Here is a 44,579-nt window from a genome sequence, read left to right on the forward strand (position 1 = left end):
GGCGGGCACCCCGGCCCCGGCCTGGCGCTGCCGTTCGAGGTGGTCAAAGGCGATGCTAAGGCGGGCCTGCGCCGCGGCTGCAGCGGATTTCAGGTCCTCCAACCCACGGATCTGGTCAATCAGGCCCGCACCCGTGGCCGCCGGCCGCAAGGACCGCACCCCGGCCACCAAATCCGGTACCCCGGCCCCATGGGCGGCTGGCCGCACCGAACCAGCCCCGGCAACGATGCCCTGCACTCCCGCACCGTGGAAAGCGGCGGTGCCACTCGGCGTCGTCGGCGTCAGGTAATCCTGGGGCCCTTCCATACCTGAATTCTCCCAGCACCCTACGACAATTCAGGGGCACCCGATAGGCGTTAGCCCGAGCATTCTACGCCACCAGCCGCAGCGGCCTGCCGCCCAGAACCACAGTGATTTCCTGCCCCCAGGACGCGGTCAGCCGGTCGGTTTCCATCCCGTCGCCGAAAACCACCAGCTGGTCCGACGCCACGGTGATCCGCAGCGATTCGCCGGCCACCAAAACACCTTCGGTGAGTGAGGCTCCCGTGATAGGGGAGGGCCAGGCTTCCCGGACAAACCACGCGAGTGCAGGGTCCGTCGGAGCCGGCAAGGAACGCCCGCCGCGGTCCCCGGCAATCGAGGCGCACCAGCCCGTGGCTCCGGTCCCGGTGGAAACAATCAGGCCGGAGGAGGACTGCCGCTCGGCCCGGCCATCCGGCGTCGACAGCTGGTAGCGGGCCGATTGATGGGACGCGTGGCCGATGAAGACCTCGTTCAACGCCGAGATTTCCTGCCCGTCGTCGAGCCGTGCCGTCACGGTGGCCAGGTCCAGGCAGGCCAGCCCCGGAGCCCCGGCTTCGGAAATCCTGCCCAGCAGCGCGGCGGCGGCTTCGGGGGAGTGCCGCACCAGGATCCCGGGGTTTGCGCCCGGCTCCGGGTCGATGCCGATCACCGGCTGGCCTGACAGGTACTTGGCCGTGTTGGCCACCAGCCCGTCCTGCCCCACCACGGCGATAACGTCCTCTGCCGTCAGCAGGAACCGGCTCAGGTCCGCCCGCTCCACCTCAGCCTGGCGCCATTCGGCCGGGACCGCAGCCCGGACCGTCACCAGGGCGGCGGCGATCCGGTCGTGCCGGTCCTGGACATTGGAGATGCTGCGGCCCCGGGTGCGGAGGAAGAACTCAGCCTGCCCCCGGGTGGCGTGCCGGTCCAGCAGTTCCTGCAGTTCGGTGCGGCGGTGGACTATGACCAAACGCGGTGTTGCCATGGGATGCCCCTACTTGGTGATGGTTGCCGGAGCTGCGCCAGCAGGCTCCTTGAACAGCCCGGCCAGTGCGCCGCTGAGCAGGTCAGGGGTGATGGTCAGGTTCCCGATGTTGGGCAGCGATCCGGCAGCCTCGCGCAGCGCAAGGGCCAGCAGCGTGGCCTGGTCCATCCCCTGGTATACCTCCATGGTGGCCGCCTCCCGGGCCGCCGCGGCTTCACCCACCCGCCGGATCTGGTTCGCCTCCGCATCCGTGCTGATGGTTTGCCGCTCTGCCAGGGCCCGCGCGTCGATCAGGCCGGCCGCCGCCTTCTCCTCGGCCGCACGCCGGGCATTGGCACCTTCCTGCGCCACCAGGTGCTCGCGCCGGGTGGCCAGTTCAATCTGGCTGGCCATCTCGTTCTCGGAAATGGTCCGTTCGCGTTCGACGGCGACCGCCCGCCTTTCGTACACGGCCCGGTCCGCTTCGGCCTGGAGCTGTTCGCGCACGGGCGTCTGCAGCGCCCGCTCAACATCCGACTCCGGCCGCACCGCCAAAACCTGCACCCCCAGGATCTCGATACCCGTGGACTGCAGCCGGGCGTCGCCCCGGAGCGCCTCGGTGAGGACAACGCGGAGCTGGCTGACGCCGCGTGCCAGGGCTTCTGCGAGCGTGGTGGTGGCGATCTGGTCGATCGCGTGGCTCTGGCAGAGCTGGCCAATGATGGTGGCCACCTGCTCCTTTCCCGTTGCCGGGCCGGACCCTGCCGGCTGCAGCCCGAAGTCGAGCCGGCTGGAGACGGCGACTGGATCGATGAAGCGGTACGTCACGTTGGCCTGGATGCTCACATCCTGGTGGTCCCGCGTGATGGCGTGGAAGAGGGTGGGCAGTTCCTGGTCGTCCACAGGTACCTCGCTGAGCACCGAGTTGGCCGGGCGGTACCAGAAGGCCTGGCCCACACCCTGGTGCCGGACGGTTCCCTTCTGCAGGTGCACCACGTAACCCGTCGGGCTGCCCAGGAAGTGGCTGATCCAGGGGTAGCGCTTGATGCTGGCCATGATGTTCTCCTCGCTCGGAATCTCGTCAACTTGACGATAAGGAAACGCTAACCGCCGTCGGGCTTTATTGTCAACCTGACGATAACTATTTAGGATGGAGGCATGAGCGAAACCTCCGCGCCGGCACGCTTCCCGGTTACTGTCGACGTTGTTGCCCTCACCGTGGTGAATGACCGGCTCAACGTTCTGCTGATCACCCGGCTGATTGAACCCTTCCGGGGGTCCCTCGCCCTGCCGGGCGGCTTTGTCCTTCCCGGCGAGGACCTGGTGGGCGCAGCCGCCCGGGAACTGGCCGAGGAAACCGGAGTGGCGCGCATGCCGGGCCACCTGGAACAGTTGGGCAGCTACGGCCCCGGCGGCCGGGACCCCCGCGGCGATGTTCTCACCGTGGCCCACCTCCTGCTCGCGCCCAACTTTCCGGTCCTTGCCGCCGGCAGCGACGCCGAACACGCCGGCTGGTATCCGGTGGACCAGGCCCTCGAAAGCCTGGACCTGGCCTTCGACCACCGACAGATTCTGGTGGACGCCCTCGAGCGGGCCAAATCGAAAATCGAATACTCGCCGTTGGCTGCAGTGTTTTGCGGCGAGGAATTCACGGTGGCCCAGCTCCGGGGGGTCTATGAGGCTGTCTGGGGAACCAGGCTTGATCCCCGGAATTTCCACCGGAAGGCCACCGGAACAGCTGGCTTCCTCGAAGACACGGGCCGGATGACAACCGGGGATACCGGGCGGCCAGCGGCCCTGTTCCGGTTGGTGGACGCAGCCCGTCCGGCGCCTGGCCAGCCCACCCGGGCGGTGCTGAATCCACCGCTGATGCGGCCCCGGCCCTAACCGGTGGACCGCAGTGGAAAGCCACAAACCATTCCGCCCGCCCGCCGGCGCCACGTAGGGTGGAATGGCACCTGACATTTGATAAGGGGAAAAATGATTATTGGGGGAACCCTGGCGGTCCTGTTGATCGCCGGAGGAGCAGTCCTGTTGCTGCTCATCGCAGGATTTACGTTCTACACAAAAAGCATCCGGTTCGCCAAGCCCAACGAGGCCATGCTGATTACCGGCAAAAGCGATCCAAACACCACAAATGAAACGTCGGACGACCAGTCCCGCGTCATCATCAACAACCGGGCCTTCGTAAACCCGATCACCGAACGCGTCAGCCACATCTCGCTGTCCTCGCGCCAGGTGGAGGTCACCATCGAGGCGATCTCCAACAACGGCATCCAGCTCAAGCTCACCGGCGTTGCGCAGGTCAAGGTAGGCGGCGACAAGATCTCCGTACGCAAGGCTGCACAGCGCTTCCTTGACCAGCAGGACGCCATTGACCACTACACGCAGGAAACCCTCTCGGGCTCCCTGCGTTCCATTGTGGGTACCCTAAGCGTTGACGCGATCATCAAGGACCGGGCCCAGTTTGCCGCTTCCGTCAAGGAGGAAGCCGAGCACTCGATGACCAATCAGGGCCTGGTCATCGACACCTTCCAGATCAAGTCCGTTGATGACACCGGCGGCTATCTGAAGAACCTGGGCCGGCCCGAAGCCGCTCTGGTGGCCCGGAACGCCAGCATCGCGGAGGCGAACTCCCAGCGTGAAGCTGCGGAAGCCAAAGCCCTCGCGGATCAGAAGACTGCTGAGGCTGAGCAGAAGCTGGCCCTTCGCCGTGCTGAGCTGAAGCAGGAAACGGACGCGCGGCAGGCCGAAGCCGACGCTGCGGGCCCGCTGGCCCAGGCGGACCAGCAGGAAGCCATCATCCTCAAGAACCAGCAGGTGGTGGCCCGCCAGGCAGAACTTCGCGAGAAGGAACTGGACATCGAGGTCCGCAAGCCCGCGGACGCCGCCAAGTACAAGGTGGAAACCGAGGCGGCGGCAGACCTTGAGCGCCGTACCCGGATCTCGGAGGCCACCAAGGTGGAGGCCGCCGCTGAGCTGGAAACCCGCAAGCTGCGCGCCACCGGTAACGAGGTGGAGGCCAAAGCCCTGGCGGCCGCCAATACCGCCAAGGGCAACGCCGAGACGGAGATCAACAAGATCCGTGGCCTGGCCGAGGCCGAGGTGACCAAAACCAAGGGCATCGCCGAAGCCGACGTCATTGGCCTTCGCGGTACGGCCGAGGCCGAGGCCATCGAGGCCCAGGCCAAGGCCTACAGCGAGTTCAACGAGGCCGCCATCCTGAACAGGCTGCTGGAAGTCCTGCCGTCCATCGCGAAGGAAATTGCCGCGCCGATGGGTGCCATCAGCAACATGACCGTCATCTCCAACGACGGCGCCGGGCAGGTCAGCCGGAACGTTTCTGCGGGCGTGCATGAGACCGCGCAGCTCCTCAAGGACACCACCGGTTTCGACATCATCGAAATGTTGAAAGGCTTTGGCCAGTCCACGGTCGGCGCTCCGGCGAAACCCGCCACGCCGGCAGCGGCACAGTCCGTTGCCGCCACCGGCAACGGCGTGGTCCGAAACCAGGCCCCGACGCAGGGAACCGAACCGGAGTAGGGCACTGAACCGGAGTAGGGCACTTGGTTCCGGCTTAGCCGGTTAGCCAAAAACGCCGCGGTCGCCCCGAAAGGGGATCCGCGGCGTTTTGCCGTTTCCGGGAGCTAAATGGGTTCCTTCGCCAGGGCTTTGGTCCTGGCCGGCGTTTCCCGGCCCAACCGTTCATCAAGGGTGACCCGGAGCCGGGCCGCTGCCACCTGGACGCGGTGTTCAGCCGGAGTGGATGTCCGGGGTGCCTGCTTGGCCGCGGCGCTCCGCGGAGTGTGGATAAACCGGTGTTCGGATGATGCAGCGCTCATGGTCCAGCCTCCTTGGTCCTGCCGATGTCCGTGGTTCCATTCTCGCCCATGTTGTCCTCAACGTCCACGCGCGGGATCCCGGGTGTGCCGCCGTCGGCCTCCCCGTTCTCTTCACCCGCCACATTTTTCCAGGCGATATCGAACAGTTCCAGCTCTTCCTCGCGGGCCAGTTCACTGCGGGCCAGCACATCCAGGGTGGCCAGGCCCAGGGCCTTGGTCCCCTGGTCATCATCCAGGGCGAGGTCCAGCGCCCACTGCGTCCGCCGCCACCACTCGGCCCGGCTGTCCGCCTCGGTTTTCTGCCGCAGCGCCTGCGCGTCGGCTTCCCGCTTCTGCTCGAGGGCGGTCCGGTCCGCGGCAGTGCGCTGTTTGAGGGTGCGCCAGTTGATGTAAAAGGCAAGGAGGGCTGCCACCAGGACGGCCAGTGGGCCCAGGCCGGCCAGGACCACCCACCAGTCAACGGGGCCGGACTGCACCATCACGGTGATGGGGCCGGGGGAGGGAACGGGAGTCACGCCACCAGTGTAGGTGCCGGGAGCGACACCGGTGGGCAGGGCGGTGCCGGAGGGGGGACCGGCACCGGCCCGCTTTTCACCGGATCGCGCCCAGGGCGTCTCCGATGGCGTGGAGCCGGCGCGTGGACGCCAGGCCAAGGTGGTAGACGTGCAGTTCAGCGGCTCCTGACTCCACCAGCGCCCGCCACTGCGTGGCGAGGTCGCCGCCGTCGGCCGGTTTGGGCGGCAAAGCCAGCACGTACGCGCCAATCCGGGCGTCCGGCGCGGCGGCGCGCAACGCCCGCACGGCGGCAGTGCTTTGCTCCAGGTCAGCCCAGCAGGCGACGACGGCGGTCACCTGGGCCATCTCCGGCCACAGTTTGCTGCGGCGCAGGGCAGCCGTGGGGACAAAGGGGCCCGTGGACCAGGGATCGGGGGAGGTGTGCAGCGAGATCCGGGGGTGGGCGCCGGACGCTTCGACAGCTTCGAGGCATTGGTCGAGGAGCGCCGCGGTGGCGTCCCACCGCACGTCGAGCAGCGGCAGGAAATCCCCGGCACCGGTGGCGGTACCGGGGGCAGCCTCGGGGTCAACGGCTGCAAGGACCGCCTGCCGGACCCGGCTCCGGTACTCCTGGACCGGCAGCCCCCGGGCTTCGCAGGCAGCCAGGCAGGCTTCGCAGAAGCACAGCGAGAGCAGGGCCTGCACCCACGGCGAATACTCCGCGCCGTCGGTCTTTTCGTGCTGGTTCTGGTGGCCGAAGCCCAGTGGCCCAACGGCCTCGAGGATCAATCCGTCCGGCTTGCCCTCCGCCAGTACCTGCGCCACCAAGGCGGCGGCGTAGGTGCGGACCTGCGGCTGCGACGGGCAAAGCGCGTAGCGGTAGACCTCACCGAAAGCATTCCGGACGCAGAGGTCCGGGTTGTTGCCGCCCACAGCGCTCGAATGTGTCAGGACCGTCCAGGCATCCACTGGCAGCCCTGCGCTCCGGACCACCGAGGCCGCCTCGGAGAAGGAATCCTCCGTCCCGGTCCACTCAGCGGCGGAACCGGGGACCAGCGCCTGGCCGGTAAACGCCCCGCCGGCCGGCACGTAGAGCGCCGCGGAGCGGGCGTCCACCACGCGGCGCACCGGATGCCGCGGGGTTCCGGCCCGTACCGAGTGGTACGCGGCTGCCAACGCCACCCGGTCCACGCCGGCGCTGCCCAGCCAGCCGGCAGCGTCCGGATCGCCCAGAACGTCCCAGGGGTAGAGGTACCCCGTGGCCTGTGGCGTTGGCGCTGTTACCACCGGGGGAGGTCTGCCGTGTATTCGGGGACGAACCGCTGCATGTAGCCGGTGTCGTCCCGGGCGGTCATGTTGGCGTCGAGGTACTGCTGGTGGAGTTCGGCCAGCTTGTCCCGGTCCAGTTCCACGCCCAGGCCGGTGCCGGTGGGGACGCTCACGCTGCCGTCAACAAAGCGCAGCGCGCCCGGCTTGACCACATCGTTGTGCCCGTTCCACGGGTAGTGGGTATCGCAGGCGTAGGTCAGGGCGGGCGTGGCGGCGGCAACATGGACCATGGCGGCCAGGCTGATGCCCAGGTGCGAGTTGGAGTGCATGGACAATCCTATGCCGAAGGTCTGGCAGAGGGTGCCCAGTTCGCGGGTGTGCCGGAGGCCGCCCCAGTAGTGGTGGTCGCCCAGGATGACCTGCACGGAGTCCAGTTCCACGCTGCGCTTGATGTGGTCGAACGCCACCACGCACATATTGGTGGCCAGCGGCATGGCGGCGGTGGCCGCCACCTCGCCCATGCCCTCCAGCCCGGGGGTGGGGTCTTCCAGGTACTCGAGCAGGCCCTCGGTTTCCCGGGCCACCCACTGCGAGGTCTCCACGGTCCAGGCGGTGTTGGGGTCCAGCCGCAGCGGCATCTCCGGGAATGCTTCCCGCAGAGCCTTGATGGCTTCGATTTCCTGCGCGGGCGGGAACACGCCGCCCTTGAGCTTGATGGATTTGAACCCGTATTCGGCAATCATTTTCTGCGCCTGCCGGACAATGCCGGCGGGGTCCATGGCCTCACCCCATTCATCGGTGATGGCAGGCCGGCCGTCCAGTGCCGGGTGCTCGGCCCACTTGTAGAACAGGTAGGCGCTGAAGGGGACCTCGTCCCGGACGGTTCCGCCCAGCAGTTCGCTGACGGTCCGGCCCGTGGCGTGGCCCTGGATGTCCAGGGCGGCAACCTCGAACGCCGAGAAGACGGCAGCCTTTTCGAAGGAGGAGAGGCTGGGGTCCAGCGCCCGGGTGATCAGCTGTTCCATCATGGAGGTGTCGAACACGCCGAGGCCCTTGATGGCGTTGGCGCCCACGGCAAGGTTTTCCAGCCGGCTCTGGCCGCCGGCGCATTCGCCCAGGCCCAGCAGGCCGTTGGCCGTCCTGACCTCGATGACAACCCGGTGGACCAGGGGCTCGTGGACGCCCACGGCGTTCAACAGCGGCGGGTCGGAGAAGGCGATGGGGGTGATGGTGATGTCGGTGATTTTCAGGTCCGCCGCGGTGGGGGCGGGCGCGGCGGGAAAAGTGGTGCTGGTTTTCATGGAACTACTTTCGTGGGAGGGGCGGGCGGCCGGGCGGTCCTAGCCCTTGGTGGCGCCCGAGGTGATGCCCCGGATCATGGAGCGCTGCAGGAAGAGGTACACCAGCAGGCTGGGGATCATGGCCATAACGGCGCCGGCCAGCAGGACGCCCGGGCCAACGGTGGTGTCGTTGCGGAGGACGGAAAGCGCCACGGTCAGGGTGTAGTCGCTGGGATCGTTGGCGGCGATGAGGGGAAGCAGGTACTGGTCCCACACCATCATGAAGCCGAAGATCCCGATGACGCCCAGGGCCGGCTTGCACAGCGGCAGGATCATGGTGAACAGCATGCGGAACTCGCCCACGCCGTCCAGGCGCGCTGCCTCCTCAATCTCCGGCGGGATCTCCTTCATGAACTCGGTCATGATGAAGATGGCGAAACCCCAGATGCCCACCGGCAGGATGACGGCCAGGACGGTGCCGCGCAGGCTGATGCCCAGCAGCGGGAGGTCACCGAGCACCAGGGACAGCGGGATGCCGATCACTTCCTCCGGCAGCATCATGGTCAGCAGGACCAGCAGCATTACCAGGGCCTGGCCGCGGAACTTCCGCCGGCTCAGGCTGTAGGCGGCGAACACGGACACGGTCATCTGGAGCAGCAGCCCGCCGCCGGCAACAACCAGGGAGTTGAGCAGGTAGCCCCACAGTCCCTGCTGCGCCGCAGCTTCGAAGTTGGCCAGGGTGAACGTTTTGGGCAGCAGCGTGATCTCGGTGGGGCTGGTGTTCCGGTCGAAGGCGCCGGAGATGATCGCGGCGAACGGCAGCGCGAAGATGCAGAACACCAGGATGCAGAGCAGGACGCGCAGCACCATGTTGGTGCTGAAGCCGGGGGACCAGCCAAGGGCGGAATCAAAACGGGAGGACGACGACGGCCGGCTGCCCTGCGGCTTGGGTCGGGTTTTTGTGCTGGACCGGTTCATCGTTGTGCCTTCCTTCGGGCCAGGAGTTGGGTGCCCACGGTGAGCAGCAGCGTGACCACCAGCAGCAGGACCGCTGCGGCGGAGGCAACGCCGATGTCGTTCCGCTGGAAACCCAGCGAGTACATCCGGGTCATCCAGACTTCGGTGGATCCGGCCGGACCGCCGCCGGTCAGCACGTATACCTCGGTGAAGCTGCGGAGGCTGCGGATGGCCGCCAGCGTCAGCACAATCACGATCGAGGGGCGCAGCGCCGGCAGGGTGATGTAGCGCAGCCGCTGCCAGATGGTGGCACCGTCCACACCCGCTGATTCGTAGAGCGTCCTGTCAATTCCGGTCAGGCCGGCCAGGATGATCACCATGTTGTACGGGGCGCCGCTCCAGATGCCTACGACGGCGATGGACCAGAGGGCGGTGTCTGTTCCGTTCAGGAACTGCAGCGGTTCCAGGCCCACCCAGCCGAGGATGGTATTCAGGGGTCCGTCGGCGGTGGGGAAGTAGAGGATCCGCCAGATTTCACCGACCACGGCGAGCGCGGTGACCACCGGCAGGAAGATCGCGGTGCGCAGGACCCACAGGGACCGTGCCTGGCCCTCCAGCAGGAGGGCCAGGCCGAAGCCCACCACCAGGGCGCCCAGGGTCTGGGCGAGGCCCAGGACCACCGTGTGGCCCAGGGCGTCCATAAAACGGACATCCGTGAGGACGTTGACGTAGTTGTCGAAGCCAACAAAAACGTCGCCGAGGAACGGCTGGACCTTGAACAGGCTCAGCCGGACCCCTTCGAACATCGGGATGAACTTGAAGTACAGGCCCAGGATGGCCGCCGGCAGCAGGAACAGCCAGATAGCCAGCATCTGCTTGCGGTTGCCCCGCCGCCGGACCGGCAGCTGCTTGCCGCCTTTGGTTGCTGCCCGCGTTTCCGCAGGCCTCGTTGGGGTTACTGTCATGATTTGGCGTTCTGGCTCGTCAGCTCGTTGTTGATGGCCGTGTCAAGATCCTTGAGCCCGGACGTGATGTTGTCGGCGCCGCAGTCGGCAACGATCTTGTTCAGGGACTCGGCCACTGCCTGCTTGACGGGGACAAAGTTGATCGCGGACGGGAATGCCTTGGAGGAGTTCTTCAGGGCGTCCTGGACCAGGCCCCAGCGGGGATCGTTGTAGACGGTGGCGGCGTCGACGTCTTCGTTCACCGGAACGCGGACGATCGGCTGCTTGCCTCCGGTCATACCGGCCTTCTGGCCGTCGGCGGAGACCAGGTAGTTGATGACCTGCTTGGTCTGGTCCGGCTTGCCGTTGCTGGCGGTGACGTAGATGTTCTCGCCCTCAGCCAGGACGGTGTTGTCCACGGAGCCCTTGGGAGCTTCGATGACCTCGTAGGTGTCCTTGCCCAAAGCGGTGTCGAACGCGGCCAGGTTGTAGGGGCCGGTAAGGATGATGCCGGTCTTGCCCGTCTGGAAGAAGGGGGTTGCGGTGCTGGTGGCGGCAGTGAGCGCACCCGGCTGGGTGTTGCCGGCGCTGCAGAACTGCTGCTTGATCCAGGTGACGCCCTTCTGGGTTTCTGCGCTGGAGGCCGTGGCGGAGAACTTTCCGTCGCCTTCGTCCTTGAGGTAGGAGCCGCCGTCCTGCCAGATGTAGGAGGAGGCCCACCAGCCCAGGTAACCGCGCTCGGTGGAACCGGGAACCGTCATGCCGTAGGTGTCCGCCTGGCCGTTGCCGTCCGGATCCTGGGTGGCAAAGGCTTCAGCAAGTGCTGCCAGGTCTTCCTGCGTCTTGGGGACGGGCAGGCCCAGCTTTTCACGCCAGTCCTTGCGGATGACGGTGATCATGGTCTGGCGGGAGAACGGGACGCCGTAAGTTGCGCCGTCCAGGCCCTTGGCCTCGTCCCACAGGGAATCGGCGATCTTGTCATTGCCGTCAACGGAGGACTTGTCCAGCGTTTTGAGGTAGCCCTGCGCCGTGTAGTTGCCCAGTGCGGCGGAGTCGTTGATCACGATGTCCGGAAGCTTCTTGGACGCGGCCCGCGTCTGCAGTTGCTGGTCCAGGTCCGGGACGCCCTGGAAGTTGACCTGCACGCCGGTCTTGGCGGTGAAGTCCTTGAAAAGTGCTGCATAGGTGGTGGCGGCATCGGTACCGGCGCGGGCCCAGACTTCAATGGGCTGGCCGTCATCGGTGGCGGCCGGAGCGGACGAGCCAGCTCCACAGCCCGTGAGGACTGCGGCTGAAGCAATGGTCAGTGCCACTGCGGCCCGGGAGCGGGAGATCTTCTTCGAATCCACGCTGGTTCTCCTTTTTACATATGTAAATTGCTGTTATCCTGTGAAACGTACTTCATGAGAGTATGATCACAATCACAGACTGTCAACCGTCGGAGGAATCTTGTCTGCAGCACCCAACCCCCACACCATCGCCCTGACGGGCGGGGCCGGAATGATGGCAACCCTGCTCCGGCCCTACCTTGCAGCCGCAGGCCATACCGTCCGGTTGCTGGACCTGGCCGAAGCTGACGGGCCTGGCCCGCGGGAGAGCGTGCATGTGGGTTCCGTTTCGGATCCGGACTTTATGCTCGCCGCCCTCGATGGCGTCTCTGCAGTCATCCACCTGGGCGGGCTGCACAGGGAGAAGGCGTGGGCGGAACTGGTGGCGACCAACATCACCGGCACCCAGGTGACCCTGGAAGCGGCGAGGCGCAACGGCGTCGAACGTGTCCTGCTGGCCAGCTCCACCCATGCCGTGGGGTTCCATCCCACGGGCGCTGCGGCCAAGGACGAGGTCCTTGTACCCCGCCCCGACACGTACTACGGCGTCAGCAAGGCGGCAGTGGAGGCGCTTGGCAGCCTGTACGCGGATAAGTACGGCATGAAGGTAGTCAGCGCCCGCATCGGCACGGGCGGGGAAAGGCCCGGCAATGTCCGCACTTTGGGCTCATGGCTCTCGCCCGCTGACTCGTTCCGCCTGGTGGAGGCCACGCTGAATGACCAGGGCGCGCCCGGCCACCACGTGGTATGGGCGGTATCAGCAAACAGCCGCGGCTGGGCCAGCCTCGATGCCGGCCGGCGGATCGGATTTGAGCCCCGGGATGATGCCGAGGCTTTCGCAGCAGATGTGGACACGGCTTCGGAGGACACGTGGGCAGGGCTGCTTGGCGGCTTCTGGGCCAGCGAAGGCCATAGGGTGGGCATGGACAACTACCCGCACCTGGCCGCCAAATGACGTGCCGTCGGCCAGGACTGTGGCGGAAGGGGAAGTAGTGATGACACCGCTGGAGACACAGCCCGGCACCACCCAGGGGACGGCCGGCGACGTCAAGCTGGTCAAGTCTGCCGAGCGCACCATCGCCATCCTGGAGCTGGTGGCCGCCGCGCCCAAGCCGCTCACCACGGCGGAGATTTTCAAGCTGACCGGCTACCCAAGGTCCAGCCTGCATTGGCTCCTGCTGACCCTGGTGGAACTGAACTGGATTGAGCAGACCGCCGAAGGTGCCTACCGGATCGGCACGCACGCGCTGCTGTGCGGGACCGCGTACCTGGACCGGGACCCGGTGATGGAGCACGTTTCGGCAGTGCTGGAAAAGGTCCGCAACGCCACCACCTTCACCACCCACTACGCCCGCCTGGACCGGTCCGACGTGATCTACCTCGCCACCCGCCAGGCAGTGGACCGGCGCCGGCTCTCCTCCCGCGTTGGCCGCAAGCTGCCTGCCCAGGTCACCGCACTGGGGAAGGCCATCCTGGCCGAATACACGGACCCGGAAGTACGCCAGCGGATCGGCGACGGCCCCTACGCCCGGCTCACGCCCAACACTGTTCCCGACTTTCCGGCGCTGAAGCTGGAACTGGAAGCGTTCCGCAAACAGGGCCATTCCCGCGAGTGGGAACAAAACACGGTGGGCCTCTGCTGCGTCAGCGTGGTGGTTCCGTACCGGATTCCGGGTACTGATGCCATCAGCTGCTCGATTCCCACGGAGCTGGCGACGGAAGCCGTGCTGGCCGAAACGGTGGCAACCCTCCACTCGGCCGCGGGCGAGCTGGCCCGAACGCTGCGGGCGGCCGGCATCCGCTAGGCGGCAGGCCGCCGTCGGCAAGGTTTCCCCTTCCCGTGATACTCAGTAGGCTTACGAAATATCAATAAGCCAACCAAGGGAAAGGCAACACCATGACCGAACAAAACCTTCCGGATGAAGAACTCGAAGTGGTCCAGGACGATGACGTGATCCTGCCGGAAACACCCGGCGCGACGGCCTCCCTGGAACTTGATCCGGTCAAGGGTGAGCCGGACAGCTACCCCGGCGCTGCGGAGGACAACCCCGACCGATGGCAGGAAGACCCGCTCCTTCAGGATGAGGCGGCGCCGGTGGCCCCGCCGGCAGAAGAGATCTAGCTTCCCAGGGCCAGTGCATTGCCAAAGCTGCGTCCGGGGGTTCAGAGTGATCTGACCGGCACCCGCCGCCGAACCACGCAGCGCAGCATGGAGGTCACAATGAGCGCGACATCTGAGGAAGTCTCCCACGCCACCCGGGACAGCGAGCCCGAACTGAAAAGGGTCCTGGGGCCCAAGCTCCTGCTGCTGTTCATCGTGGGGGACATCCTGGGTGCCGGTGTGTATGCGGTGACCGGCACCATGGCCGGCACGGTGGGCGGCATGGTGTGGCTGCCGTTCCTGCTGGCCTTTGTGGTGGCCACGCTCACCGCCTTCTCCTACCTGGAACTGGTGACAAAATACCCGCAGGCAGCAGGAGCGGCGCTGTATGCGCACAAGGCCTTCGGCATACACTTCGTCACCTTCCTCGTGGCTTTCGCCGTGGTCTGTTCCGGCATCACCAGCGCCGCCACCTCCGCCAATGTCCTGGCCCAGAACTTCTTCGGCGGACTGGAGGTCAACGGCTGGCTGGCCAAGCCCGGGCAGGGCGTGGTCACCGTGGTGGCCCTCATTTTTATGCTGGTCCTGGCCGCCATCAACCTCCGCGGTGTGGGCGAGAGCGTGAAGTTCAACGTGGTGCTCACCCTGGTGGAGATGCTCGCACTGTGCATCGTCATCGGCGTCGGCTTCTACGTGATGGCCCAGGGAACAGGCAACCCCGAACAGGTCTTCGTCTTTACGGACTACCAGGACAAGGGGCTGTTCCTGGCGGTCACGGCCGCAACCTCCATCGCGTTCTTCGCCATGGTGGGCTTCGAGGACTCGGTGAACATGGTGGAGGAAACCAAGGATCCTGAGAAAATCTTTCCCCGGACCATGCTCACCGGCCTGGGCATCGCCGTCATCCTCTACATGCTGGTGGCCATCTCCGTGGTCAGCGTGCTTTCACCCACGGAACTGGAAGGGATCCGCGAGGCCGAGGGCGCTGCCCTGCTTGAAGTGGTCCATAAAGGGTCGCCGGACTTCCCGATCGACCGGATCTTCCCGTTCCTTGCCGTGTTTGCCGTGGCCAACACGGCCCTGATCAACATGCTGATGGCCAGCCGGCTGATCTACGGCATGGCCCGCCAGCGGGTCCTGCCGCGCCAGCTCGGCAAGGTCCTGCTGGTCCGCCGGACGCCGTGGGCAGGCATCGCGTTTTCCACCGCCCTGGCCCTGGGCCTCATCATCTACGTCACCAGCGATCCCAAGAGCAACATCGTGGCGAACCTGTCCGGAACCACCGCCTTCCTGCTGCTGTGTGTGTTCACGGTGGTCAACGTGGCGTGCCTGATCCTGCGGCGCAAGCCGGAAGCGGCCGGGACGCACACCTTCCGCTCGCCCGGCCTGCTGCCCCTGGTGGCCGCCCTTCTGTGCGGTTTCCTGGCCGGTCCATGGGTGGGCCGCAACCCGATCCAGTACCAGATCGCCGGGGGCCTGATGGCCATCGGCGTTGTGCTGTGGCTCATTACCTGGCTGATCAACCGGCGCTCGAACGGCGGCGATAAGCTGAAGGCATGAGCGCTGCCGCAGAAACGACCTTAACGCTGGACAACCGCTTCGCCCGCGAGCTTCCCGAACTCGCTGTCCCGTGGCAGGCCGAAAAGGCGCCGGACCCTGCACTACTGGTCCTCAACGATGGCCTGGCGCGGCGGCTGGGACTCGATCCCGAATTCCTTTCGAGCAACGACGGCATCCGCCTGCTGACCGGAAACGATGTCCCGGCCGGCGCCACACCAGTAGCGCAGGCATACGCAGGGCATCAGTTTGGCGGCTACTCGCCGAGGCTGGGCGACGGCCGGGCACTGCTGTTGGGCGAGGTGACCGGCCCCGACGGGCACCAGCTGGACCTGCACCTTAAAGGCTCGGGCCGCACGCCCTTCGCCCGGGCAGGGGACGGCCTGGCCGTGGTGGGCCCCATGCTCCGCGAGTACCTGGTCAGCGAGGCCATGCACGCGCTGGGCATCCCCAGCACCCGCGCCCTGGCCGTTGTGGCCACCGGGCGGCAGGTCCGCCGCGAAGGGCTGCTGCCCGGAGCCCTCCTGGCCCGCGTCGCGGCCAGCCACCTGCGAGTCGGCAGCTTCCAATACGCCCGGGCCGCCGACGACGTGGACCTGCTGCGGCGGCTGGCCGACCACGCCATCGCCCGGCATTACCCGGCAGCTGCTGCCGCCGACCAGCCCTACCTGGAGCTCTTCAGGAATGTCCTGGCGGCGCAGGCGGACCTGGTGGCACGGTGGATGCTGGTGGGATTTGTGCATGGCGTGATGAATACCGACAATATGACCATCTCCGGGGAAACCATCGACTACGGGCCCTGCGCGTTTATGGACGCGTTTGATCCCGGCGCGCTGTACAGCTCCATCGATACCGGCGGCCGGTACGCCTACTCCAACCAGCCGATAGTGGCGGAATGGAACCTTGCCCGGCTTGCCGAAGCGCTGCTGCCGCTCCTCCACGAGGACCAGGAAAAGGCGGTGGAGCTGGCAGTGGAAGCACTGGGACTCTTCCGGCCCGCTTACGGTGCGGCCTGGCAGGCAGGGATGCTGGCCAAGCTGGGACTGCCGGCACCGGCGGATGGCTCACCTGCAGACCCTGAAACCGCCGGGCTGGTTGACGGCGCACTGGCCTTGCTCAAGGACGGCCCCGTGGACCACACGCAGTTTTTCCGCAACCTGGTCAAGGCCGCCCGCGGTGACGCCGGACCGGTCCGCGGCATGATCATGGACCTGGCCGCGTACGACGCCTGGGCGGCGCGGTGGCTGGCCCGGCAGCCGGACCCCGCCCTGATGGACCGGACCAACCCCATCTACATTCCGCGCAACCACCTGGTGGAGGAAGCCCTGGCCGCCGCCACTGCCGGTGACTTGGCACCATTCCACCTGTTGCTGGACGCCGTTGGCAGCCCGTTCACGGAACGGCCGGGCCTGGAGCGGTTCGCGGAAGGGCCGCCGGCCGACTTCGGCGCCTACCGGACCTACTGCGGCACCTGAGGTCAGGCCGGGCCCGCTGGTTCGGGGCCCCGCCGGTTCCGCGCCGCATTCCTTAAACGCCAAGGGCGGCAGCGGGACTGATCCCGGCTGCCGCCCTTGCGGTGGTGCAGGCGCTTGCTGCGCCGCGAAGCTACGCTACGCGGACGAAGGAAGCTCCGGCGAGCCAGCTGATGGAGTGGACCTCGGTCTTGTAACCGTCCACGCCGCCGCTGACAACCTGGCCGTCGCCGGCGTAAACGCCAACGTGGCCGGCGGTGATGACCAGGTCACCGGGGGCCGGTGAGCCCACAACGCTGCCGTACTGGAAGAACTGGCCCGGGGCGAGGTCGCCCACGGACTTGCCTACCGAACGCAGGGCCTTTTCCACCATGGCGGTGCAGTCCTGGCCAACGCCCAGTTGGCTGTAAGCCGAGGCGAGGATTGCGGCGCCGGTACCGGTGCCGGTGGAGGCTGCCGGAGCGGACGCGTAGCTGAGGTTCATGCCGGTGTTGGCCGGGGCGGCAACGGCTGCAGCCTGGACCGGGGCGGGAGCCGGGGCCGGGGCGGACACGGGGGCTGCCACGTAGCCGGCGCCTGGGATCTGGATCTGGTCGCCCGGGTAGATGACGGCCGAGATGGACAGCCCGTTGGCGGAGAGGACGTCGTTCAGGCTGACGCCGTTGGCCGAGGAGATGGCGCCCAGCGTGTCACCCGAAACAACGGTGTGGACATTGCCGGCAGCGGCAGGGGCAGGCGCTGCAGCGGGCGCTGCCGGTGCCGAGTACGCCTGGACGTTGCTGGTTCCGGTGGTATCCGGTGCGGTCACGCCGGCGTGGGCCGGGGCGCCGATGCCGAACGCGATGCCGGATGCGGCGGCCACGGCCAGGGCCGGGCGGCCCAGGGACTTGGCCTGCGACTTGGCGGAAACTGCCAGGCCTTCAAGAACGATGGAATGGGTCGGCACCGCGCGGTGACGGGCAGCCAGGGTGTTTTTTGACATGATAGATCGCCTCTCCCATGCCTGCGGGGTGAGCTGTCGGGTTCGGGTTGGAGCTACCCGGCCGGGAGCACCCCATCAAGGACAGAGGTGCTATCGACTTAACCCCAAGGCTTCAAAGAAGCCGTGGAAACTTGGTTCCCCCGTCCCTGCCATCCGGAAACGATTGATCCCAGGCCAGCGGCAGGGCTCGGCATGCTGGTGGGAGTGCCCCGTTGGAGAGGGACACATCAAGACCATAACCCAGGTCCCGACCAATTGTCACATTTGGATAACATGCGAGGTGGGCCTCTCGGATCCCTGGTTTGTCCATCGCTGGTGTGTTGCCGGGCCCCTGAACTCGAAGGACGCCATCCGGTCAGCCGGCCGCACAGGCCTTCGTCACAAAGTCATAAAGTTGGCCGCGCAGGGTGGCTCCGGCGACGAGTTTCAGTTGCCCTGAGCGCATCCCCACTGCCACCCGGACGGGCAGCAGTGTGCCCACTTTGTCTTCCGCCACAGCGTGCGCGTCACAGCGCGCGGGCCGGAGCCGCAGGTTCATAACGAACGGCGCATCTCCCGCCCTGACAACGGTGTCAACGGGCCAGGGATCCGCCGACGCTTCCGCCAGCAGCGTGGTGCCTTCGAACCGTTCGAGGGTCAGCCGGCCGCTCCCGCGGGCCCCGCCAGCAGGATCAACCAGCAGATGGACGACGGCGGTGCGCAGGTCCGGCGCGACGGCCAGGTCCGGAGCCAGGGCCAGGTCCGCTACCGCTGCCGCAGCCGCCGAAAGGCAAAGTTCAGCGTTGTTCCGGGCCAGGATTCCGAGGGGATCAGTTGCCTCCAACGCGATGCTGGTGGGGGTGGGAGCGGTGGTGGGCGGTACTGTGGCCGGGGCGGTGGCGTCTGCCGCCGGCAGCGTCAACGTCGCTGTGGCCACCGCGGCAGGCCCGCTGGAAGTGGCCTGCCCCGGCTCCGGACAGGCAGCCGTGGGCAGCATTGCGGTCCGGATTTTGGCCTGGTGCGGTGGCACGACCACTACACCGCCCGCGGAGTCCCAACGGATGTCCTGCTGGAACAGGGAAGTGCTGAGCCGGGCGTCGCTGACCGTGACCGGACTGTCTGTGGTGTTGGTAATCAGCAACTCAATGCCATGCCGCCCGTACTGGTCCCGGGACTGGTTTACTTCCACGGTGAGTGCCGGTTCTGCGGCGGCTGGAGTGGACCACGCCGGCGTCGGATCGGCTGGGGGAGAGCACGCAGTCAGGGCGGCCAGGGCCAGGCCGGCAACGGCCGCCGTTGCGCAGCGCGGCGTGCCACGTGAAGGACGGCGGGGAGTGCCCATGGCCCCAGTCTAGGTCCACGTTTTGCAGCTCCCAATGTAACGATGTGGACACTTCAGCGTGTTCCGGCGGACGGACGCCGGTAGGCTTCGGGACTATGTCCCCGTTCGTTTCCAAAGTGCGGTCGCCCCTGGCCGGCGGCCTGTTGGCACTTATCCTGGCCGGCTCGGCCGTCCTGCCGCCCGCCATGGCCGGCGAGCCGGCGCCGCCCTCGGGCTATCCCTCGTGGGAGGACGTGCAGCAGGCCAAGGAAACCGAGGCCGGCAAGGCAACGGAAATCGCCAAAATCAACGAACTGCTGACGGGACTGGCAGCACAGGCCGAAACACTCGGCGGCCAGGCCGTAACCGCCGCCGCAGACTATGGCGTGGCCGACGCCGCGCTCCAGGCAGTGGATGCCAGGCTGCTGTCGTTGGCCGCAAAAACCGCAGCAGCCACTGCCGACGTGGACCGGCACCGGAAGGAGCTGGGGGCCCTCGCCGTGCAGTCCTACAAAACAGGCGGCACCAACACAGGGTTCTTCGTGGCCCTGGACGCGTTGGAGCACAACAACGTGCAGGGCCTGAACGTGGTCCAGATGGTAGGCGACAAAACGGCCGCGCTGGTGGAAAGGGCTGCTTCCGCCGCCAAGGTGTCTGAATCCCTCCGCGAACAGGAGCAGGCAGCCCGGACCGAACGCGAACGCCTCACCGCTGAGGCTGCCACGAAACTGAAGGCCGCCCGCGATGCGCAGGCCGGCATGGCCCGGCAGATCGACGACGGGCAACGGCATGGCACCGAACTTACGGCCCAGCTGGCGTCCCTGAAAGGGACCACCGCGGCTGTCGAGGGGGAGTACCGGCAGGGCGTGGAAGCCGAAGCCGCCTACCAGGCCGCGCAGGAAGCCAAGCGCAAGGCTGCCGAAGAACTGGCCCGCCGGCAGGCCGACGACGCCGCCAGGGCAGCTGCGGCCGCTGCCGCTGCAAAACCCGCCCCGGCCAACCCCGCCGCTGCAAAACCCGCCCCGGCGAACCCCGCCCCCGCGAACCCGGCACCGGCGAACCCCGCCCCAGCCCCGCAGGTGCCGGTGGAACCCGTCCGGCCTCCCGTCGTCGTCCCGTCCGTGCCCGGCGGCGCCGTCAATGATCCCGCCGGCGCAAAAAACTACGCGGCGGGCAGGCTGGCCGGTTATGGCTGGGGCCAGGAACAGTTCCCCTGCCTGTCCCAGCTGTGGATGAAGGAGTCCGGCTGGCGGACCACCGCCACCAACCCGAGTTCCGGAGCGTACGGGATTGCCCAGTCCCTGCCCGCAGGAAAGTACGCCAGTGCCGGCAGCGACTGGCTGACCAACTACCGCACCCAGATCGAATGGGGGCTGGGCTACATCAGCGGCCGCTACGGCTCGCCCTGCGCGGCCTGGAACCACTCGATCGCCTACAACTGGTACTGATGGCACGGCCAGGACTGTCGAAGGCCAGCGCCGGCCGGTTCCGGCTGCTCCTTGAAGAGGAGCGCGCCCGGAAACTGGCGCTGGTCGCTGCCCTGCGGGCCGAAATAGCCGGTGCCAGCTCCGCCCGGCAGGACTCCAACGTTGATGACGAGCACGACCCGGAAGGCGCCACCATCGCCTTCGAGCTCTCGCAGGCGTCCGCCCTGGCAGCGCAAAGCGCCGCTGGCCTGGCGCAGGTCGACGCCGCGCTGGCCCGGATTGCCGACGGTACCTACGGGAGCTGCCTCGAGTGCGGCGGGCCCATTGCCGAGGGCAGGCTCGAGGCCAGGCCCTGGACGCCCTACTGCATCAGCCACTCCTCAGCGGGACGGGGCCGGTGACCGCCGGCGGTTCCGTGGGTCCGGCCGTGGAATTCATCGACATCACCTTGCAGAATGAGGGCGCCTGGTACCGGGCGGACGACGTCGGGTCCCGGCTGGGCGGTGTCCTCGCCTCCTACGGGTCGTCCGTGGGTGCCGTGCGGGGCACCATCCGGGACGCGCTGCGGAAGTTCCGGGACCTCGACCACGACGGGATCCTCCTGCTGGCCTCCGCCTTGTGGGCCCGGCCGGCACCCGGCGTACTCCCCGTTTTTGAGCGGCGGCTGGCGGCCGTGGTGCTGCTGCAGACCAGGGTCCGGACCCTGCTGCATTCCGACCTGACCCGCCTTGAAGGGTTCCTTCGCTCCGCGGCTACCGGGGAACTGGCTGACCCGCTGCTCGCCGACGTCGTGGCGCCGATGCTGGCGGGGTTTAGCACCATGGAACGGCGGAAAGCCGAGGTGGTCCTGTCCAGGTGGCGGACCGATCCGGCCGCAGAACTGCGGGACGCCGCAGCGTACCTCGACCAGGCGGTGCCGGGCGCTTCGGCCGGCTGACAGATAAGGAGACATGTCCGTGAACGCATCCCGGGACCTTGAACGGTTCGTGACTGCCCAGGAGGGCGGGGTTTACGACGACGCACTCGCCCAACTCCGCGCAGGCAGCAAAACCGGCCATTGGATGTGGTTCGTGTTTCCCCAGATCGCCGGCCTGGGCCAGAGCCCCACCTCCCGCAGGTACGCCATCAACTCACTGGCTGAGGCGCGCGCCTACCTGCGGCACGGGCTCCTGGGCCCCCGCCTGCTCGAATGCACAGCGGCCCTGATGGTTCAACCCGGCCGGTCGGCCGTCAGCATCCTGGGCAGCATCGATGCACGCAAGCTAAAATCCGCCATGACCCTGTTCCTCCGGGCGGACCCCGGTGAAGCCCTGTTCCAGGCTGTCCTGGACCAGTTCTTCGACGGGGTGCCCGACGCGGCCACGGACTCACTGTTGGCCGGGCTTGCCGGCACCTGAGCCTAGGGGGTGGGGCTGCCGCCGTTGACGTTGAGGGTTTCGCCCACCACGTAACTGGATTCGGCGGAGGCCAGGAACACATAGGCCGGCGCCAGCTCCGCAGGCTGGCCCGCCCGGCCCAACGGCGTGGACTGGCCAAACTCCGGCAGTTCCTCCTTGGGCTGTCCGCTGCTGACCTGCAGCGGAGTCCAGATGGGACCCGGCGCCACGGCGTTGACGCGGATGCCCTTCGGGGCAAGCTGCTGGGCCAAACCCTTGGTGAAGTTGTTGATGCTTGCCTTGGTGGTGGCGTAGTCCACCAGGGTGGGCGAGGGGCTGTAGGCCTGGATGGACGTGGTGTTGATGATGGTGGCACCTGCCGGCAGGTGCGGGACTGCCGCCTTGGTCAGCCAGAACATGGCGTAAACGTTGGTCTTGAGCGTGTGGTCGAACTGTTCGTCGGAAATGTCCGTGAATTCCTCCTGTGCCACCTGCTTGCCGGCATTGTTGACCAATATGTCCAGGCCCCCAAGCTCCGCCAGCGCCGTTTCCACCAGTTCGCGGCAGGTGCCAGCGTCCTTCAGGTCGCCGGGGGCCTGCACGGCTTTCCGGCCCGCCGCCTTGATGATGCCGGCGATCCTCGCGGCGTCCTCTTCCTCTTCGGGCAGGTAAGAGAGCACCACATCGGCGCCTTCGCGGGCGAACGCGATAGCCGTGGCAGCGCCGATGCCCGAGTCAGCCCCGGTGACGATTGCCTTCCGGCCCTCCAGCCGCCCGGATCCGCGGTAGCTGTCCTCGCCCAGATCGGCCGTGGGCGTAAGTTCGGCATCCAGGCCTGGTTCGGGCTGGTGCTGCTTCGGCGGGGAAATCCGTTCGTAGGCTGTCACTGGATTGCGGAACGTGTACTGGTCTGCCATCTGGTTCCTCCTGTTGCCGGGGACGCGGTGGTTCCCGCTGGATGTTCTGATGCTAAAAGCTAAGCATGCTTACATTCCCAGCCTAGGCTCGAACTGCCCCTGCTGCCAACCCGGCGCCGTAGACTGGCCCCACCCGGCACTTGCTGCCGTCCGGACCATCGGCAGGAAGGCGCGCACCGTTGCCCCAACAGGATCTGGCCCCCGCACCCAGGGGCTGGCCGGAAAAACTGCACGACGCCAACCTGGATGGCTACCTGCTGATCGCGGTGGTGGCCTTGGCAGTGTTCCCCCTGCAGGAAAGCATCGGGTTCTGGCCCGTGCTGGTGCTGTTTGTTGTGGCAGGCGGTGCGGGGATGCTGCTTGCCCAACTGGTTTTCCGGCCCGTACAACGGAAGCGGATCGCCATCGACGCCCGGCAGGGGATTTTCGAATGCGCCCAGCGCGCAGCGGACGCGCCGGCGCCGGGCAAGTGGGCCTTCGGATACGCGAAGGTGGAACGTGGCCGGCTGCTGTTCCAGGCCAAGGCAGGGTTCAGCGGCTCCGTCGCAGGCCGCGTGGAAGTCTATCCGGACCCGCGTCCGGCCGGACCTGTGGTGAAGGCTCCCTGGCTGGCGTTTCCCGGCGGGAAGGCCATCACCCTGCACACGGGCCGCGGGCTGCTGGAGCTGGCCGCGTCCGCGACGAGCCTCGAAATGCTTACCGGGCGGTCTGCGGCCTGACCACGTTGACCAATTCCACGTTCCCCAGCCGGCCGGCGTCGGCCACCGCCGTCATGTAGGTGCAGGACGGCTGCCGCCGCCGGTCCGTGGGGGAACCCGGGTTGAGCAACCGCAGTCCCTTGGGCGCGGTGGTGTCCCACGGAATATGGCTGTGGCCGAACACCAGGACGTCCGCCTCCGGATACGCCGCCTCGCAGCGCAGCTCCCGGCCCTTCGCCTGGCCTGTCTCGTGGACCATGGCAAACCGAACGCCTTCCAGGGTGATGCTGGCCGTCTCCGGCAGGCGGTGCCGCAGGTCCGCCCCGTCGTTGTTGCCGTGGACGCCCACCAGGAGCCTGCTCCGCAGCTCCAGCTGGTCCAGGAGTGATACGGCCACCCAGTCGCCGGCGTGGAACACCACATCGGCGTTGTCGACGGCGTCCCACACCTGGGTGGGGAGCTCCCTGGCCCGCTTGGGTACGTGGGTGTCGGCGATTAAAAGCAGTTTTAGCGGCATGAGTGACATCCTGACAGACTGGTGCCATGGATCACTTCACTGCTGCCGGAACGTCCACCACACCGCCTGTCCGTACCGGCCCCCGCGACCCCGGGGACGCCTGGGTGGAAGGCGGCCGCGGCCGCTTCTGGGGCAGGTTCGGCGCGGCAGGTGTTCTGGCCTTCGACCCCGCCAAGGGTGTCCTGCTGCAGCACCGCGCCATCTGGAGCCACAACGGCGGCACCTGGGGCCTGCCGGGCGGCGCGCTGCACCAGCATGAGGACCCCGTGACCGGCGCCCTCCGCGAAGCGAATGAGGAAGCCGCGGTGCCTGCCGACGGGGTGGACGTGCTGTTCACTTCGGTGCTGGACCTGGACTACTGGGCCTACACCACCGTTGTGGTCCTGGTCCGCGAACCGTTCGACCCCGTCATCAGCGATCCCGAGAGCATTGAACTCCAGTGGGTGCCGGTGGCCGGGGTGGAGAACAAGGAACTCCACCCCGGCTTCGCTGCGGCCTGGCCGGGCCTCCGGGAACGCCTGCCGTCACGGCCCGGCGCTTAGTAGTCGGGGCCGTATTCTGCGTTGACCAGGATGGGCAGATGGTCCGAGTTGCCGCGCGGCAGCGTCTCGACGCTGGCGATGTCCAGGCCCAGCGAGGTGGCGAAATCGAAGTGGCCCTTAAAAACCTTGTATCGGGTGTAGGTGCGCCGGTTGCTCAGCGACAGCGCGTATCCCGAGTTCTTCATGTGGATGTCAAGGTTTTTGGTGAAAAACGGGTAGTTGAAGTCGCCCACCATCAGGGTCATCAGGCCTTTGCCCATGCTGAGCAGTTCCGCGTGCGCGGCATGGATCTGCTTGCGGCGCAGCGAATTCGACGCCGTCAGTGGCGCCGCGTGGAACGAGCCGATAACCAGCTCATGCTGGGTCTCGTTGTCCACCACCCGGGTTCCGATCAGCCGCTCGTGGGCCGGGGCAAGGACCCGGTCATGCATCGACTTCTTCAGGGCGAAGGACTGTGTGTCCAACGCCGTGAACCGGCCGGTGCGGTAGTAAATGGCGAGGCCCAGGCGGTTGCCCTTGGTGGAGTCCGCCAGGCGCAGCGGGCCCAGGGTGTCGGGCAGATCCGAGGAATCAACTTCCTGGAGGCACAGCGCATCGATGTCGTGGTTATGGGCCAGGGCAAGGAGTTCACCGCTCGCCTTGTGCTTGCGGAGGTTGTAGCTGATGACGCGCATGGAACACCTCTTCAGAGGGTTGCGAACAGGACCGGTTCCTGAGTCTACCCAGTAGCTTCCCACCTGGCTCTCCCATTTCGCCGCAACCTTGCCCGGGCCGTTTCGCCGCCGGGCGTACGCCGCCCGGCAGATAGAGTTGGCGGACTCCTCAAACACCCCGGAAGGTTCCCGTTGACTGCAGAATCGACCCAGCTGGCCGAAGGCGACTTCTATTACCAGGACCTCGGACGCGGCCGGTTCCGCTCCACCCTGCACGCCCAGGGCGCCTGGAACGAGCACGAGCAACACATGGCGCCCGCCTCCGGGCTGTTGGCCCACGTCCTTGAAAACCACCACCCCCGCCCCGACCTCCGGATGGCGCGGCTCAGCTACGAGATCCTCGGCCTGATCCCCGGCGGCGAATTCCACGTCGAGGCCACCACCCTGCGGCCGGGAAAGACCATCGAGCTGGTGCAGGCCGAACTCGTGGCCGGCGGCAGGACCGCCATCCGGGCCACCGCCTGGCGCCTGGCCACCAGCAACACGGAGGCCGTGGCCGCCGTCGAGGATCCCGCCATACCGGGCCCGGGGGACTGCGGACCGTTTAACGGTGCTGCCGTCTGGCCCGGCGGTTACATCGCATCGCTGGAGATGCGGGTGGCTGGTGGGCACCGGCCCGGGGCCGGCAAGGTCTGGCTCCGGACCCCGCACCCGCTGACCGATGGTCCGGGCGCCGGTGACCTGGCACGGCTGATGGGCCTGGTGGACACCGCCAACGGCATCGCGGCCAGGGTTCCGCCGGGCAAGGACAGCTACGCGTTCCCCAACGTTGACCTGCAGATCCACATGTACCGGCGGCCGGAAGGCGAGTGGCTGGGGCTGGACAATGCGGTGTCGTTCGGACGGGACGGGATCGGCCTCACGTCCACGGTCCTGCACGACAGCCAGGGCCCGTTTGGCCGCGCCGAACAGATCCTGACGCTCCGTAAAACCTGACAACCGGGCCGGTCGGGCGGCCAGCTCCCGGGTGTATCGTTGAGTATCGTTGTATATCGTTCGGCGTTGCAAAGGAGATCATCATGCGTGGTTCATATCCGGCAGGCGGATTCGGCGGCAGCAACAACATGGAGGGCATGTGGCAGGCCGTGGAGGAGTTGCGGTCCCGTTTCGAAAAGCGCGCCGGCACCCGGGCCGGCAAGGGCGAAGTCCGCGCGGCGGTGCTTGCCCTGCTGGCGGAACGACCCATGCACGGCTACCAGATCATCCGTGAAATCGAAGAGCGCAGCGGCGGCAGCTGGAAACCGAGCGCCGGGTCCGTCTACCCCACACTGCAGTTGCTGGCGGACGAGGGATCCATCCGGGCCGAAGAGTCCAACGGCCGCAAAATCTACTCCCTGACCGAAGCCGGCCGCGAGGAAGCTGCGGACTCCCACGCTTCAGCGCCCTGGGAGGAAGCCGGCGCCGCAACGGGCCCGGGGTTCGCCTCGCTCCCCAAGGCCGGCGTGGAGCTGGCGCAGGCAACCGCGCAGGTGGGCCGGACAGGTTCCGCAGAACAGGTGCAGCAGGCCGTCAAGGTCCTTGAAGACGCCCGCCGGCGGATCTATTCGATCCTCGCCCAGGATTGATGGGGGTGGCGTCGGCCCGCCGGGACCGGGCTGATCCGGTGTCCGGGGCCGGAAATACCCGAGCACGCTACCGCAGGATCCTGCGCTTTGCCGCGTGGCACCTGGCGGTGACCTGGTGGTTCGAACTGTTCCTCCCGCGCGTCGGGCTGGTCCGGATCGCCGAGCGGACCCGGACCGCACGGATGCTCAGGTTTGCCCGGCGCTTCCACGACCTCGCCGTTGACCTCGGCGGCCTGATGATCAAGGTGGGCCAGTTCCTCTCGTCCAGGCTGGATGTACTCCCGCCTGAAATCACCACAGAACTCGAAGGCCTCCAGGACGAGGTGCCCCCGGTGTTGTTCGCCGCCATCCGGGCCCTTGCCGAAGCGGAGCTCGGCGCGCCGTTCAGCCAGCGTTTTGCCTGGGTGGAGGAGACGCCCATCGCCGCAGCATCGCTGGGCCAGGCGCACCGCGCCCGGCTCCTCCCCGCTGACGCCGCCGACACCGGGCTGGAGAACGTAGTGGTCAAGGTCCAGCGGCCGGGCATCGACGCGATTGTCGACGTCGACCTGGCCGCCCTGCGCAGGGTGGGCGGCTGGCTCAGCCATTTCCGCCTTGTCTCCGACCGGGTGGACATGCCCGCGCTGGTGGAGGAATTCGCGCAAACGAGCTTCGAGGAGATCGACTACCTGCACGAGGCGGCCGGCTCGGAGCGCTTCGCCGCCGATTTCGCCGGCGATGTCCGGGTGGCGGTTCCCGCCGTCGTTTGGGAGCGGTGCACCCGCCGGGTGCTCACCCTCGAGGACGTCACGGCCATCAAGATCACCGACGTGGAGGCACTGCGGGCTGCGGGCATCGACCCGGTGGACGTGGCGCCGGTTTTTGCTGCCGTGATGTTCGACCAGCTCTTCACCAACGGTTACTTCCATGCCGACCCGCACCCGGGCAACATCTTCGTCACGCCCGTTCCTGCCAGGCCCGGGGAACCGGCCTGGAAACTGACCTTCATCGACTTCGGCATGATGGGCGAGGTCACGGCCGGGACCCGCAGCGGCCTGCGGAAGCTGCTCATCGCTGCCGCTTCCCGCGACGGCAAGGGCCTGGTGGCGGCGATCAGCGACGTGGGGGTGCTGATCCCGTCCGCCGACACCCAGGAGCTGGAACGGGCCATGACGCAGCTCTTCGCCCGGTTCGGCGGCATGGGCTTCGCCGAACTGCGGGAAGTGGATCCCCGCGAGTTCCGGGACTTCGCGGTTGAATTCGGCGACGTGGTGCGGTCGCTGCCGTTCCAGCTGCCGGAGAACTTCCTCCTGATCATCAGGGCCATGTCCCTGACCTCCGGGGTCTGCAGCTCCCTCGACCCGCGGTTCAACCTGTGGGACTCCGTGGAGCCCTACGCGGCCCGCCTGCTGCGCGACGAGCGCGGTAACCTCATCCAGGACGCGGGCCGGCAGGTGCTGGACGTGGCGGGCCTGGCGATCGGACTCCCCAGGCGGCTCGACGGCCTTATCACCAGGGCCGAGGAAGGCTCGCTCGCCGTGGGCAATCCCCGGCTGGAACGCCAGGTGGCGCTGCTCAACCGCGGCGCACGACGGGTCGCTTCGGTCCTGGTCTTCGGCGCCCTGCTGATCGCCGGGGCGGTGGTCCGCGGCGGGGACCCTGGGCTGGGCAACCTCCTGATGCTGGTCTCCGCGCTGCCCCTGCTGCATGGCCTCTGGGTGGGGCGCCGCGGGTGATCCTGTCAGGTCAGCAGGTTTTCGGCGGCCTGCTCAAATAACCTGCTTTCCAGTTTGTCCAGGGTGGCGGCGCTGCCCGCAACTTCGACGGTTCCGTCAGCGGTATCAAGGGGCAGGACCAGTGTCTTGCGTCCCAGCTGATTGAACTTGTCCCAGGCGGTGGGTGCTGACCTGGAACCGGACACCTCTTGCACCTTGAGGTCAAACGCAGCGCCCCTGGCCATGGTGGTTTTACCCAGGACCGGCTGGAACGTCAGCACAATGGCAGCATCCCCCTGTGTGTCTCCGGACAGGATTTTGAGGAGGAAGTTGACGCCACCCGCGGCCGCGACCAGCAGGACCATTAACCAGCGAACGCGTTTGATGCCCATGGTTCCCTATGCCCGGGTGTGGAACACGAGCCAGCCCACCAGGGTGGACAGGCCAGTCAGGACCGCACCCCAGATGACATCCACGATGATCAGCTGCAGGGGCCAGACCTTCAGGGTCGAGGCGTTGGTGAGGTCATAGGTGACATAGGCGAACGCACCCAGCGCGGCGCCGTAGCCCAGGGCCATCAGCCAGCTGCCGCCGTCGAGCGTTGGCCGGAGCGCAAAGAACACGATGCCGGCAATGTACAGGACGTAAAAGGCCACGGCGTACCCTAGGTTGGGCTTGTCCGCCAGCAGCTCACCGATGTGGCTGCGGTAAAACGGGTTCATGACCTTGAGCCAGACGGCGTCGATAACGGCGAACGCGGCGGCCACAACGAGGAATTGCAAGATAACCATAAGGGAGCTTAGCAACATGGCGAACACCGTCCCGGGACCCCGTACCCTCACCGTGGTGCGGCAGGAGGCCTCCCTGGGCGCTGCCCGGGACCTGGAGTTCGGCCTGGAACTGCTGGCGCGCGCGAAAACGGGGGACATCGGCCCCACCCTGAGGCTCTACCGGCCCGCGCCCACCGTGGCCTTCGGCCAGCGTGACACCCGCCTGCCGGGTTTTGACGCGGCCATGCAGGCGTGCCGGGACAACGGCTTCGAACCCCTGGTCCGCAGGGCCGGCGGCCGGGCCGCAGCGTACCACCAGGGCACCCTGGTGGTGGACCACATTGAGCCGGAGCGGGACGCCGTGGCAGGGTCAAAGGCCCGGTTCAGCCACTTCGGGGAGCTCTTCGCCGCGGCCCTGCGCCGCGCCGGCGTACAGGCCGCCGTGGGGGAAATCCCCGGCGAATACTGCCCGGGCGAGTACAGCGTGCACGGCACGGACCCCGTGGACGAAACGCGCAAGGTCAAACTGGTGGGCACCGCGCAGCGCGTGGTGGCGGGCGGCTGGCTTTTCAGCTCGGTGATTGTGGTGGAAAACTCGGCACCCATCCGGAGAGTCCTCACGGACAGCTACGCCGCGCTGGGCCTGGCCTGGGACCCCGCCACGGCGGGCGCTGCGGACGACCTGGTGCCCGGCCTGGATGTGGACGCCGTCGAGGCGGCCCTGCTGGCCACCTACGCGGGCCACGCCACCTTGGCCGAGGCGCCTTTCAGCAGCCTGGGGGCGTGACCCGCGGATTGCGGCTTAGTGGCCGCGGGCGATCCACTCGTCCAGGTTCGGGGCTTCCACCCCGATGGTGGTGGTGTCGCCGTGTCCGGTGCGGACCACCGTTCCGGCCGGCAGGGTCAGCAGTTCCCTGCGGATGGAATCGATGATGGTGGGAAAGTCGCTGTAGGACCGGCCCGTGGCGCCCGGGCCGCCCTGGAACAGGGTGTCGCCGGTGAAAACGGTGCTTTCGCCGGCCGGGCCGTCCGCCAGGTGGAAGGATACGGATCCCGGTGAGTGTCCCGGCGTGTGCAGGGCCTTTAGCTCCAGTCCGGCCACGGTGAAGACTTCGCCGTGGCTGATGCTGTGCTCCGGCTCGGTGCCCGGGTAGACGGCCTGCCACAGCATCAGGTCCTCGGGATGAAGATGGACGGGTGCCGGGACCAGGTCCCGCAGGGCGCCGACGGCGGCGATGTGATCATCGTGCCCGTGGGTCAGGAGGATGGCCTTGAGGTTCCGGCCGGCCACGGCAGCGGCGATGGCCGCGGCGTCGTGGGCCGGGTCGATGACCACGCATTCGGCCTCGTCGCCGACGATCCAGACGTTGTTGTCGACGTCCCAGGTGCCGCCGTCGAGCGAAAACGTTCCGGAGGTGACCAGCTGGTCGATCCGCGCGGTCACAGTTCCACCACCGAGCGCAGGACGGAGCCGGAGTGCATCTTCTCGAAGGCTTCCTCGACCTGGTCAATGCTGATCCGCTCCGTGACGAACGCGTCCAGGTCCAGCTTTCCCTGCAGGTACAGGCTGATGAGCATGGGGAAGTCGCGGGACGGCAGGCAGTCGCCGTACCAGGACGACTTGAGCGATCCGCCGCGGCCGAACACGTCCAGGAGGGGCAGCTCCAGGGTCATCTCCGGGGTGGGCACGCCCACCAGGACCACGGTGCCGGCCAGGTCGCGGGCATAGAACGCCTGCTTGTAGGTCTCGGGCCGGCCGACGGCGTCAATCACCACGTCCGCGCCGAAGCCGCCGGTCAGTTCCCGGATCTGTTCCACGGGGTCGCCTGCCGAGGAGTCAACAGTATGGGTGGCGCCCAGGTCCTTGGCGCGTTCGAGCTTTTTGGCGTCGATGTCCACCGCGATGATGGTGGTGGCGCCTGCGAGCGCAGCGCCGGCGATGGCGGCCACGCCCACGCCGCCGCAGCCGATCACGGCCACGGTGTCCCCGCGCTTGACGCCGCCGGTGTTGATGGCCGCGCCGATCCCCGCCATCACGCCGCAGCCGAGCAGGCCGGCAGCGGCCGCGTCGGCGGCGGGGTCAATTTTGGTGCACTGCCCGGCAGCCACGAGGGTCTTTTCGATGAAGGCGCCGATTCCCAGGGCCGGGGAAAGCTCGGTGCCGTCCTCGAGAGTCATTTTCTGGGTGGCGTTGGCGGTGTTGAAGCAGTACTGCGGCTGGCCCTTGGCGCAGGCCCGGCACTCGCCGCAGACAGCGCGCCAGTTCAGCACCACTTTGTCCCCGGGAGCCACCTCGGTAACGCCGGCTCCAACGGCGCTGACCACACCGGTGGCTTCGTGGCCCAGCAGGAACGGGAAGTCGTCGCTGATCCCGCCCTGCTTGTAGTGCAGGTCCGTGTGGCACACGCCGCTGGTGATGATGTCCACCAGCGCCTCGCCGGGTCCGGGATCGGGGACCAGGATGGTTTCCAGGGTTACCGGGGCACCCTTGGAGCGGGCGACGACACCTTTGACTTTATGGACCACGGAAGGCTCCCTTAACGCAGATAGACAGAACGGGACCAACACGTTGATGTTGGTCCCGTTCTGTCTATCACATGAGGCCGGTGCGGCCGGCGCCGTGGTGCGTTCAGGCCGCCAGGCGGGTCCGGACCTCCGCCGCGGAAGGGTTGGTGGCCGCGGTGCCGTCCGGGAACAGGACCGTGGGGACCGTCCGGTTCCCGCCGTTGAGCTGTTCGACGAGTTCGGCGGTGCCGTCCACTTCCTCGATGTTGATTTCGGTGTAGCCGATGCCCTGCGCGTCCAGTTGCTTCTTGAGCCGGTTGCAGTAGCCGCACCAGGTGGTGGAGAACATGGTGATCGTGCCGGATTCGGGGGTGAAGTCCAAGGAATTCTCCTAAGCGTTGTGTTGTGGCCTCTGTCAGGGTCCTGCTCCCGTCAACGGCAGCGCGTTCCAGCATATTCCCCAGGGGATCCGGCCGGCTCCGGTGCAGGATGACACCGGCAGCCCCCGATGGCATGCTGGTCCAATGTGTGGACGCTATGTGATGGCACGGGCAGTGGGGGACCTGCTGGCGGAGTTCGACGCCGAGCTGGAGGATGAGGTGAGCATCCCGCCGTCGTGGAATGTTGCGCCCACCGACGCCGTCCCCATTGTCCTGGACCGCATCAAGGACGATGCCGCGGCGCCCCGGCAGGTGCGCCAGCTGCATGTGGCGCGCTGGGGCCTGGTGCCGTCCTGGGCCCAGGACCCCGGCATCGGCTCCCGGATGATCAACGCCCGCAGCGAAACCGTGCTGGAAAAGCCTGCGTTCCGCAAGGCGGTCAAATCGCGCCGCTGCGCTGTCCCCGCCGACGGGTATTACGAGTGGAAGCAGGGCACGGGCAAGGCCAAGCAGCCGTACTACGTCCACCCTGGCGAGGGCAGGGGCCTGGTGTTCGCCGGACTGTATGAATGGTGGAAGGATCCGTCCGTTCCGGCGGGGGAGCCGGGCCAGTGGCTGCTCACCACCTCCATCCTGACCGCTGACACGCCGCCTCCCGGCAGCGAGTCCACGGTGTTCGGGAAGCTGACGGCGCTGCACGACAGGGTGCCGCTGCCCATGAGCGCCGAAACCATGGACGCCTGGCTGGAGCCGGACGCCACCGACGCCGCAGGGCTCGTGGACCTGGTGCGGGCCGGCGTCGTGGATGTGGCGGCGGACTGGCAGGTCGACTCCGTGGGGACCGCCGTGGGCAATGTCCGCAACAACGGGCCGGAACTGATCCGGCCCGTTGAAGCGCTCTTTTAGGCTAGAAGCGGATGGCGTCAATGACTTTGACGCGCACGGCCACCAGCGCCGGAACCGCTCCCGCAAGGGCCCCCACCAGGACGGCTGAGCCCAGGCCCAGCAGTGCGGCGTCCACCGGGAACGGCGGATAGGTGCTCAGCCCGGGCGCTATGGTCTTTTCCACCCAGGGGTTTTTGACCACGGCCACCGCCACCATCACGCCCAGCACGCCCGCAAAGGCCGTGGCCACCACGGACTCCATCATGACACCCACAAAAATGCGGTGCGAACTGGCTCCGAAGCTGCGCCGGATGCCGATTTCCCGAACCCGGTAGCGGACCGTGACCATGGAGATATTGAGCATCCCCACGGCCCCCAGCAGGAGGACCAGGCCGGCGATGCCGCCCACGGCAAGCTGGACCACGGCAAACGGGTCGCCCTGGCTGGCGTAGTCCGCCCTGTCCACCTGGATATGCATGCCGGGGAACTGCGCCTGAAGATCGGAGGCGATGGCGGCCTTCAACGGCTCAGCCTGCTCCTGGCCCACCCAGAACTTGAACTGCCCGGACCCGCTGAGCGGGATGTCCGCGGCGGCAGCGGCTGCACTAAGGATGAAGGCCGACGGCGGTGCCTGCTCCCAGTCGTCCGGGACCACGCCGATGATGACGGCCGTCGCCGGGCCCGCGCCCAGGATTCCCACGCCGGGGTTGGTGGTGAGGTTGGGCCTGCCGGCCAGGTTGTAGAACGCCTCATTGACCACCACGGCCGGCGCCAGACGGGTTTCGTCCCCCGCAGTGAACCAGCCGCCCTGTTCCAAGGTGAGGCGGTGGATGGTTCCGTACCCGGGGTCCACCACCTGCAACTGGACCCTGCGCACTCCGGTGGGGAACTGGAAGCCGTTCTCGGCCTGGTCCACCGAGGTGTAGTAATCGATTCCGTACCGGGCCACCATGGCCTGGTAGGCGGCGGTGAGCGTCGCCGCGTCCGGAGCCGTGGGGCCGTACACCCCAACACCCAACGTGGCGGAGCGGCCGCCGTTCCGCTCGGAATTCGCCGTCAGGCCCTCCCGTGCCAGGTTGCCCACGCCCACCACCGATGTCAGGGCCGCAACGGAAAGCGCCACCCCCACCAGGGCCAGGAGGATGCGGGTTTTGTTGATTCGAAGCTCCTGCCAGGCTTCCAGCAGGGCAGAGACAACGCCGGTCATGCCGTTGCCGCCGCAGGGACGGAAAGGGCGGACAGGACGCCCTGGTCGAGGCGGTAGCAGGACCTGGCCAGCGCCGCGACGTTAACGTCGTGGGTGATGGTCACCAAAGCCGCACCCGACTCCGTCGCCACGGTGTCAAGGAGCGCCATGACCGCCTGGCCGGTATCGACGTCGAGCGCCCCCGTCGGTTCGTCGGCGAGGATCAGCCGCGGCCGCCGGACCAGCGCCCGGGCAATCGCCACGCGCTGCTGCTCACCGCCGGACAAAAGGGCGGGATGGGTGCCGGCGCGGTGGGACAGGCCCACCCGGTCCAGCATGTCCATGGCCAGTTCCCTGCGTTTCCAGAAATCCCGGCCCGTGGCGTACATCAGCGGGGTGACCACGTTCTCCAGGGCACTTCGGCCGGGAAGGAGATTGAATTGCTGGAACACAAAGCCAACGGAGCTGCCGCGCAGCCTGGCCCGGGCATTGCCGCTGAGTTGCCGGGCCGGGACGCCCATAAACGTCAGCTCACCGGCAGTAGGCAGGTCCAGCAACCCCAGCAGGTTCAGCAGCGTTGATTTTCCGCAGCCGGAGCGGCCGATGATGGCCGTGTGGTCACCGCTGCAGATGCTCAGGGTGATCCCACGGAGGATGTGCAGCTCCTGATCGTCCGGAAGCAACACCGAACGGGTGACGCCGGCCAGGTCAATCAGTTCTTCAGCCACGCTCAGCCGCCCATGGGGTAAGCGCCGGGAATGCCGGCGTCGGGCTGGCCGGGTGCGCCGGGGACGAACTCCAGGATGGCGTCGCCTTCGGCCAGGCCGGAGACCACCTCCACCATGGCGCCGTCGTTGAGCCCCAGCTTGACGGTGCGTTGTTCCGGTTCGGCTGCGGGCGGTGCTGCGGCGTCGGCGCCGGTTGCAGTGCCGTTGGCAGCACCGTTTGCCGCACCTTCGGGGGCCGGGGCGGCCATCCAGACGATGCCATCAGCGACAGTGCCCCGGACGGCCGTCAACGGGACGGCGATGACGTTCACGGATTCGCCGGCTGTGACCGTCATGGTGGCGCCGAGCCCGGCGAAAACGGTGATGTCCGCAGGAACAGGGCAGCTCAGCCGGCCGGTGGCGGCACCCCCGGCCGCGGGCGCCCCGTTACCCGGCACCGGCATGATGGCTGCGGCAACAGAGCGGGCAACCCCTGCGGTGCCACCGGAGCCGGACCCCTCGGACGCAGCGGCGATGCTGGTCAGGACAGGGTCGGCGCAGCTGAAGGGGGCGGGACCGCCAATCACGCTGATCTCCGCTGAACCTGGTTTGGCCAGCAGCCGGTACTGCTGGGCAGCGTCTACGGTGCCGCTGACGGTGAAAGTGCCCGGATCCACAGTGCCCGCAACCTCGCCCACACTGACCTGCTGGTCAATGATGACGGTAAGGGTCTTCAGCACCCCGGTGGAAGCAGCCAGCACGTTGGTGTAGGTGTACGTGGGCTTCGCGGCGGCCGGCATCGCCGGTGCAGAGTCCTGCTCCGCGTTTCCCCCGGCCGGTGCGACGGCTGCCGGCGCAGTTCCTGCCTCCGGCTGCACCTCGCTGCGCACCTGGAACAGCGGGTCGCCGTTGCGTACGGGTGCGCCGGGCTCGAGGAACACGTGGTTGACGGTGCCTGCGACCGTGTTGCGGACATCGGCCGCGGCGTCACTCTGGACAGTCGCTTCGACTTCCACCCGGTTTGTGACGGTGGTGCGGCTTGCCTGGAACACCGGTGTGGCGATGGTGGCGGCAGGACCGGCGAGGGCAGGTTCTGCCCTGAGCCCGTCCACGAATGCGATCTTCACCAATGCCACGGCAATGACTGCAAAAACCACCAGCCAGGCGATGGGCATGATGACACGCCGGAATATTCTCATTGCTTCCCCCCAATATTTTTACCTCCACGGGATTGCGTCGTGGAGATGCATACGGAGAATATACCTGCTGGTGGGGTGGGGGTTTTTGTCATACGTGCGGCGTTACCCGGCTGCGCCTGATCCGTGGGGGAAGTCGACTCCCGAGGGGATGCTTGGGTACCCTCGGAGCATGGCAACAATTCAAGGAAACGACCGGGATGCCCTCGCCGACAAGGAACAGCTCGCTGCCGTCCGGATTGCCGTAGACGAAGTGGATGACCAGATTGTCACCCTCATCGCCCGCCGCGAACGGCTGATCCGCATCGCCGGAACGCTGAAGGGTGATGACGCGGAGGTCCGCGCGCCGGGCCGCGTTGAACGGATCATCGAACACGTCCGTACCGCAGCGGAACGCAAGGACATCGATCCGGACATCGTTGAGTCCACGTACCGCGCCATGATTTCCGGGTTCATCGAACTCGAAATGCGTGTCCACAAGGAAAGCAGCTGACCCTTCCGGTCAGCTGCCCGCTTCACCTGCCTGCCCCACCCCCTGCGTTGTCCTATCACTTATGGTCCCCAAATCGGCTTTTGGGGAGCCAAAGTGATAGCGCAACGAGGTGGACTGCGGCATATATCAGAGTGCCTCCCGGACCGGAACCCCCGATTGGAATTCGCGCCCGTCAGCGTCGCTGAAGGCGGACATCACATGGCCTTTGCCCAGGCCGTGGACCGCAGCCATGGGGAAGTTGCCGGTAATGCTGCTGCCTGAATGGGACACCCCGGCCAGGTCGTAGTTCTCCTCAGTGCCCTGCTCATGGCTGAACGAGTAGAACGCGATGGGTTCGCCGTTCATGAATTCAATGCCCAGCCGCCGCTGGGAAGAGTAGTCAGGACTGGCCGCCACCAGCCCCACCACATAGGCGCCGGAACCCGGGATATTGCCCTCCACCTCGAAAGTGGCCACCAAAGTGGCGTCCTGGGCTTCGATGCTGACCTGCTTGAGGAGTGCGTCATGGGTGCTCATGGCACCATCCTGCTCCCTGCCGCCCGGTCCGTCCACCCTGCCTATGTTTTGGCCATGGGGGAGCGTAGGATTGGATTTATTCGAACACATATTCGAATAAATCCAATCTGCGGGTCAGGAGGCACCATGGGCTTGTTCAGCGAATCCGTGGACGTAGCCTGCTCGGCGGACGGCCAGCCGGAAAGCGTCCTGTGGTCCGGACGCTCCTATTCCGTCTGCGCCGAATCAGTCCGCTGGTATGAACGCCGCCAGTGGTGGGCTGAGGAAAGCCGCGTCCCGTTGGGCAGCGGGCCGGGGATGGTGGATCACGAAATCTGGCGGATCCAGGTGGTTCCCGTCCCGCCCGCCGGGAAAAGCACTCCTGTTCCAATGGAACCGCTCACCCTCGACCTCACCCGGCACGCCGCCAGTGGCCGATGGCGGCTCCTCCGTATCCACGATGCCCTGCGCCTCAACGACACCTCGGGTCCCAAAACAGCATGAGCTTTACGCATTTACACGTTTCCACCGCCTTCAGTGCCCACTACGGGGTGTCATGGCCGGAGGAACTGGCACAGGCTGCCAAGGCTGACGGGGCCACCGCGCTCGCCTGCACCGACCGGGACGGGCTCTACGGAACCATCAAGCACCTCAGGGCATGCATGGCTGAAGGCCTGGATGCCATCGTGGGGGTGGACCTCGCCGTCTTTGATGACGACGGCGACCACCGCACCCAGGTGGCGGGACGGGTGGTGGTCCTGGCCCGGGGCCACAATAACGGCGCCGGGTACCGGGCCCTGTGCCGGCTGGTCTCGGACGCCCATGCCCGCACGTCCGGAAAAGCCGGGGGAGCGGTTCCTGTCGCCGTCACCCGGGCGGAACTGGCTTCACGCACCCTGGACCCATTGACCCTCAAACCCGTCCTGACTGTACTGATCGGTCCCGACTCGGATGTGGGACGGGCCATGGGCGGCAGGCGGTACCTCCGGCCCCGCACACTCTTCAAAGCCTGGCTCGATGCCATGCCGGCCGGAACTGTGGTTACCGAGATTGTCACCCAGCTCAGCACCCCGGGCATGCCCCTCAGCACAGCACATGCCGTGCGGATGCTCAGGCTCGCGGAGGAACACCACGTCCCGGCCATTCTGACCAACGCGGTGCGTTACTGCGGCGCTGACGGTGCACCCACCGCTGATGTGCTGGACTCTGCCCGGACCCTCAAATCCCTCCCCGAGCTGGCGGCTGAACCCATCCTGCAACCCACAGGCCAGGGTTGGCTCAAAACGGGGGAGCAGATGCTCCGCCTGGGCAAGGAAGTCATTGCCGCCTCAGGCTTCGGGACAGCGGACCTCACACAGCTGATGGCACAAACCGAGGCGCTCGCCGATCGGTGCCGGATGGATCCGCACACCGACATGGGATGGAAGCAGCCGGTGGTCCCTGAGGCCTCGGTCCTTGGCATCAGCCAGCACCCGCATACCGAACTGGCCCAACGCTGCGAGGCCGGAATTACCCGGCGGTTCCCCGGCATTGCCGGCAGCCAGGAGGCCGAGATGAAAAACCGGCTGGAGCACGAGCTGGGCATCATCAGCAACCTCGGCTTCTCCGCCTATTTCCTCACCGTGGCGGAGGTTTCCCGGATGATCCAGGACATGGGGGTCCGGGCCGCTGCGCGCGGGTCCGGGGCCTCGAGCCTGGTCAACTACCTGATCGATGTGAGCCAGGTGAACCCGCTCCAGCACGATCTCATCTTTGAACGCTTCCTGTCCCGGGACCGCGCCACCCTCCCGGACATTGACATCGACGTCGAAAGCGCTGAACGGCACAACGTCTACCACCGGATCTTCAAACGGTTCGGCTCGGAACGGGTCACCCTCATGAGCATGCAGAACGGATACCGGGCCAGGGGCGCCGTCCGGGACGCCGGCATGGCGCTGGGCATGGACGACGGCGAAGTGGGCGAAATCGCCAAACAGCTGTGGCGTTTCTCCGCCCGGAAATTCCGGGAAGCGCTGCAGGAGAAACCCGAACTGCGCCAGTTCGCAGGCCGGGTTGAACAGCGGGACACGGACGGAAACCAGCAGCTGGACCTCCTGGTTGACCTGACGGAACGCCTGGACCGGCTGCCGCGGCACATCTCCATGCACCCCTGCGGAGTGATCCTGGGGGATGCCACCCTGCTGGACCGCACCCCTGTCCAACCCAGTGGGCTGGGCCTTCCCATGAGCCAGTTCGACAAGCACGACATGGACCCCATGGGCATGCTCAAACTTGATGTCCTGGGGGTCCGGATGCAAAGCGCCATGGCTTTCGCTGTCCGGGAAATCATCCGCATCCACCCCTCCAAAACCCAGGTGGTGGCTGCCGGCAGCCACCCGGTAGGCCCGGACGGGGCTGGACCCGACTACATCGCCGCTGACGGCGCCATTGACCTGAACGCCGTCCCCCTGGACGATGAGGCCACCTTCGAGCTGATCAGGAGCACCCATACGCTGGGATGCTTCCAGATCGAATCGCCGGGCCAGCGTGAGCTGATCGGCAAAATGGCGCCCCGGGAATTCAACGACCTCATCATCGACATTTCACTGTTCCGGCCAGGTCCCATGAAGTCGGACATGGTGCGGCCGTTCCTGGAGCACCGGCACGGGTTCGCCCCGGAGGTGTACCCCCATCCGGACCTGAAACCAGTCCTCGCCGAAACCCACGGTGTCACCGTGTTCCACGAACAGATCCTGAAGACCTTTAACGTCATGACCCATTGCGGGTTGGCGAAAGCCGACGAATTCCGCCGTGCCCTGGGTAACGAAGCCAAAGAACCCCTGGTGGAGGCCTTCTTCCGCAAAGCGGCCAGGGAACGCAACTACACCCCGGAGGTGGTGGACAAGGTCTGGGGAACGCTGAAGGCCTTCGGCAGCTTTGGCTTCTGTAAGGCCCACGGGGCGGCCTTCGCCGTGCCCACCTACCAGTCCGCCTGGCTGAAAGCCCACCACCCCGAGGCCTTCCTGGCAGGGTTGTGGGAGCACGATCCCGGGATGTATCCCAAGCGGCTGCTGGTGGCGGAAGCCCGGCGCCTTGGCATTCCCATCCTGCCTTTGGACATCAACCGCAGCGGTGCCCAATACCGGGTGGAGCGGGTCGACGCCGGAAAGGACGCCGGGAAACTGGGCATCCGGCTGAGCCTGAACGGGATCTACGGGTTGTCAGCCACCGAACTTAAAAGGATCGTGGCGGGGCAGCCCTTTGACTCCCTCGCCGACCTGAGGGCACGGTCCCGGGTCAGCAAACCCACCATCAAACGGCTGGCACAGCTTGGCGCGTTCGATTTCCTGCACCGCGAAGCCGGCGGAACAGCCAACCGGGCCGACCTGGTGCACCACCTGCAGCAGATGCAGGGCAAAGGAACCCGGAAGGGCATCGAAGTCCTGGAAGGACAGCTTGCGTTGCCCTTGGGGGACGTGGAACTGCAGAACATCAAACCCGGCCTGCCTGCACCCACCCTGGTGGAAAACGTCCGGGCAGAACTCGACCTGATTGCCATGGACGTCAGCAGCCACCTGATGGACAGCCACCGGCCCATGCTGGACAGGCTGGGCGTGACCACAGCAGACAAGCTGCTGTCGCTGCGTAACGGCACGGAGGTCCTGGTTGCGGGCGTGCGGATCGCCACCCAGACCCCGCCGATGCGCGGCGGCAAGCGGGTGGTGTTCATCAGCATCGACGACGGCACCGGCTGCATCGATTCGGTGTTTTTCCACGAGGCGCAGGAAAACGCCGGGCTGCTCCTTTTTGGCACCCGGCTGCTGCTGATCCGCGGCACCACCCGGCGCACAGGCCCCCGCGGAATCAGCCTGAGCGCCAGCATGGCCTGGGACCTGGGGCAGCCGGAATCGTTGCCCTTCCCGGACCCCAACAGGCCCGGCACTGACGTGGAACATCCCCTGGACGGCATCAGCCGCACGCTGGCCATCACTGGATTCAGCGGCTGATGCCCGAGTGTGCCGCGTTGGTGGCCCCCCGCGGAACCGATAGCATTGACGGTGGCTGGCTGTGGTCCCCGTATGCCACAAGCTATGAAGCCTACAACTTTGAATAGGAGACACCCGTGTCAGATGCCCAGCAGATCACCCTCATCGTCGATGGCGAAGAGACCAAGGTGACTACCGGGACAACCGGTGCGGAGCTCTTTTTTGAACGCCGCGAGGTGGTTGTTGCCCGTGTCGACGGCGTCCTGAAGGACCTGGACCAGGAACTCCCCAACGGTGCCAGCATCGAAGCCGTCACCATCGATTCCCCCGACGGCCTGGACGTGCTCCGCCACTCCACCGCCCACGTGATGGCCCAGGCCGTCCAGCAGCTGCGCCCCGACGCCAAGCTGGGCATCGGCCCGTACATCACGGACGGTTTCTATTTCGACTTCGACGTGGCCGAGCCCTTCACCCCCGAGGACCTCAAGACCCTCGAGAAGATGATGCTCAAGATCGTCAACCAGAACCAAAAGTTCGTCCGCCGTGTGGTCACCGAGGACGAAGCCCGCGAAGCCATGAAAAACGAGCCCTACAAACTCGAACTGCTGGGCAAGAAAAACGACGCCGCAGACGCAGGCGAAGGCGTGAACGTCGAGGTGGGTGCCGGCGAGATCACCATCTACGACAATGTTGAACGCAAGGAAGGCACCACCGTCTGGTGCGACCTGTGCCGCGGCCCGCACCTGCCCAACACCAAACTCATTTCCAATGCGTTCGCGCTGACCCGCTCGTCCTCCGCCTACTGGCTGGGTGACCAGAAAAACCAGCAGCTCCAGCGGATCTACGGCACGGCCTGGCCCACCAAGGACGACCTGAAGGCCTACCAGGAGCGCATCGCCGAAGCCGAACGGCGCGACCACCGGAAGCTCGGCGTCGAGCTTGACCTGTTCTCCTTCCCGGACGAACTGGGTTCGGGCCTGCCGGTCTTCCACCCCAAGGGCGGCATCATCCGCAAGGAGATGGAGGACTACTCCCGCCAGCGCCATGTGGAAGCCGGCTACGAGTTTGTCTACACCCCGCACATCACCAAGGGCCACCTCTACGAAGTCTCCGGGCACCTGGACTGGTACAAGGACGGCATGTTCCCGGCCATGCACGTGGACGCCGAACTCAACGAGGACGGCACCGTGCGCAAGCCCGGCCAGGACTATTACCTGAAGCCGATGAACTGCCCCATGCACAACCTGATCTTCCGCTCCCGCGGCCGCTCCTACCGGGAACTGCCGCTGCGGCTCTTCGAATTCGGCTCCGTGTACCGGTACGAAAAGTCCGGGGTGGTGCACGGCCTCACCCGGGTACGCGGCATGACCCAGGACGATGCCCACATCTACTGCACCCGCGAACAGATGAAGGAAGAGCTCACCAAAACGCTCACCTTCGTTCTTGGGCTGCTCAAGGATTACGGCCTGAACGACTTCTACCTGGAACTGTCCACCAAGGACCCCGTCAAGTACGTGGGCGACGACGACACCTGGGAAGAAGCCACCAGGACCCTCGCCGAGGTGGCCCAGGAGTCCGGGCTGGACCTGGTCCCGGATCCGGGAGGCGCAGCCTTCTACGGCCCCAAGATCTCCGTGCAGGCCAAAGACGCGCTGGGCCGCACCTGGCAGATGTCCACGATCCAGCTGGACTTCAACCTTCCGGAGCGCTTCGAACTGGAATTCCAGGCCGCGGACGGCACCCGCCAGCGTCCCGTGATGATCCACCGGGCGCTCTTCGGTTCCATCGAACGGTTTATGGGCGTGCTGACCGAACACTACGCCGGCGCGTTCCCGGCCTGGCTCGCGCCGGTCCAGGTGGTGGGCATCCCCGTGGCGGAAACGTTCAACGAATACATGTTCGACGTCGTCGACCAGCTGAAGGCGGCCGGTATCCGGGCCGAGGTGGATACATCCTCCGACCGCTTCCCGAAGAAGATCCGCACCGCCAGCAAGGACAAGATCCCGTTTGTGCTCATCGCCGGCGGTGACGACGCCGATGCCGGGGCCGTCTCATTCCGCTTCCGCGACGGAAGCCAGGACAACGGTGTGCCGGTCGCGGAAGCCGTCAAGCGGATCACGGAAGCCGTCCGTAACCGGACCAGCTAAGGGAACGGAACAGCACCGTGCAGGAGAACACAGGCGCCGGGTACCCCGGTGATGCCGCAGTGACGGACGACTTCGACCTCGCCGGTGTCCCGGATGCCTTCCAGCGTCTGTGGACTCCGCACCGGATGGCCTACATCAAGGGTGGCCAGCATCAGTTCAAGGGCGAGAACGACTGCCCGTTCTGTGTGGGTCCCGGCCGCAGCGACCAGGAATCCCTGATTGTGTACCGGGGCCGGACCTGCTACGTGGTGCTTAACCTTTTCCCATACAACCCGGGCCACCTGCTGGTGTGCCCGTACCGGCACATCCCGGACTACACCGATTTGACGGTTGAGGAGACAGCGGAATTCGCCGACCTCACCCAGACGGCCATGCGGGTGCTGCGTAAGGTGTCCAACCCCGGCGGCTTTAACCTCGGCATGAACCAGGGTGTGGTGGGCGGCGCGGGAATCGCCGCCCACCTGCATCAGCACATTGTGCCGCGCTGGGGTGGCGACGGGAACTTCTTCCCCATCATCGCCCAGACCAAAGCCATCACCCAGACGCTGGACGAGGTCCGCCAGCAGGTGGCCGATGCCTGGCCCGGGGAGACGGATGCTTAACAGGCATGCCCGCGGGTTCTTTACCGCGTTGTTCACCCCGTTTGCCCGCTGGCTCCTTCGAATTGGTGTTTCCCCGGATGCGGTAACCGTCATTGGCACCGCGGGCGTGGTGGCGGGTGCCCTGGTGTTTTATCCACTGGGACAGCTCTGGTGGGGCACGCTGTTCATCACCGCCTTCATTTTCTCCGACGTCCTGGACGGCATCATGGCCAGGATGCAGGAAACCGGGGGCCGGTGGGGCAACTTCCTGGACTCCACCCTGGACCGCGTGGCTGATGGTGCGCTCTTTGCCGGGGTGGCGGTCTGGTTCTTCACCGGCGGTGGGAATACGCCAATCGCCGTGGCCGCCGTCGTCTGCCTGGTCCTGGGCATGGTGGTCTCCTATGCCCGTGCCAAAGCCGAGTCGCTGGGCTTCACCGCGAACACAGGAATCGCCGAACGTGCGGAGCGCCTCGTGTCGGTGCTGGTGGTGACCGGTTTCACCGGCCTGGGCCTGCCAGCGGTGGTGCTGCTGGTGACGCTGCTCCTGCTCGCTGCGGCCAGCCTGGTGACAGTCATCCAGCGGGTGGTTTCGGTCCGCCGGCAGGCCTTCGCCGAACCCTCACCGGCCGATTAACATAGCCGTTACCTGATTAAGCCGGCCAGCGGTGGTGGGACTAGTATTAGCTCTGCCCGATCAATGGATCCGGCAATCCGTGTGTCCGGCAGGTGCGTCGAAGGCCGCCTGCACACCCGGCGAAGGTCATCTATCTACCCATAGGGGTTTTTGTGTCTACACCTGATGTAAGCAACGGGGCCGGTTCGTCCGCGAACAGCGTTACGGGCAGCAACCGCGTGAAGCGCGGCATGGCCGAGATGCTCAAGGGCGGCGTCATTATGGACGTTGTCAACGTTGAACAGGCCCGCATCGCCGAGGACGCCGGTGCCGTGGCCGTGATGGCCCTGGAACGCGTTCCGGCCGATATCCGCGCCCAGGGCGGCGTCTCCCGCATGTCCGATCCCGACATGATTGACGCCATCATCGAT

The 44,579-nt window shown here is 66.7% G+C and carries 47 protein-coding genes, 2 pseudogenes and 1 riboswitch; of the genes and pseudogenes, 25 read left to right on the plus strand and 24 right to left on the minus strand.

From position 1 onward, the window contains the following. The 3 genes and pseudogenes from ASF72_RS17510 to ASF72_RS17520 form a co-directional block, all read right to left on the minus strand. Positions 1 to 306 (minus strand): annotated as a pseudogene (locus ASF72_RS17510) (hypothetical protein); the annotation flags it as partial. A 64-nt stretch (positions 307 to 370) separates the two neighbouring features. Further along, positions 371 to 1,267, minus strand: a complete 897-nt coding sequence (locus ASF72_RS17515) for an NAD(+)/NADH kinase (RefSeq protein ID WP_056601048.1) — start codon at positions 1,265 to 1,267, stop codon at positions 371 to 373. A 9-nt stretch (positions 1,268 to 1,276) separates the two neighbouring features. Continuing rightward, a complete protein-coding gene (locus ASF72_RS17520; protein ID WP_056601050.1) occupies positions 1,277 to 2,302 on the minus strand; it encodes an SPFH domain-containing protein in 1,026 nt (341 codons plus the stop codon). Positions 2,303 to 2,404: 102 nt separating this feature from the next. Here ASF72_RS17520 and ASF72_RS17525 point away from each other — a divergent pair, with 102 nt between their 5' ends. After that, entirely contained in the window at positions 2,405 to 3,133 is a 729-nt protein-coding gene (locus ASF72_RS17525; protein WP_056601053.1) for an NUDIX hydrolase, read from the plus strand. A 93-nt stretch (positions 3,134 to 3,226) separates the two neighbouring features. Beyond that, entirely contained in the window at positions 3,227 to 4,789 is a 1,563-nt protein-coding gene (locus tag ASF72_RS17530) for a flotillin family protein (protein WP_056601055.1), read from the plus strand. Positions 4,790 to 4,893: 104 nt separating this feature from the next. On the opposite strand, the gene ASF72_RS17535 is transcribed toward ASF72_RS17530, so the two are convergent. The 7 genes from ASF72_RS17535 to ASF72_RS17565 form a co-directional block, all read right to left on the minus strand. Continuing rightward, positions 4,894 to 5,088 (minus strand): hypothetical protein, encoded by a 195-nt coding sequence (locus tag ASF72_RS17535; protein WP_056601057.1) that lies wholly within the window; start codon positions 5,086 to 5,088, stop codon positions 4,894 to 4,896. Further along, positions 5,085 to 5,603 carry a hypothetical protein gene (locus tag ASF72_RS17540; RefSeq protein ID WP_235504777.1) on the minus strand — a complete coding sequence of 173 codons (519 nt, stop codon included), beginning with the start codon at positions 5,601 to 5,603 and terminating at the stop codon, positions 5,085 to 5,087. The genes ASF72_RS17535 and ASF72_RS17540 overlap by 4 nt, the downstream gene beginning before the upstream one ends. A gap of 76 nt (positions 5,604 to 5,679) precedes the next feature. Beyond that, positions 5,680 to 6,870, minus strand: a complete 1,191-nt coding sequence (locus ASF72_RS17545; protein ID WP_056601059.1) for a hypothetical protein — start codon at positions 6,868 to 6,870, stop codon at positions 5,680 to 5,682. Then, positions 6,864 to 8,153 (minus strand): glucarate dehydratase family protein, encoded by a 1,290-nt coding sequence (locus ASF72_RS17550; protein WP_050686197.1) that lies wholly within the window; start codon positions 8,151 to 8,153, stop codon positions 6,864 to 6,866. The genes ASF72_RS17545 and ASF72_RS17550 overlap by 7 nt, the downstream gene beginning before the upstream one ends. A 39-nt stretch (positions 8,154 to 8,192) precedes the next feature. Beyond that, entirely contained in the window at positions 8,193 to 9,110 is a 918-nt protein-coding gene (locus ASF72_RS17555; protein WP_050686195.1) for a carbohydrate ABC transporter permease, read from the minus strand. Continuing rightward, positions 9,107 to 10,054 (minus strand): carbohydrate ABC transporter permease, encoded by a 948-nt coding sequence (locus tag ASF72_RS17560; protein WP_050686193.1) that lies wholly within the window; start codon positions 10,052 to 10,054, stop codon positions 9,107 to 9,109. The genes ASF72_RS17555 and ASF72_RS17560 overlap by 4 nt, the downstream gene beginning before the upstream one ends. Continuing rightward, positions 10,051 to 11,382, minus strand: coding sequence for an ABC transporter substrate-binding protein (locus ASF72_RS17565; RefSeq protein WP_050686191.1), 1,332 nt, complete (start codon positions 11,380 to 11,382; stop codon positions 10,051 to 10,053). The genes ASF72_RS17560 and ASF72_RS17565 overlap by 4 nt, the downstream gene beginning before the upstream one ends. A gap of 100 nt (positions 11,383 to 11,482) precedes the next feature. On the opposite strand from ASF72_RS17565, the gene ASF72_RS17570 reads away from it, so the two are divergent. The 5 genes from ASF72_RS17570 to ASF72_RS17590 all read left to right on the plus strand — a co-directional run bounded on the left by ASF72_RS17570 (position 11,483) and on the right by ASF72_RS17590 (position 16,494). Further along, positions 11,483 to 12,316 (plus strand): NAD-dependent epimerase/dehydratase family protein, encoded by an 834-nt coding sequence (locus ASF72_RS17570; protein ID WP_082484499.1) that lies wholly within the window; start codon positions 11,483 to 11,485, stop codon positions 12,314 to 12,316. A gap of 40 nt (positions 12,317 to 12,356) precedes the next feature. Then, on the plus strand, positions 12,357 to 13,166 hold the full coding sequence (locus ASF72_RS17575) for an IclR family transcriptional regulator (protein ID WP_050686189.1): 810 nt from the start codon (positions 12,357 to 12,359) through the stop codon (positions 13,164 to 13,166). A gap of 92 nt (positions 13,167 to 13,258) precedes the next feature. Then, positions 13,259 to 13,483, plus strand: coding sequence for a hypothetical protein (locus tag ASF72_RS17580; protein ID WP_231686076.1), 225 nt, complete (start codon positions 13,259 to 13,261; stop codon positions 13,481 to 13,483). A gap of 99 nt (positions 13,484 to 13,582) precedes the next feature. Continuing rightward, positions 13,583 to 15,022, plus strand: coding sequence for an APC family permease (locus ASF72_RS17585; protein WP_050686187.1), 1,440 nt, complete (start codon positions 13,583 to 13,585; stop codon positions 15,020 to 15,022). After that, positions 15,019 to 16,494, plus strand: coding sequence for a protein adenylyltransferase SelO (locus tag ASF72_RS17590; protein ID WP_056601061.1), 1,476 nt, complete (start codon positions 15,019 to 15,021; stop codon positions 16,492 to 16,494). The genes ASF72_RS17585 and ASF72_RS17590 overlap by 4 nt, the downstream gene beginning before the upstream one ends. A gap of 130 nt (positions 16,495 to 16,624) precedes the next feature. On the opposite strand, the gene ASF72_RS17595 is transcribed toward ASF72_RS17590, so the two are convergent. Both ASF72_RS17595 and ASF72_RS17600 read right to left on the minus strand, forming a co-directional pair. After that, a complete protein-coding gene (locus ASF72_RS17595) occupies positions 16,625 to 17,473 on the minus strand; it encodes a C40 family peptidase (RefSeq protein ID WP_050686183.1) in 849 nt (282 codons plus the stop codon). 3 nt (positions 17,474 to 17,476) lie between these two features. Continuing rightward, positions 17,477 to 17,642: riboswitch (cyclic di-AMP (ydaO/yuaA leader) on the minus strand. A 186-nt stretch (positions 17,643 to 17,828) separates the two neighbouring features. Beyond that, the gene (locus ASF72_RS17600; RefSeq protein ID WP_235504778.1) at positions 17,829 to 18,794 is read right to left on the minus strand and encodes a hypothetical protein; all 966 of its coding nucleotides are present in this window, start codon (positions 18,792 to 18,794) and stop codon (positions 17,829 to 17,831) included. Between the two features lie 95 nt (positions 18,795 to 18,889). Here ASF72_RS17600 and ASF72_RS17605 point away from each other — a divergent pair, with 95 nt between their 5' ends. From ASF72_RS17605 to ASF72_RS17620, 4 genes are read left to right on the plus strand one after another with little or no spacing between them, the layout of a single operon-like run. After that, positions 18,890 to 20,221: a coiled-coil domain-containing protein gene (locus tag ASF72_RS17605; RefSeq protein WP_056601075.1), complete on the plus strand. Its 1,332-nt coding sequence runs from the start codon at positions 18,890 to 18,892 to the stop codon at positions 20,219 to 20,221. Beyond that, positions 20,221 to 20,601 carry a TraR/DksA family transcriptional regulator gene (locus tag ASF72_RS17610; protein ID WP_050687968.1) on the plus strand — a complete coding sequence of 127 codons (381 nt, stop codon included), beginning with the start codon at positions 20,221 to 20,223 and terminating at the stop codon, positions 20,599 to 20,601. The genes ASF72_RS17605 and ASF72_RS17610 overlap by 1 nt, the downstream gene beginning before the upstream one ends. Then, on the plus strand, positions 20,598 to 21,137 hold the full coding sequence (locus tag ASF72_RS17615) for a DNA alkylation repair protein (RefSeq protein ID WP_056601076.1): 540 nt from the start codon (positions 20,598 to 20,600) through the stop codon (positions 21,135 to 21,137). Before ASF72_RS17610 ends, ASF72_RS17615 begins: the two co-directional genes overlap by 4 nt. A gap of 13 nt (positions 21,138 to 21,150) precedes the next feature. Then, a complete protein-coding gene (locus tag ASF72_RS17620; protein WP_056601077.1) occupies positions 21,151 to 21,597 on the plus strand; it encodes a DUF1810 domain-containing protein in 447 nt (148 codons plus the stop codon). A 2-nt stretch (positions 21,598 to 21,599) separates the two neighbouring features. On the opposite strand, the gene ASF72_RS17625 is transcribed toward ASF72_RS17620, so the two are convergent. Further along, positions 21,600 to 22,493, minus strand: coding sequence for a glucose 1-dehydrogenase (locus ASF72_RS17625; RefSeq protein ID WP_056601078.1), 894 nt, complete (start codon positions 22,491 to 22,493; stop codon positions 21,600 to 21,602). 179 nt (positions 22,494 to 22,672) lie between these two features. On the opposite strand from ASF72_RS17625, the gene ASF72_RS17630 reads away from it, so the two are divergent. Then, positions 22,673 to 23,212, plus strand: coding sequence for a hypothetical protein (locus ASF72_RS17630; RefSeq protein WP_056601079.1), 540 nt, complete (start codon positions 22,673 to 22,675; stop codon positions 23,210 to 23,212). Here the strand turns inward: ASF72_RS17630 and ASF72_RS17635 are convergent. Further along, positions 23,190 to 23,708, minus strand: a complete 519-nt coding sequence (locus ASF72_RS17635; RefSeq protein ID WP_056601080.1) for a metallophosphoesterase family protein — start codon at positions 23,706 to 23,708, stop codon at positions 23,190 to 23,192. The genes ASF72_RS17630 and ASF72_RS17635 overlap by 23 nt on opposite strands. A gap of 26 nt (positions 23,709 to 23,734) precedes the next feature. Between ASF72_RS17635 and ASF72_RS17640 the strand changes: the two genes are divergently transcribed. Then, a complete protein-coding gene (locus ASF72_RS17640) occupies positions 23,735 to 24,250 on the plus strand; it encodes an NUDIX domain-containing protein (protein ID WP_056601081.1) in 516 nt (171 codons plus the stop codon). Here the strand turns inward: ASF72_RS17640 and ASF72_RS17645 are convergent. Further along, a complete protein-coding gene (locus ASF72_RS17645) occupies positions 24,247 to 24,924 on the minus strand; it encodes an endonuclease/exonuclease/phosphatase family protein (RefSeq protein ID WP_050687962.1) in 678 nt (225 codons plus the stop codon). The genes ASF72_RS17640 and ASF72_RS17645 overlap by 4 nt on opposite strands. A gap of 171 nt (positions 24,925 to 25,095) precedes the next feature. Here ASF72_RS17645 and ASF72_RS17650 point away from each other — a divergent pair, with 171 nt between their 5' ends. The 3 genes from ASF72_RS17650 to ASF72_RS17660 all read left to right on the plus strand — a co-directional run bounded on the left by ASF72_RS17650 (position 25,096) and on the right by ASF72_RS17660 (position 28,243). Then, a complete protein-coding gene (locus ASF72_RS17650; protein WP_056601082.1) occupies positions 25,096 to 25,899 on the plus strand; it encodes a thioesterase family protein in 804 nt (267 codons plus the stop codon). An 83-nt stretch (positions 25,900 to 25,982) separates the two neighbouring features. Continuing rightward, complete coding sequence (locus ASF72_RS17655; RefSeq protein WP_050687960.1) at positions 25,983 to 26,528, plus strand: PadR family transcriptional regulator; 546 nt, start codon at positions 25,983 to 25,985, stop codon at positions 26,526 to 26,528. After that, on the plus strand, positions 26,528 to 28,243 hold the full coding sequence (locus tag ASF72_RS17660; RefSeq protein ID WP_050687959.1) for an ABC1 kinase family protein: 1,716 nt from the start codon (positions 26,528 to 26,530) through the stop codon (positions 28,241 to 28,243). Before ASF72_RS17655 ends, ASF72_RS17660 begins: the two co-directional genes overlap by 1 nt. Positions 28,244 to 28,248: 5 nt before the next feature. Here ASF72_RS17660 and ASF72_RS17665 read toward each other — a convergent pair whose 3' ends face one another. Together ASF72_RS17665 and ASF72_RS17670 are read right to left on the minus strand one after the other, a co-directional pair. Then, entirely contained in the window at positions 28,249 to 28,614 is a 366-nt protein-coding gene (locus ASF72_RS17665; RefSeq protein ID WP_157371069.1) for a hypothetical protein, read from the minus strand. A 6-nt stretch (positions 28,615 to 28,620) separates the two neighbouring features. Further along, on the minus strand, positions 28,621 to 29,013 hold the full coding sequence (locus tag ASF72_RS17670; RefSeq protein ID WP_050687957.1) for a DUF2177 family protein: 393 nt from the start codon (positions 29,011 to 29,013) through the stop codon (positions 28,621 to 28,623). A 16-nt stretch (positions 29,014 to 29,029) separates the two neighbouring features. Between ASF72_RS17670 and ASF72_RS17675 the strand changes: the two genes are divergently transcribed. Continuing rightward, on the plus strand, positions 29,030 to 29,779 hold the full coding sequence (locus ASF72_RS17675; protein ID WP_050687956.1) for a lipoate--protein ligase family protein: 750 nt from the start codon (positions 29,030 to 29,032) through the stop codon (positions 29,777 to 29,779). A 15-nt stretch (positions 29,780 to 29,794) separates the two neighbouring features. On the opposite strand, the gene ASF72_RS17680 is transcribed toward ASF72_RS17675, so the two are convergent. The 3 genes from ASF72_RS17680 to ASF72_RS17690 all read right to left on the minus strand — a co-directional run bounded on the left by ASF72_RS17680 (position 29,795) and on the right by ASF72_RS17690 (position 31,879). Then, entirely contained in the window at positions 29,795 to 30,436 is a 642-nt protein-coding gene (locus tag ASF72_RS17680; RefSeq protein WP_050687955.1) for an MBL fold metallo-hydrolase, read from the minus strand. Continuing rightward, positions 30,433 to 31,518 (minus strand): S-(hydroxymethyl)mycothiol dehydrogenase, encoded by a 1,086-nt coding sequence (locus tag ASF72_RS17685; RefSeq protein ID WP_056601086.1) that lies wholly within the window; start codon positions 31,516 to 31,518, stop codon positions 30,433 to 30,435. The genes ASF72_RS17680 and ASF72_RS17685 overlap by 4 nt, the downstream gene beginning before the upstream one ends. 103 nt (positions 31,519 to 31,621) lie before the next feature. Next, complete coding sequence (locus ASF72_RS17690; RefSeq protein ID WP_050684421.1) at positions 31,622 to 31,879, minus strand: mycoredoxin; 258 nt, start codon at positions 31,877 to 31,879, stop codon at positions 31,622 to 31,624. 142 nt (positions 31,880 to 32,021) lie between these two features. Between ASF72_RS17690 and ASF72_RS17695 the strand changes: the two genes are divergently transcribed. Continuing rightward, the gene (locus tag ASF72_RS17695; RefSeq protein ID WP_082484502.1) at positions 32,022 to 32,783 is read left to right on the plus strand and encodes an SOS response-associated peptidase; all 762 of its coding nucleotides are present in this window, start codon (positions 32,022 to 32,024) and stop codon (positions 32,781 to 32,783) included. Between the two features lies 1 nt (position 32,784). Here ASF72_RS17695 and ASF72_RS17700 read toward each other — a convergent pair whose 3' ends face one another. Genes ASF72_RS17700 through ASF72_RS17710 form a run of 3 tightly spaced genes read right to left on the minus strand, consistent with a single transcriptional unit; the run spans position 32,785 to position 35,854 of the window. Then, complete coding sequence (locus ASF72_RS17700) at positions 32,785 to 33,969, minus strand: ABC transporter permease (protein WP_056601088.1); 1,185 nt, start codon at positions 33,967 to 33,969, stop codon at positions 32,785 to 32,787. Further along, on the minus strand, positions 33,966 to 34,676 hold the full coding sequence (locus tag ASF72_RS17705) for an ABC transporter ATP-binding protein (protein ID WP_231686005.1): 711 nt from the start codon (positions 34,674 to 34,676) through the stop codon (positions 33,966 to 33,968). Before ASF72_RS17705 ends, ASF72_RS17700 begins: the two co-directional genes overlap by 4 nt. Positions 34,677 to 34,678: 2 nt before the next feature. Then, positions 34,679 to 35,854 (minus strand): hypothetical protein, encoded by a 1,176-nt coding sequence (locus tag ASF72_RS17710; RefSeq protein WP_162242821.1) that lies wholly within the window; start codon positions 35,852 to 35,854, stop codon positions 34,679 to 34,681. Between the two features lie 169 nt (positions 35,855 to 36,023). On the opposite strand from ASF72_RS17710, the gene ASF72_RS17715 reads away from it, so the two are divergent. Further along, positions 36,024 to 36,344 (plus strand): chorismate mutase, encoded by a 321-nt coding sequence (locus ASF72_RS17715; protein WP_050684425.1) that lies wholly within the window; start codon positions 36,024 to 36,026, stop codon positions 36,342 to 36,344. 126 nt (positions 36,345 to 36,470) lie between these two features. Here ASF72_RS17715 and ASF72_RS17720 read toward each other — a convergent pair whose 3' ends face one another. After that, positions 36,471 to 36,860 (minus strand): hypothetical protein, encoded by a 390-nt coding sequence (locus tag ASF72_RS17720; protein WP_050684426.1) that lies wholly within the window; start codon positions 36,858 to 36,860, stop codon positions 36,471 to 36,473. Between the two features lie 126 nt (positions 36,861 to 36,986). On the opposite strand from ASF72_RS17720, the gene ASF72_RS17725 reads away from it, so the two are divergent. The 6 genes and pseudogenes from ASF72_RS17725 to ASF72_RS17750 form a co-directional block, all read left to right on the plus strand. Then, positions 36,987 to 37,343 carry a DUF6504 family protein gene (locus ASF72_RS17725; RefSeq protein ID WP_050684427.1) on the plus strand — a complete coding sequence of 119 codons (357 nt, stop codon included), beginning with the start codon at positions 36,987 to 36,989 and terminating at the stop codon, positions 37,341 to 37,343. Then, entirely contained in the window at positions 37,340 to 40,825 is a 3,486-nt protein-coding gene (locus tag ASF72_RS17730; protein WP_056601090.1) for a DNA polymerase III subunit alpha, read from the plus strand. Before ASF72_RS17725 ends, ASF72_RS17730 begins: the two co-directional genes overlap by 4 nt. Before the next feature lie 116 nt (positions 40,826 to 40,941). After that, positions 40,942 to 42,951 (plus strand): threonine--tRNA ligase, encoded by a 2,010-nt coding sequence (thrS, locus tag ASF72_RS17735; protein WP_056601091.1) that lies wholly within the window; start codon positions 40,942 to 40,944, stop codon positions 42,949 to 42,951. Positions 42,952 to 42,968: 17 nt separating this feature from the next. Further along, positions 42,969 to 43,553, plus strand: a complete 585-nt coding sequence (locus ASF72_RS17740) for an HIT family protein (RefSeq protein ID WP_050684430.1) — start codon at positions 42,969 to 42,971, stop codon at positions 43,551 to 43,553. After that, positions 43,546 to 44,169: a phosphatidylinositol phosphate synthase gene (pgsA, locus tag ASF72_RS17745; RefSeq protein WP_050684431.1), complete on the plus strand. Its 624-nt coding sequence runs from the start codon at positions 43,546 to 43,548 to the stop codon at positions 44,167 to 44,169. The genes ASF72_RS17740 and pgsA overlap by 8 nt, the downstream gene beginning before the upstream one ends. 152 nt (positions 44,170 to 44,321) lie before the next feature. Next, positions 44,322 to 44,579: pseudogene (locus ASF72_RS17750) on the plus strand (pyridoxal 5'-phosphate synthase lyase subunit PdxS); the annotation flags it as partial.

The sequence above is a fragment of the Arthrobacter sp. Leaf141 genome, assembly GCF_001424565.1.
Taxonomy (GTDB): Bacteria; Actinomycetota; Actinomycetes; order Actinomycetales; family Micrococcaceae; genus Arthrobacter.

What these genes read in the sequence shown, in the direction of transcription:
- ASF72_RS17515 (WP_056601048.1), bottom strand. Translation starts at nt 1,267, where the DNA reads ATGGCAACACCGCGTTTGGTCATAGTCCACCGCCGCACCGAACTGCAG.
- ASF72_RS17520 (WP_056601050.1), bottom strand. Translation starts at nt 2,302, where the DNA reads ATGGCCAGCATCAAGCGCTACCCCTGGATCAGCCACTTCCTGGGCAGC.
- ASF72_RS17525 (WP_056601053.1), top strand. Translation starts at nt 2,405, where the DNA reads ATGAGCGAAACCTCCGCGCCGGCACGCTTCCCGGTTACTGTCGACGTT.
- ASF72_RS17530 (WP_056601055.1), top strand. Translation starts at nt 3,227, where the DNA reads ATGATTATTGGGGGAACCCTGGCGGTCCTGTTGATCGCCGGAGGAGCA.
- ASF72_RS17535 (WP_056601057.1), bottom strand. Translation starts at nt 5,088, where the DNA reads ATGAGCGCTGCATCATCCGAACACCGGTTTATCCACACTCCGCGGAGC.
- ASF72_RS17550 (WP_050686197.1), bottom strand. Translation starts at nt 8,153, where the DNA reads ATGAAAACCAGCACCACTTTTCCCGCCGCGCCCGCCCCCACCGCGGCG.
- ASF72_RS17555 (WP_050686195.1), bottom strand. Translation starts at nt 9,110, where the DNA reads ATGAACCGGTCCAGCACAAAAACCCGACCCAAGCCGCAGGGCAGCCGG.
- ASF72_RS17560 (WP_050686193.1), bottom strand. Translation starts at nt 10,054, where the DNA reads ATGACAGTAACCCCAACGAGGCCTGCGGAAACGCGGGCAGCAACCAAA.
- ASF72_RS17575 (WP_050686189.1), top strand. Translation starts at nt 12,357, where the DNA reads ATGACACCGCTGGAGACACAGCCCGGCACCACCCAGGGGACGGCCGGC.
- ASF72_RS17580 (WP_231686076.1), top strand. Translation starts at nt 13,259, where the DNA reads ATGACCGAACAAAACCTTCCGGATGAAGAACTCGAAGTGGTCCAGGAC.
- ASF72_RS17585 (WP_050686187.1), top strand. Translation starts at nt 13,583, where the DNA reads ATGAGCGCGACATCTGAGGAAGTCTCCCACGCCACCCGGGACAGCGAG.
- ASF72_RS17590 (WP_056601061.1), top strand. Translation starts at nt 15,019, where the DNA reads ATGAGCGCTGCCGCAGAAACGACCTTAACGCTGGACAACCGCTTCGCC.
- ASF72_RS17595 (WP_050686183.1), bottom strand. Translation starts at nt 17,473, where the DNA reads ATGTCAAAAAACACCCTGGCTGCCCGTCACCGCGCGGTGCCGACCCAT.
- ASF72_RS17600 (WP_235504778.1), bottom strand. Translation starts at nt 18,794, where the DNA reads ATGGGCACTCCCCGCCGTCCTTCACGTGGCACGCCGCGCTGCGCAACG.
- ASF72_RS17605 (WP_056601075.1), top strand. Translation starts at nt 18,890, where the DNA reads ATGTCCCCGTTCGTTTCCAAAGTGCGGTCGCCCCTGGCCGGCGGCCTG.
- ASF72_RS17610 (WP_050687968.1), top strand. Translation starts at nt 20,221, where the DNA reads ATGGCACGGCCAGGACTGTCGAAGGCCAGCGCCGGCCGGTTCCGGCTG.
- ASF72_RS17620 (WP_056601077.1), top strand. Translation starts at nt 21,151, where the DNA reads ATGTCCGTGAACGCATCCCGGGACCTTGAACGGTTCGTGACTGCCCAG.
- ASF72_RS17625 (WP_056601078.1), bottom strand. Translation starts at nt 22,493, where the DNA reads ATGGCAGACCAGTACACGTTCCGCAATCCAGTGACAGCCTACGAACGG.
- ASF72_RS17635 (WP_056601080.1), bottom strand. Translation starts at nt 23,708, where the DNA reads ATGCCGCTAAAACTGCTTTTAATCGCCGACACCCACGTACCCAAGCGG.
- ASF72_RS17640 (WP_056601081.1), top strand. Translation starts at nt 23,735, where the DNA reads ATGGATCACTTCACTGCTGCCGGAACGTCCACCACACCGCCTGTCCGT.
- ASF72_RS17645 (WP_050687962.1), bottom strand. Translation starts at nt 24,924, where the DNA reads ATGCGCGTCATCAGCTACAACCTCCGCAAGCACAAGGCGAGCGGTGAA.
- ASF72_RS17655 (WP_050687960.1), top strand. Translation starts at nt 25,983, where the DNA reads ATGCGTGGTTCATATCCGGCAGGCGGATTCGGCGGCAGCAACAACATG.
- ASF72_RS17660 (WP_050687959.1), top strand. Translation starts at nt 26,528, where the DNA reads ATGGGGGTGGCGTCGGCCCGCCGGGACCGGGCTGATCCGGTGTCCGGG.
- ASF72_RS17665 (WP_157371069.1), bottom strand. Translation starts at nt 28,614, where the DNA reads ATGGGCATCAAACGCGTTCGCTGGTTAATGGTCCTGCTGGTCGCGGCC.
- ASF72_RS17670 (WP_050687957.1), bottom strand. Translation starts at nt 29,013, where the DNA reads ATGGTTATCTTGCAATTCCTCGTTGTGGCCGCCGCGTTCGCCGTTATC.
- ASF72_RS17675 (WP_050687956.1), top strand. Translation starts at nt 29,030, where the DNA reads ATGGCGAACACCGTCCCGGGACCCCGTACCCTCACCGTGGTGCGGCAG.
- ASF72_RS17695 (WP_082484502.1), top strand. Translation starts at nt 32,022, where the DNA reads ATGTGTGGACGCTATGTGATGGCACGGGCAGTGGGGGACCTGCTGGCG.
- ASF72_RS17700 (WP_056601088.1), bottom strand. Translation starts at nt 33,969, where the DNA reads ATGACCGGCGTTGTCTCTGCCCTGCTGGAAGCCTGGCAGGAGCTTCGA.
- ASF72_RS17710 (WP_162242821.1), bottom strand. Translation starts at nt 35,854, where the DNA reads ATGAGAATATTCCGGCGTGTCATCATGCCCATCGCCTGGCTGGTGGTT.
- ASF72_RS17715 (WP_050684425.1), top strand. Translation starts at nt 36,024, where the DNA reads ATGGCAACAATTCAAGGAAACGACCGGGATGCCCTCGCCGACAAGGAA.
- ASF72_RS17720 (WP_050684426.1), bottom strand. Translation starts at nt 36,860, where the DNA reads ATGAGCACCCATGACGCACTCCTCAAGCAGGTCAGCATCGAAGCCCAG.
- ASF72_RS17725 (WP_050684427.1), top strand. Translation starts at nt 36,987, where the DNA reads ATGGGCTTGTTCAGCGAATCCGTGGACGTAGCCTGCTCGGCGGACGGC.
- ASF72_RS17730 (WP_056601090.1), top strand. Translation starts at nt 37,340, where the DNA reads ATGAGCTTTACGCATTTACACGTTTCCACCGCCTTCAGTGCCCACTAC.
- pgsA (WP_050684431.1), top strand. Translation starts at nt 43,546, where the DNA reads ATGCTTAACAGGCATGCCCGCGGGTTCTTTACCGCGTTGTTCACCCCG.